This window comes from Pseudomonas kitaguniensis, from assembly GCF_049199985.1.
GTDB lineage: Bacteria > Pseudomonadota > Gammaproteobacteria > Pseudomonadales > Pseudomonadaceae > Aquipseudomonas > Aquipseudomonas kitaguniensis.
Map to the genome: position 1 here is coordinate 112585 of NZ_JBLZPT010000007.1, position 57013 is coordinate 169597.

At 58.7% G+C, this 57013-nt stretch carries 50 protein-coding genes (2 of these 50 running past the window's edge); 22 read left to right on the forward strand and 28 right to left on the reverse strand.

What is annotated here, in order from left to right:
- The 14 genes from ACOZK9_RS11975 to ACOZK9_RS12040 form a co-directional block, all read right to left on the reverse strand.
- Positions 1-1435, reverse strand: partial view of an SUMF1/EgtB/PvdO family nonheme iron enzyme gene (locus ACOZK9_RS11975; protein ID WP_421555899.1) — the 5' portion only. It extends 116 nt beyond the left edge of the window; the window shows 1435 of its 1551 coding nt (coding positions 1-1435); it begins with the start codon at positions 1433-1435; its stop codon lies beyond the left edge, outside the window.
- Positions 1425-2648, reverse strand: a complete 1224-nt coding sequence (locus tag ACOZK9_RS11980) for an ABC transporter permease (protein ID WP_152746154.1) — start codon at positions 2646-2648, stop codon at positions 1425-1427. Before ACOZK9_RS11980 ends, ACOZK9_RS11975 begins: the two co-directional genes overlap by 11 nt.
- On the reverse strand, positions 2632-3345 hold the full coding sequence (locus tag ACOZK9_RS11985; protein ID WP_421555931.1) for an ABC transporter ATP-binding protein: 714 nt from the start codon (positions 3343-3345) through the stop codon (positions 2632-2634). Before ACOZK9_RS11985 ends, ACOZK9_RS11980 begins: the two co-directional genes overlap by 17 nt.
- A 10-nt stretch (positions 3346-3355) precedes the next feature.
- Positions 3356-5335 carry a vWA domain-containing protein gene (locus ACOZK9_RS11990; RefSeq protein ID WP_122251809.1) on the reverse strand — a complete coding sequence of 660 codons (1980 nt, stop codon included), beginning with the start codon at positions 5333-5335 and terminating at the stop codon, positions 3356-3358.
- Positions 5336-5349: 14 nt separating this feature from the next.
- Positions 5350-6363 carry a hypothetical protein gene (locus ACOZK9_RS11995; protein ID WP_152750025.1) on the reverse strand — a complete coding sequence of 338 codons (1014 nt, stop codon included), beginning with the start codon at positions 6361-6363 and terminating at the stop codon, positions 5350-5352.
- Positions 6364-6366: 3 nt separating this feature from the next.
- Positions 6367-9087, reverse strand: a complete 2721-nt coding sequence (locus tag ACOZK9_RS12000) for a putative virulence factor (protein WP_421555900.1) — start codon at positions 9085-9087, stop codon at positions 6367-6369.
- Positions 9084-12152 (reverse strand): virulence factor SrfB, encoded by a 3069-nt coding sequence (locus tag ACOZK9_RS12005; RefSeq protein ID WP_421555901.1) that lies wholly within the window; start codon positions 12150-12152, stop codon positions 9084-9086. Before ACOZK9_RS12005 ends, ACOZK9_RS12000 begins: the two co-directional genes overlap by 4 nt.
- A gap of 17 nt (positions 12153-12169) precedes the next feature.
- Entirely contained in the window at positions 12170-13516 is a 1347-nt protein-coding gene (locus tag ACOZK9_RS12010; protein WP_152750021.1) for an SrfA family protein, read from the reverse strand.
- A 153-nt stretch (positions 13517-13669) separates the two neighbouring features.
- On the reverse strand, positions 13670-15169 hold the full coding sequence (locus tag ACOZK9_RS12015) for a YifB family Mg chelatase-like AAA ATPase (RefSeq protein ID WP_421555902.1): 1500 nt from the start codon (positions 15167-15169) through the stop codon (positions 13670-13672).
- A gap of 263 nt (positions 15170-15432) precedes the next feature.
- Positions 15433-16488, reverse strand: a complete 1056-nt coding sequence (locus ACOZK9_RS12020) for a DNA cytosine methyltransferase (RefSeq protein ID WP_421555903.1) — start codon at positions 16486-16488, stop codon at positions 15433-15435.
- Positions 16489-16533: 45 nt separating this feature from the next.
- Positions 16534-18300, reverse strand: coding sequence for an ATP-dependent nuclease (locus ACOZK9_RS12025; RefSeq protein WP_421555904.1), 1767 nt, complete (start codon positions 18298-18300; stop codon positions 16534-16536).
- A 92-nt stretch (positions 18301-18392) separates the two neighbouring features.
- Entirely contained in the window at positions 18393-22058 is a 3666-nt protein-coding gene (locus tag ACOZK9_RS12030) for an ORC-CDC6 family AAA ATPase (protein ID WP_421555905.1), read from the reverse strand.
- A gap of 688 nt (positions 22059-22746) precedes the next feature.
- Positions 22747-23271 carry a BRO-N domain-containing protein gene (locus tag ACOZK9_RS12035; RefSeq protein WP_421555906.1) on the reverse strand — a complete coding sequence of 175 codons (525 nt, stop codon included), beginning with the start codon at positions 23269-23271 and terminating at the stop codon, positions 22747-22749.
- A gap of 371 nt (positions 23272-23642) precedes the next feature.
- Entirely contained in the window at positions 23643-23906 is a 264-nt protein-coding gene (locus ACOZK9_RS12040) for an accessory factor UbiK family protein (RefSeq protein ID WP_421555907.1), read from the reverse strand.
- 421 nt (positions 23907-24327) lie between these two features.
- On the opposite strand from ACOZK9_RS12040, the gene glnK reads away from it, so the two are divergent.
- The 4 genes from glnK (at position 24328) to sutA (ending at position 27112) form a co-directional block, all read left to right on the forward strand.
- The gene (glnK, locus tag ACOZK9_RS12045; protein WP_002555808.1) at positions 24328-24666 is read left to right on the forward strand and encodes a P-II family nitrogen regulator; all 339 of its coding nucleotides are present in this window, start codon (positions 24328-24330) and stop codon (positions 24664-24666) included.
- Positions 24667-24700: 34 nt separating this feature from the next.
- Positions 24701-26041: an ammonium transporter gene (locus ACOZK9_RS12050; protein WP_058413815.1), complete on the forward strand. Its 1341-nt coding sequence runs from the start codon at positions 24701-24703 to the stop codon at positions 26039-26041.
- Positions 26042-26252: 211 nt separating this feature from the next.
- The gene (locus tag ACOZK9_RS12055; RefSeq protein ID WP_421555908.1) at positions 26253-26678 is read left to right on the forward strand and encodes a secondary thiamine-phosphate synthase enzyme YjbQ; all 426 of its coding nucleotides are present in this window, start codon (positions 26253-26255) and stop codon (positions 26676-26678) included.
- Positions 26679-26779: 101 nt separating this feature from the next.
- Positions 26780-27112 (forward strand): transcriptional regulator SutA, encoded by a 333-nt coding sequence (gene sutA, locus ACOZK9_RS12060; RefSeq protein WP_058413813.1) that lies wholly within the window; start codon positions 26780-26782, stop codon positions 27110-27112.
- A 91-nt stretch (positions 27113-27203) separates the two neighbouring features.
- On the opposite strand, the gene ACOZK9_RS12065 is transcribed toward sutA, so the two are convergent.
- From ACOZK9_RS12065 to lptM, 6 genes are read right to left on the reverse strand one after another with little or no spacing between them, the layout of a single operon-like run.
- Positions 27204-27899, reverse strand: a complete 696-nt coding sequence (locus ACOZK9_RS12065; protein WP_058413812.1) for an HAD family hydrolase — start codon at positions 27897-27899, stop codon at positions 27204-27206.
- Positions 27896-28795 (reverse strand): tyrosine recombinase XerC, encoded by a 900-nt coding sequence (xerC, locus tag ACOZK9_RS12070; RefSeq protein WP_122249592.1) that lies wholly within the window; start codon positions 28793-28795, stop codon positions 27896-27898. The genes ACOZK9_RS12065 and xerC overlap by 4 nt, the downstream gene beginning before the upstream one ends.
- Before the next feature lie 2 nt (positions 28796-28797).
- Positions 28798-29514 carry a DUF484 family protein gene (locus tag ACOZK9_RS12075; RefSeq protein ID WP_058413810.1) on the reverse strand — a complete coding sequence of 239 codons (717 nt, stop codon included), beginning with the start codon at positions 29512-29514 and terminating at the stop codon, positions 28798-28800.
- A 13-nt stretch (positions 29515-29527) separates the two neighbouring features.
- Positions 29528-30358 (reverse strand): diaminopimelate epimerase, encoded by an 831-nt coding sequence (dapF, locus tag ACOZK9_RS12080; RefSeq protein WP_122249591.1) that lies wholly within the window; start codon positions 30356-30358, stop codon positions 29528-29530.
- A gap of 3 nt (positions 30359-30361) precedes the next feature.
- Entirely contained in the window at positions 30362-31609 is a 1248-nt protein-coding gene (gene lysA, locus ACOZK9_RS12085; RefSeq protein ID WP_421555909.1) for a diaminopimelate decarboxylase, read from the reverse strand.
- A 9-nt stretch (positions 31610-31618) separates the two neighbouring features.
- Complete coding sequence (gene lptM, locus ACOZK9_RS12090; protein ID WP_003195417.1) at positions 31619-31786, reverse strand: LPS translocon maturation chaperone LptM; 168 nt, start codon at positions 31784-31786, stop codon at positions 31619-31621.
- Positions 31787-32024: 238 nt separating this feature from the next.
- Here lptM and cyaY point away from each other — a divergent pair, with 238 nt between their 5' ends.
- The 3 genes from cyaY to rnk all read left to right on the forward strand — a co-directional run bounded on the left by cyaY (position 32025) and on the right by rnk (position 33137).
- Positions 32025-32372, forward strand: coding sequence for an iron donor protein CyaY (gene cyaY / locus ACOZK9_RS12095; protein WP_152746145.1), 348 nt, complete (start codon positions 32025-32027; stop codon positions 32370-32372).
- Positions 32373-32374: 2 nt separating this feature from the next.
- Positions 32375-32593: a DUF1289 domain-containing protein gene (locus tag ACOZK9_RS12100; RefSeq protein ID WP_058413840.1), complete on the forward strand. Its 219-nt coding sequence runs from the start codon at positions 32375-32377 to the stop codon at positions 32591-32593.
- A gap of 130 nt (positions 32594-32723) precedes the next feature.
- Positions 32724-33137, forward strand: a complete 414-nt coding sequence (rnk, locus tag ACOZK9_RS12105; RefSeq protein ID WP_122249589.1) for a nucleoside diphosphate kinase regulator — start codon at positions 32724-32726, stop codon at positions 33135-33137.
- Between the two features lie 12 nt (positions 33138-33149).
- Here rnk and ACOZK9_RS12110 read toward each other — a convergent pair whose 3' ends face one another.
- From ACOZK9_RS12110 to ACOZK9_RS12120, 3 genes are all read right to left on the reverse strand, one after another.
- Positions 33150-35990 (reverse strand): class I adenylate cyclase, encoded by a 2841-nt coding sequence (locus ACOZK9_RS12110; RefSeq protein WP_421555910.1) that lies wholly within the window; start codon positions 35988-35990, stop codon positions 33150-33152.
- Between the two features lie 168 nt (positions 35991-36158).
- Complete coding sequence (locus tag ACOZK9_RS12115; RefSeq protein ID WP_058413804.1) at positions 36159-36410, reverse strand: TIGR02647 family protein; 252 nt, start codon at positions 36408-36410, stop codon at positions 36159-36161.
- A gap of 152 nt (positions 36411-36562) precedes the next feature.
- A complete protein-coding gene (locus ACOZK9_RS12120; RefSeq protein ID WP_058413803.1) occupies positions 36563-36847 on the reverse strand; it encodes a hypothetical protein in 285 nt (94 codons plus the stop codon).
- A 127-nt stretch (positions 36848-36974) separates the two neighbouring features.
- Here ACOZK9_RS12120 and ACOZK9_RS12125 point away from each other — a divergent pair, with 127 nt between their 5' ends.
- Positions 36975-37634, forward strand: a complete 660-nt coding sequence (locus tag ACOZK9_RS12125; RefSeq protein WP_058413802.1) for a glutathione S-transferase family protein — start codon at positions 36975-36977, stop codon at positions 37632-37634.
- Between the two features lie 110 nt (positions 37635-37744).
- On the opposite strand, the gene argH is transcribed toward ACOZK9_RS12125, so the two are convergent.
- Positions 37745-39139: an argininosuccinate lyase gene (argH, locus tag ACOZK9_RS12130; protein ID WP_421555911.1), complete on the reverse strand. Its 1395-nt coding sequence runs from the start codon at positions 39137-39139 to the stop codon at positions 37745-37747.
- 502 nt (positions 39140-39641) lie between these two features.
- Here argH and ACOZK9_RS12135 point away from each other — a divergent pair.
- The 7 genes from ACOZK9_RS12135 (at position 39642) to ACOZK9_RS12165 (ending at position 46042) form a co-directional block, all read left to right on the forward strand.
- On the forward strand, positions 39642-40388 hold the full coding sequence (locus ACOZK9_RS12135) for a LytR/AlgR family response regulator transcription factor (RefSeq protein ID WP_152750010.1): 747 nt from the start codon (positions 39642-39644) through the stop codon (positions 40386-40388).
- A gap of 138 nt (positions 40389-40526) precedes the next feature.
- Positions 40527-41468 carry a hydroxymethylbilane synthase gene (gene hemC / locus ACOZK9_RS12140; RefSeq protein ID WP_122249585.1) on the forward strand — a complete coding sequence of 314 codons (942 nt, stop codon included), beginning with the start codon at positions 40527-40529 and terminating at the stop codon, positions 41466-41468.
- Positions 41465-42214, forward strand: coding sequence for a uroporphyrinogen-III synthase (locus ACOZK9_RS12145; RefSeq protein WP_421555912.1), 750 nt, complete (start codon positions 41465-41467; stop codon positions 42212-42214). The genes hemC and ACOZK9_RS12145 overlap by 4 nt, the downstream gene beginning before the upstream one ends.
- Before the next feature lie 41 nt (positions 42215-42255).
- Positions 42256-43371: a uroporphyrinogen-III C-methyltransferase gene (locus ACOZK9_RS12150; RefSeq protein ID WP_172979366.1), complete on the forward strand. Its 1116-nt coding sequence runs from the start codon at positions 42256-42258 to the stop codon at positions 43369-43371.
- Positions 43372-43376: 5 nt separating this feature from the next.
- Positions 43377-44618: a heme biosynthesis protein HemY gene (locus tag ACOZK9_RS12155; protein WP_058413796.1), complete on the forward strand. Its 1242-nt coding sequence runs from the start codon at positions 43377-43379 to the stop codon at positions 44616-44618.
- Between the two features lie 234 nt (positions 44619-44852).
- On the forward strand, positions 44853-45374 hold the full coding sequence (locus ACOZK9_RS12160) for a disulfide bond formation protein B (protein WP_122249582.1): 522 nt from the start codon (positions 44853-44855) through the stop codon (positions 45372-45374).
- A gap of 209 nt (positions 45375-45583) precedes the next feature.
- Positions 45584-46042 carry an Rsd/AlgQ family anti-sigma factor gene (locus ACOZK9_RS12165; protein ID WP_058413794.1) on the forward strand — a complete coding sequence of 153 codons (459 nt, stop codon included), beginning with the start codon at positions 45584-45586 and terminating at the stop codon, positions 46040-46042.
- A 54-nt stretch (positions 46043-46096) separates the two neighbouring features.
- Here the strand turns inward: ACOZK9_RS12165 and ACOZK9_RS12170 are convergent, their stop codons facing one another.
- Complete coding sequence (locus ACOZK9_RS12170; protein WP_152750009.1) at positions 46097-46774, reverse strand: FKBP-type peptidyl-prolyl cis-trans isomerase; 678 nt, start codon at positions 46772-46774, stop codon at positions 46097-46099.
- A gap of 192 nt (positions 46775-46966) precedes the next feature.
- Between ACOZK9_RS12170 and ACOZK9_RS12175 the strand changes: the two genes are divergently transcribed.
- On the forward strand, positions 46967-48100 hold the full coding sequence (locus ACOZK9_RS12175) for an AlgP family protein (RefSeq protein ID WP_421555913.1): 1134 nt from the start codon (positions 46967-46969) through the stop codon (positions 48098-48100).
- Here ACOZK9_RS12175 and ACOZK9_RS12180 read toward each other — a convergent pair.
- The gene (locus ACOZK9_RS12180; protein ID WP_421555914.1) at positions 48097-48561 is read right to left on the reverse strand and encodes a TIGR02444 family protein; all 465 of its coding nucleotides are present in this window, start codon (positions 48559-48561) and stop codon (positions 48097-48099) included. The two genes, ACOZK9_RS12175 and ACOZK9_RS12180, sit on opposite strands and share 4 nt — an antisense overlap.
- Positions 48562-48611: 50 nt before the next feature.
- On the opposite strand from ACOZK9_RS12180, the gene ACOZK9_RS12185 reads away from it, so the two are divergent.
- The 5 genes from ACOZK9_RS12185 (at position 48612) to ACOZK9_RS12205 (ending at position 54420) form a co-directional block, all read left to right on the forward strand.
- Positions 48612-50522: an ATP-binding cassette domain-containing protein gene (locus ACOZK9_RS12185; RefSeq protein WP_099234939.1), complete on the forward strand. Its 1911-nt coding sequence runs from the start codon at positions 48612-48614 to the stop codon at positions 50520-50522.
- Entirely contained in the window at positions 50522-51094 is a 573-nt protein-coding gene (locus ACOZK9_RS12190) for a mechanosensitive ion channel family protein (protein WP_058413789.1), read from the forward strand. The genes ACOZK9_RS12185 and ACOZK9_RS12190 overlap by 1 nt, the downstream gene beginning before the upstream one ends.
- 88 nt (positions 51095-51182) lie before the next feature.
- A complete protein-coding gene (locus ACOZK9_RS12195; protein ID WP_058413788.1) occupies positions 51183-51815 on the forward strand; it encodes a LysE family transporter in 633 nt (210 codons plus the stop codon).
- A gap of 219 nt (positions 51816-52034) precedes the next feature.
- A complete protein-coding gene (locus tag ACOZK9_RS12200; RefSeq protein ID WP_421555915.1) occupies positions 52035-53930 on the forward strand; it encodes an FTR1 family protein in 1896 nt (631 codons plus the stop codon).
- Between the two features lie 34 nt (positions 53931-53964).
- The gene (locus ACOZK9_RS12205; protein ID WP_152749231.1) at positions 53965-54420 is read left to right on the forward strand and encodes a YaiI/YqxD family protein; all 456 of its coding nucleotides are present in this window, start codon (positions 53965-53967) and stop codon (positions 54418-54420) included.
- 38 nt (positions 54421-54458) lie between these two features.
- Here ACOZK9_RS12205 and elbB read toward each other — a convergent pair whose 3' ends face one another.
- Both elbB and ACOZK9_RS12215 read right to left on the reverse strand, forming a co-directional pair.
- Positions 54459-55124 carry an isoprenoid biosynthesis glyoxalase ElbB gene (elbB, locus tag ACOZK9_RS12210; protein ID WP_421555916.1) on the reverse strand — a complete coding sequence of 222 codons (666 nt, stop codon included), beginning with the start codon at positions 55122-55124 and terminating at the stop codon, positions 54459-54461.
- 350 nt (positions 55125-55474) lie between these two features.
- Positions 55475-56122 (reverse strand): DedA family protein, encoded by a 648-nt coding sequence (locus ACOZK9_RS12215; protein ID WP_058413784.1) that lies wholly within the window; start codon positions 56120-56122, stop codon positions 55475-55477.
- 207 nt (positions 56123-56329) lie between these two features.
- On the opposite strand from ACOZK9_RS12215, the gene hemB reads away from it, so the two are divergent.
- A protein-coding gene (gene hemB / locus ACOZK9_RS12220; RefSeq protein ID WP_172979511.1) for a porphobilinogen synthase crosses the window boundary here: on the forward strand, positions 56330-57013 show its 5' portion. 330 nt of this gene lie beyond the right edge of the window; only the first 684 of its 1014 coding nucleotides appear in the window; its start codon is at positions 56330-56332; its stop codon lies off the right edge, out of view.

Sequence of the window (57013 nt, forward strand, 5' to 3'; positions counted from 1 at the left end):
GTTGTTTGTTGCGCGAGATGATTTCTTCCATCACCGGCACCTGTGCTTCGAGCAGTGGCTGGCCATACAAGGTGCCCGATTCCACCAGGCTGCTGGCGTAGTAACGGCTGAGCTTGTGCAGGCGGTCTTTCTGTTCGTCGAGCTTGCCTTTGCGCATGTCGCAACTGGCGTCCTTGTCGGCGGCTTCGCAATTGAGCGCGTAGTTCTTTTGCAGAAAGTCCACGTACTGGCCGTCATCGAGCATTTTGGTGCACAGGAAGGCACCGAGGTTGAGGCTGGCGCGAATCGCCTGGTCGCGGGTTTCTTCCTGCTGCTGGTTGCTGGCGCGCAACTGGTTTTCCAGCGCCTGGAGTTTTTCCTTGAGGGCTTTGTCTTCGACGCCCGAGGCCAATGTGCTCAGGGCCTGTGCGGTGCCCGGCGCTTCTGAGGCGCCCGCAGCGCTGCCGTTGCCGAGTTTCTTCCAGCTACTTTCGATGCTCGCTACGCGTTCGCGCGAGGTCAGTGTTGGCGACACCAGCGCCAGACGCAGCCCGGTAGTTTTGTTTTTCACCTGGCCGTCGGCGTTGTAATACGGCTCTTCCTTGCGCTGCGCGGTGCGCAGGTCGGCCTGGGCGGTCAGGTAGTTGCCGCCACGCACCACGTAGCCGCCCGCTTGGCCGTGTTGACGATCGAGTTTGTTCAGGCGAAACGGCTCGAATATCATTTCGTCGGCGTTGCCGAGCATGTCGTGCAGGCCCAGCGGGTTGGGCTTTTGCAGCCCGCTCAGTTGCAGCTTGCCGTTGGACGACTGCGCACCGGCAAACCACTCGTAGGCGTTCAGCCCGTCCGGCATCGGGTAGCGGCTGTCGCGAAATTCTGCGGCGCCGACTTCCAGGCCACCGCGCGCGGCGAACTCCCATTCAGTCTCGGTGGGCAGGCGCAGGAAGCCCAGCGTGCCGTCTTCCTTGGGCAACTTGTCGGCGGCGTTTTTGCGCAGCCACAGGTTGTACTTATCCGCGGCCTCGACCGCCTGCACCCAACTGATCGAGACCTGCGGCAAGCGCATTTTGGTCGACGCGGTGGGGCAGGTCGCTTCGGTGAGGGCCGCGTATTGCAGCTCGCTCATTTCGTACTTGGCCAGCAGGTAATAGCGCGACTTGTCGCCTTTGGCTGCGGTAAAACTGCCGGCAATGAACGCCGGGCGCGTTTGCTCGACGTAACCGTATTCCGCGCCGTCCTGGCCAATGTTGATCGGGTAATCGTCGAGCGGCCCCGCGAGTGGAATGAACACCTTGCGAAACACCATCGAGCCGTCGCACGGCATCGGCAGCACCACGTCGTTATCCGCCGGCATCGGGTTGTAGTATTTCTCGTCCCAACCCGCGGCCGAGGCCTCCAGCGCACAGCCCAGGCTGAGGCTCAGGGGCAATAGCCAGGCAATACGTTTATAGCTCACGCAAACTCTCCGCAGGTTCGATACTGATCGCGCGCACGGCGCCGATAACGGCCACCAGCCCCGCGACCAAAAAGGTCAACAACAGGGCCGCAAGGCCATGCCCGATAGTGATGTGACACACAAACGTGCCAGTCGCCTGGCTGCTGCCCAGCAAGTGGTCGAACAGTTGGCTGCCAATGAAATAAAACAGCAGCCCGCCGAGGTAGCCGGCCAGGCTGAGCAACAACGCTTGCAGCACCACGAAGCCTGCCACCGCCGGGCGGTTGAACCCCAGCAGGCGCAGCACCGCGAGGCTCTTGCGTTTGCGGTCGATGTTGGCCAGGAACGCGCCGACCATCGACGCCACGCAGCCGATCAACGCCGCCAGGGCGATCACGCTGAAGATCAGCCCCAGTACGTGGTTGATGGCTTTGACGTTATCGATGTCGGCCAGCCGGCTCGACGTTTCTATCCGTTGCTCATTCAGCCAGCGCTCCAGCGGCGCAACGTGGTCGATGTCGCGGGCATACACGCGGGCGCGCGCATACAGCGGTGGCAGCGCACCCAGCGGTTTGCCGGTGTCGACACCAAAGGCGCTGACCTGGTAACCGTCGCGAAAATGTTCGAGGCTCAGCAGCAGCGCTGGCGCCACAAAACCTGCGGCACGCCCGAAGCGCGCGCCATCAAGCACTGCCAACACGCTGAGGTTCAGCTCACCACGCTCGCTGCGCCCGTCAAGCCGGCGCTCGGCGCGTAGCCGCACGCTGTCGCCGGCCTTGACCTGCAGGCGTTGCGCCGCGCGGTCGCTGAGAATCACTTGCTGGCCGCTGGGCGCAAGCGAGCCCGCGCCCAGTTGTGGGTCGCCCGCGTCGGTGGGGATTATCTCGGCGCCCTCGACAAACCGCTGCATGCCCACAAACAGATCGGCCTGAGTGTTCAGCGTGCGGGTTTGGCCAATCGCAAAGCCGGTTTCCGGGCGCTGCTGCAGGGCCGTGATCCAGGCGCTGTCATAGTTGCCACTGCTGAGCATTTTGATTTCGAGGTTGCGCGGGTCGCGCAGCAGTTCGTCCTGCAACTGGCTGACCACGCCATGCTTGAGGCCGAACAGCAACAGCAACGGCGCGATCACCGCCACTAAAGAGGCGGCGATGCACAGCGAGACCTTGCGGTCGTGCCAGAGGTCTTCCAGGGCCAGCTTGCCGAGCAATTTTAGCCGGTCAATCCATCGGTTCAAACCGCGTCTCTCCCTGACGGCTGACTGCGCCCAAGCGCGGCAAGCCAAAGTCTTTCAGCAGCGCCCAGTCATGCGACACCACCAGTGCGCTCAAGCCAAGGTTTGCCACCAAACTCAACAGCAATTCAAACAAACGCCGCGCACTGTGTGGGTCGAGTGCGGCGGTGGGTTCGTCGGCCAGCAACAATTGCGGTTCATGCGCGATTGCGCGCACGCAGGCGACGCGCTGCCGCTCACCGATCGACAATGCCTGTGGGCGTTTGTCGAGCAGCCCGCCCAAGCGCAACACCTCGACCGCATGCTCGATGTGCGCACTGTGCAGCGGCATGCCGAGCATCTGGCGCGGCAGGCTGATGTTGTCACGCACACTGAGAAACGGCAGCAAGCCGCCGCTCTGCAAAATGAACCCTAAATGCCGCGACCGCACAGCGGCCAGCGCCGGTTGATCGTTGTGTGCAAGCAATTGGGCTATATCCAGCGGTGGCTCACTCGGCGCGCGCGGGCTTAGCTGAAAGCGCCCGAGTTCTACTGGCGCCAGCAGCAGGCCGAGGGCTTCGAGCAAGGTGCTCTTGCCGCAGCCGCTCTCGCCGGTTATCGCGAGAATTTCCCCGGCGCCGACCTGCAAGCGCGGCAGACGCACCTGATGCGCTTGCGCACCGTCGCCTCGGCGCACCAGCAGGTTGTCGATCTCAAGAATGGGCATGGGCTTACGGCATCATTTCCAGCGGCACCGGGTACACGTTGTCCCGAGCGTCGCTGTCTTTGGCGAGGGCAACCCAGCGGTCGACGTCGGCGTTGTAACGTTGGTAATGGCGAAGTTTGGTGTTCAACGTGCGAATGAATTTCTCCTGTGCCAGGCCGTCCCAGCTCTTCCAGGTTTCTTCATCCAGGTTCAACACTTCACTCTGGTACGGCAGGCCTTCGAGGTACTCACCCAGTACGCCCATGTCCGCCAGCTTGGCGTTGCTGTTTTGCTTGAGCTGGTTAGGGTCGGCGCCCATGGTCGCGGCCACCGAGCGCAGACGGTCAAACATCTCGGTTGGCGAGATCAGGCCTTCGTTGGCGGCGTCGAGAATCTGCTTCATCACCGCGCTCAAATCGCTGAGCTGGGCTTTGGTCAGCAACACCCTTACATCGGTGGTCGGGATGTTTTGCTTGATCAAGTCGCGGTCGGTGATCCACGCCTGGAACACCGGCGGCGCCTTGCTGTTGGTCTTCTCGCCCAGATAAGCCAATTGCATCGCGTGGCCGATCAATGCGGCGTCTTCGAGCATCTTCTTGTCGCCCGGTTCTGCCTTGGCGTTCAGTGCACTGCCGATGGCGTCTTCGCCCAAGTAGGCGGCTTTTACCTGCGAGGTAATCGCGGCGGCCAGCGAGTCGACCTTGCGCCCGAACTCTTGCACGTCACCGGCATTCACCGGGTAGTACAGCGACGTGTTGGTGCCGGGGTAGGTCGAAAGGTTCTGGTACTGCGCCTCGGCTTTGCTGTGGTCCTTGATGCCCGCCGGGGTTTTCAGGTGCAAGGTGTAAATCGCTACGCCGGGGTTGGCCGCTTCGAGGCGAACCTGTGACGCGCTGAGGCCGGTTTGTGAGAGTTTGTTGTCGCCCTCAATGGCCCCGGCGTCGGTGATCAGCACCACGTAGCGCGCGCCGAACTGGGTCCAGTCGACCTTGTCGATGCTGTGCATCACGCCGGCAAACGCATCTTCATCGAAGCTGCTGCTGGAAACCTTGGCCTGTTTGAGGTCGGCGACTTTGCTGAGGAAGTCGGCGCTGTCTTTGACCTGATTCGGGTCAGCGTACATTTTGCTCACGTAGTCCAGGCCAGGCACCGCCTTGGTGCTGGAGCGGAACGCGACCAGGCCGAATTTAACCTGTTTGCCGAGGTTCTCCGCTTCGATCTGCTGGTAAACCTTGCGAATCGCCTCACGGGTGCGGTCGATGTACGGGTCCATCGAGATGGTCGAGTCGATGACAAATACCACCGCCGCGCTGAATTCCTTCAACTGGCTGCTGGCGTTGGCTTGGGCTGCAGCCGGGTCGGTACTGCCTGCGTTGCCGGCATTTTTGGCGTCGGCCTCATCGGCCTTGCTGACCGAGGCGACGTTGAGCAGGCGCGTGCGAAAACCGCCTTCGGTCATGACTTCTTCGCCACTGAGCACCGGCAGTAAATAGAACTGTTTTTGCAGGTCGACAAAGTAGGCCGGTTCTTCAGCCAGTACGCCGGGCGCCGGTTTACCTTGTTTGAGTGCTGCGCGCAGCGGTGCGACTTTGCTGACCGGGTCTGGCGCATCAAGAATCCCTTCGACCGTGGCGCGCTCTTTGAAAAACAGCAAGCGGTCACGGTTGGCCGGGTTGGTGAAGGCCAGGGTCAGTTGCATTTTCCAGTCGGTGGTACACGCCGCCGGTAACCAGCCAATGGTTTTGCCATAGCTGTCGGGGCCGACTTTCAGCCATTCGGCATTGGCGGCCTGCGCGCGCTCATACACGTAGAAGCGGCTGAAGGTGGGTTGCGTCGCACCGGGCGCGCCACCTGCGGCGGGGCTGACTTTGCAGCCGGGGGTGGTCAGCACGCGCTGGAACAGGGTTTTTTTGCCTTCCTGGATCAGCGGCTTGTCGTCGGCACTCGCCAGCGAGCTGATGCTCAAGGCCAGCAGGGCGGCGGCGCCCAGCGCGCAGCGCTGCAAAAACGTCGGGGTGCTCACGGTTGCAACTCCTCGAAACGCTGTTTGGCTTCGGCGTTATCCGGCTCGTGGCCAAGAATGGTTTCGTACCAGTACGCGGCGGTGGCGTTGTCTGGTTTAGGGAAGCATTCGCTGGGTTTCAGGTACTTGGGGTCGTATTCGCGGGCATACGCATTGGCGATCAACATGTCGCCGCCTTGCGCACGGTTGGCGTACAAGCGCTGGGCTACACCGCAATGCTTGTTGGCTTTGGCGGCTTCGATAATTTCCAGCAACTGCGCGCTGGCCGGTGCGGCCTTGATGCAGCCTTGCACGAAGGCCAATTCCGGCTGGCTGTTCATGCTGGCGACATCGCAAGGTTGCGCTTCGGCGACCGCAGGCGCGGGTTCCACTTTGGGCGCCGGTGCAGGGGTTGAATTGCGCAGCCACAGCCAGGCCGCCACGGCAGCCAGCAACGCGATGACCACGGCGATGATCACGCCGATCAACAGCTTGTTGCTGCGCTTTGGCGGCACCACTACTACGGGCTCAGGCTCGGGCGTGGCCACGATCGGTTCGGGCTCAGGCTCGGCCGGTGGCAGCTCCAGCACCAGCTCCGGTAGCTCGGGAATTTCCGGCTCGGGCTCAGGTGCTTGCAGGGTGGTCGCGTCATACGTGGAGCGGGTTTGCCCGCCGGCCGTCGACGACAGCAGGCCCAGCCCCGGGCGCACGACGCCGCGGTCACTGTGGCCCAAGCCTTGTTCGCGCAGCTCGATCTGGAAATTGGAGTTGCCGCTGCCTTCCAGCAACGGGTTCACCACATCCGGGCCTACCAGCGTTTCCAGCGCATCGTCGATGGCGTTGAATTGGCTGACCTTGAACCAGAACGGGTTGTTGCTCCACTGCTGGCGGTCTTGCAGGTAAAAGTGGTCCTGGTTGCGCTGGATGGAAAACTCCAGTTGCTCCTGAGCACCGTTCCATTTTTTCACCGCCAACCGCGCCTGACCCGGCACATTGGGTTCTAACGCAAGCAGATCTACACGAATGGGCATTACTTATCTCGCTGTGAAGGCAGTGAGCACGTGGCCCAGCCGTTCATTCTGTTCAATGGTGATTTCGCGCCCGGCGCCATGGCCGGCGTTTTCCACGGTGATATACGCCAGGCCCGAGAGCCAGTCGCCGAGGAACCGCTGCGCCTGGTTTGCAGGTTGCGGCGGCAGTTGCGGCAGTTGGCCCGGTGCGACATCGGTGTAGAACGAAAACAGCGGCGCCTTGGCACCGGCGCGGCTGTTTGGCCGCTCGCTGACAGGCTTCTGCAGGTAGCCGAACCACGACACGAAGTCGCGCAGCACCAGTTGCACTTCCAGCACTTGGCGCTCCACCAACTGGTCGCGACGCGCACCACTCTGAGCGCGCTTGAGCACGGCGCGGCTGAGTTGGCCCGGCAGGTCGTAGCGGTAACCTGCGGTAATCAACTCGTCGACCACCGCTTCGATCAGCGAGCGCTCAAGACCCAGCAGGCTCATCAGGTTCTGGCGTGTGGTCAGCTCGCGTAAATGCGCGATCCAGGCTTTAAAGGCGGCCTTGGCAAAGCGGTGTTCGTTGCTTTGCAGCTCCGGCACCGGCGTAGCGCTGGGCGCGCTGCTGGCGGCGGGTGCGTCGTCGTTGAAACTGTCGCTGAAGTCGAAGTCGAACCCGGCGCTGTCGCTGTACAGGCTGTTGCTTGGCGCAGCGGCGACCGGCTGGCTTTCATCCGCCGCGGTGGCGTCGGCGTCTTCATACACGCCGCTGAGGTACAGGTCGCGGATGTGCTCGCCGGGCATGTCGAGTTGGTGGATAAACTCGCCAAGCACCGTTGCACGCCTGCCCAGGCCGGTCAGGATTGTCTGCGCCTGGATCTTTTTGGCCGCTGCGGCGCCATCGCCATCGGCGTGGTACCACGTGCTCAGGCCATGCACCGTCAGGCTTTCGATGCATTCTTCAAGTTGCTCGCGAATGCGCGCCAGCTTGAACTCGATATTCGCCACGCCGTTGAAGCTGCTGCCGAAATAGCGGATGCCGCCATCGTCGAGGCGCAGCATTTCGGTCCAGGCCTTGCCCGGGTTTTTGATGTGCCGCCCAACCAGTGCGTTTTTGGCGAAGCTTTCGCCGAGGCTGTCGATGCGCACCTGGTTGTCGGGGTTGATGCCGATTTCCGGGCCGTTTTTGTCCTGCTGGATAAACCCGGCATTCATGCGTGGCTTGCGCACCAGGTAAGTATTCTGGAACGGCGTGCCGGCCCAGTCGGTCATCCACGGCAGGCTGCCGAAGCGTTCAAGCATGGTCAGCTTGACCATGCCGTTCCAGCCTTCGTCGTCCTGGTCGCGTTCTTGATTGAGGCCTGTGGCCACACGCAGGTCGAGCATGGTCAAGGCCCAGATCAGCCCTGCTTCACGCTTGCTGCGCGAGGCGGGTGTCGGGCCTTGGGTTTTGTCGATCCAGCGCGTGAGCACCGGGCCTACGTCGTTCACATCACTTTGCTTGGTCGAGCTTGTGCACACCACCAGCGCGTTCATTTCCTGGGTATCGGTGTAGCGCTCGAACAGGTAGGCAACCTTGCCGCGCAGAATCAACTGCGCCACGGAGTTATCCTTGGTGCTTGATTGCGGGTCGCTGGAGTCGGCAATTTCAAGCAGGTTTTTGCGCCCGCGATAGCCTGGGAAGTCCAGCAGGTCGACCTGATTGACGAGGTCATCGAGCGGCGCTTCAAGCAGCACGAAGGTCATCTCGGCGGTGAGTGCCGCCAGTTGTGCGACCGGGATGCTCTGGCTGCTGTGCAAGCGGCCGTCAATATGCGGTCGCACATTGATCGGCAAATCCAGCGGCGTGCCAAAACGTTCGAGAATGTCGACGTTCATGATGTTGTCGCGCTGGTGGTAGGCCTCACCGTTGAAGCTGATCAGTGCTTCGAGCGGCGCGAAAACCGTTTCGGCCAGGCCAAGCTTGTGCAGCGCGCCCGCCAGTTGTTGGTAGGCGCGTGTCAGCTCGCGCTGCTCGCCCCACAGAATCGACAACAGCTCGGCACGCTCCTGGAAGTTCAGGCGTGGCGCCAGTTGCAACACTTTGGGCCAGTACGCGTGCTCGAGTTTTTTCACCGAGTTGGGTGCGGTCTCGCGCATGTAATCCCACAGCGAGACAATATCGTCGGCGCTGACGCCTTTCTGCAGCGGCGCATTTTCGCGCCCTTCGAACGGCTGAAGGGCACGCTGGATGCGCTCTTCGTCGATCTGGTAATTGATGCGCTCAAGGTCGAAGTCCTTGAACCAGGAGTTGGCGAGAATCTTCGCCAGCTCGATTTCACGGAACAGCTTGAGTTCGATCGGGAACTGCGAGTCTTCGCCCGGCTTGGCCCGGCGGCTGAAGCGCGTGACCAGGCCGGTGGCTTCCTTGCCGCCGCCGACCGGGTTGATGTGCTTGATAAAGTCCAGGCGCCGCTCGCCCAACTGGGTTTCGAGCTTGCCGTTCTGGCCGGCCGCGAGCGCCGAGATCAAGTACGACTTGCCGGCCTGCGACAGGCCGAAAAAGCCAATCGTCATCGGCGTGGTCGCCACGCGGCCCAAGCTGTGGGCCAGGTTGCGCGCACGGTGCAGGCGCACATTAAGGTTGTCCGCCTCGCTGTCCAGGCGCGGAGCGTTGACGCGGGTCTGGCTGATCCATTCCAGCGCCTGACCGGCACCTTCATAAACAGCGGCCCAACTGGCAGACAGTTGGGTTTGCTCTGGGGTCAGGTCATTCATTTGCGTTTCACACTTCCACTGTCGAGCCAGTATTTGGTCTCGCTCAGGCCGGCGTCGAGCATGGTGTTGAGTTCCAGTTCGAGGTCGCTGCGCGGGTTGAAGCTGACATTGCTGCTATTGGATTCGATGCCTTGCACCACCAGCCGGTCGCTGACCAAGCCCTGCTTGCGCGTGTGCTTGTCGCCGGCCTTGACCTCAAAACGTACCTTGAGCAATGGCGCCGCACCGTCTTCACCGACGGCGCGCGAGAACTTGTCGCGCCCGGCGTTGGTGAAGCGCAGGGTGTACAGCGGCGAGGCCGCCCAGCGTTCTGCGGCAAGTTGGCGGAAGCCCAGGCGCAGGTCGCCGCGCATTTCCAGTTGCGGCGTGTCGGCGTCGTCACCGGCGCCGATCACGGGCAGCTTGATCTTGTAGTTTTCGGGCTCGGTTTGGATGTTGCGGTACAGCACGTCGGCGTCTTTGATCACGTTGTTCTGGTCGATGGTGCCGATGTGCTTGACGGTCGAGTACGGCTTGAGCGCCGAGGCGCGGAAGTAGAAGTTCGGCACGCTGTGGTTGGCGCACAGCAGGCAGAGCATGGCCCCCACCGACGCGGTGCTTTTCGGGTCGTCGATACGCCCGTTCTTGTGGAACGGGTACCAGCCGCCGGTGCGGTAATTTTGCAGCGCCAGGATGCGCCCTGGCGGCAACGGCAAGACCTTGCGAATAAATGCCTGGATGCCCGGCAGGCGCGATGGCCGGCCTGTCAGTAGCAGCATGTCGCACGGGTAATGCGCGACCACTTCACACAGCGCGCCGAGGACCTTGGTGATGTTGATCTGATCGTTGAGGAACGCAGCGTGGAGTTTTTGCAGGTCGAAGCTGATCGGCGTGGCGTACAGGTCAAACCCGTTCTGTGCGCCAACGTCGCGGCGCACGGCGCTGTGCACGTAGTCGAGCACGGACTGGCTGATGGCGTCGTCGCCCAGCAGTTCGCGGTAGGAACGGGTGTTGAGTTCAACCTGGGTCTGCGGGTCGTAGTGCTCGTATTCCTTGAGCAGCGCGAGCGCCAGCGGGGTGAACACTTGCAGGTTGAGTTGCTGGCGCAGGATCACGTCTTTGGCGTCGATGTTTTCGGCGCCGCACAGCCGCGACATCAGCGAATCGGCGGATTTGACCCCGGCACTCTGCAAGGCTTTTTCGAAGCTAGGCAGGATGAAGTCCTGAATCACATCGAGCACGATGTCATCGCCGGCTACCTTGAAGCCGTCACGAAAACGTTGCTCCGGCACGATGTGCACGTTGCTGCCGGTGCTGTTGTTGCCAGCGCGGTCCAGGCGGTAATCGGTGATCACCAAATCTGTGGTGCCACCGCCGATGTCGATGGTTGCGAGGGTAATTCGCTCACGGTCTTTTTTGTCCGGGCGAGCCAGCGTGGCGAAGAACTCTTCCGGGTGGCCGGCGAAGTTTTCGTTGACCTCGGTGTACAGGTACACCAACTGGCCGCAGGACGCTTCGTCCCATTCCACGCGGATACTCGGAATCGGCATGCTTGGCGGGGTTGGCCCGTCTTCATGCGGGCTGTCTTCGCTGTCATGCCAGCCAAGGCTTTTCCACACCAGGCCGATGGCCTGCAACAGCCGCTCATTAAGAATGCTGCGCTCGGCCTGAGGCATGCCCGGCGGCACGGTCAGGGTGATGCTGTTGAGCTGACGCGGTTTGCGCGTGTGGCCCTGACGTGAGCGTTGCGCAGGGCTGTTGATTTGCGACAGCGCCTGCGCAACCACTTCGGCGAGCATGAAGGTCATCAACGAGCTGCGTGAGTAGCGCGGCATGAATACCGGCAAACGGTCGTCTTCGTCGAGGCTGTAAAGCGCTTCGCCGGTTTCGTTGATCAGGTGCGAAAACGGTGCCGCAGTGGCATAAGGCTCATTGTCGGTTTTGACGTAAGCCGCGTTGAAACGCCAGCCGTGGCCGTAGGCGTTTTCATCCCACAGGTAGCGTTTGGGGCTCGACAGGCCGGTGGAACCTTCGGTGCCGCGACGACGGCTGGCCAGGCGCCCGGCCTCGCTGCCGACCCGCGCAATAGTCGCCCACTGGAACGCATCGTGACGGCCGCTTTTGACCGAGCAATGGTCTTTGCCGAAATACGCCTGGGCAAATTCGACACGGCTCTCAAAGGGCTCGTTGTAGGTGTGTTCCGGGGTGATCAGGTCGCGCAGTTCCAGCACGTAGTTTTGCTTGAGCCCGGAACCGGCCTGGCCGTGATTTTCGATCAGAATGCCGCAGGTGCGCGAGTTGCCGACGTCCAGCACCAGGTCGACCAGGATCGGTTTGACCAAGCCATTGGGGTCATTGGCGACCACTTTGATTTCCGGGATCTCGACCTTGGCCCTGAGGTTGCTTTGCTGGGACGCCGACGGTTTGGCCAGCAGGCTCAACACGTTGAGGTAATGCGCCAAGTGATGGTGGGCGCGCAGGTCGGCGTCCAGTTCATCGCGCGTGCGTTGCACATTGCCTTCATTGAACAGCTCTTGCAGCCATTCGTTGACCCACGGCTGGCTGAGGAATTCTTGCAACTCGGCCGAATTGACCGCGAGCTTGAAGGCCACGCCAGAGCTGACGTCTTCTTCGTTCGGCGCCAGGTAAGCGGTGCCGCTGCGCTTTTGCATGATGCGGCTGTCGAACGCCAGGGTCAGACGGTGCGTGTTGCCGTCGATGTCCGCGGCGGGCAGCTTGACCAGGCGCATGCGCGACCAGTTCACCGGGCCGCTGTCGAAACGGTAGGGCGGCATGAACCGGAAAAACGGAATCGGCAACCAGATGCCGTCCAGCAGCTCCAGGCTGCTTTTCATGTCGAGACTGAACACCGGCTTGGCTTTTTCGATCTTCCCCGGCGCCGGCTCATAGAAGTAGAAGTCTTTGTCTTCGTTGTACAGCAAGCGGCAGATGCCAATATTCAACGGCGCGAACTCGCCAGCCGGCTCCTTGCGGGCGTCCAGGCGCAGCGCGAAATCCATGAACTGGATACCGGTGTCACTGACGAGCGTGACGGTGTCTTCGAATTGCGTGACTTCAGGCAGCATTGGAGATTTTTCCAGTCTTATTCGCCCGTCTGCCGCATGGACATAGGGAATTTTTCAGTTCCATAACCGCCGGTGCAGTCCGCGATACTGGTCGCGCCCTGCCGACAATCGACCTTTGGCATGTCGTACGTACTGCCGTCGCCGCATACCGCCTGGCCTTGGCTCGCGATCGACAGGCTGCCGCCTTTCATTGCTGCCGACACCGGCCCGGTGCAGTTGACGCCATTGGCGCGGTGCACGGTGACTTCACCTTTGCCGTCCTTGAACGCGTATTCAAGGCGCAGTGGCTTGCCGGTCTTGCGGTCTTGAATGCCGGCACCGGCGCGGTACTGGCCATTGAGAAAGTCGGCGGCGCCGTCGGCTGCTGTCGGCGGAATGCTCAGCGCAGCGCCGGCGGGCGGTTGCGGGGCGGGTGCTTGCGGGGTTTCAGGCGGTGTTGGCGGCGTCACGTCTGGCGTTTTTGGCGCTTCGGCGGCGGGCTCCGGTGCTTCGGCTGGCGGTTCGTCGGCGGCTTCGGCTTCGGCGCCGGGTTCGTCGGCGTTTGCGGCGGCCTCGCCACTGGCGGCCGGAACCTCGACAGCGCCATTCACGGGAACGCCGCTGCCAACGGTTGCAGTGCCGTTCACGCCAGTCACAACGGGCACTTGGCCTATAACGTCGGGTGTTTCACGTTCAGTCGAGGTGATGCCCGGCACCGTCAGCACCACGCCGGGAATGCAGCCGCGCAGACTGAGCAGCAGTAGCAGAAGCAACAATAATGGCAGCAGCCATAACCACCACCAGCGGCGCCACCAAGGGCGCACGATCACCGGCGGCAACGGCGTGGCGACAGGCGTCGGCTCGGGTGGCAATTGAAAATCCAGCGGCGCCGCTGGTTTCGGGTAAAGGCACATGAGCGGATCGCGATTGGCGTCGGCCTGTGCATGCTCGAACCCCCAAAAGGTCAGCACCGGTTTGCCCTGCACCAGGTACACGAAGTTTTCGTCGGGGAAGTGAATGACGCGCTTGAGCAACTTGCCAAACACCGCTTTATCGCCGGTATTGGTATCGCCTTCCGGGCCAATAAAACGCTGGCTGAGTTCCTGCAGGGAGGTTTTCAGTCGTTCGAGCTGTTCGCGTGCGGGCGCACGCTCTTCTTCAGTCGCGCTGCTCCAGGGAATGACGTCGCCGTCTATATCGCTGTACCAGTCGATCTGGTTGCCGAGTTCGTCACTCTGCGGAACGGCCAGGTGCTTGACCAGTTCCGGGTCTTTGCGACGAATCGCTTCGCGCAACTGCAGCGCCGCGCGATATACCGGTTGACCGGTTTCGCCCAGGGCTGTGTAAGACCCGCTTTTACCACTGCGTAACAATGCCCCGCGCATCCAGACTCCATATGCTCATGTGCGCACAATGACAGGCGTAATGCCTGTAACCGCTCCCTGATTTAGATGGCGACCTTAATGTCAATTTGATGCCGCCGTCAACGTGACAATGCTCTGCGCCAAACTATGCTTTTGGATGCACGCGTGCTGGCCTTATATAGAAGGGCTTGTCGGTCGATATTGCAGTGCCTCGGCCAGGTGCTCGCGGCGGATCGCACTCACCTGTTCCAGGTCCGCCAGGGTGCGTGCGACTTTAAGCAGCCGGTGGGCCGCACGCAGGGACAAGGTCAGCCGTTCGCAGGCGCTTTCCAGCCAGCCCTCATCGACCTTTGACAGCGCGCAATGCTGGCGCAGCCCCGCAAGATCAAGGAACGCGTTGGCGCAGCCTTGGCGCTGTTGCTGACACTCGCGTGCCTGAGCGACCAGCGTCGAAGCGCTGGCCGTATCATCGCCGGCCTGTTTGCACGGGTTAAGGGCAGTGCTTTCGCGGGCCACGGTTACGTGCAGGTCGATGCGGTCGAGCAACGGCCCCGAAAGTTTGTTGCGGTAGCGCTGGATCTGTTCCGGCGTGCAGCGACAGCGCCCGCTGGTTTCGCCTACATAACCGCAAGGGCAGGGGTTCATCGCCGCGACCAACTGAAAACGCGCCGGGAAATTCACCCGGTCCCGCGCGCGTGAAATCACGATATGGCCCGACTCGAGCGGTTCGCGCAGCACTTCCAGGACCTTGCGATCAAATTCGGGAAGTTCATCCAGAAACAGCACGCCGTGGTGGGCGAGGGTGATTTCCCCGGGTTGTGGTTTTGACCCACCGCCGACCAGTGCCGCCGCGGAGGCCGAGTGGTGTGGCTGGCGAAACGGGCGGTGTGGCCAATGGCTCAGCGGCGCGAGGCTGACCACCGACTGAATCGCCGCCACCTCCAGCGCTTCCTGTTCACTCAACGGCGGCAACAAACCGGGCAGGCGGCTGGCCAGCAAGGTTTTGCCAGTGCCGGGTGGCCCGCTGAACAGCAGGTTATGCGCGCCGGCGGCCGCGATCAGCAGCGCGCGTTTCGCCGCCAATTGACCCTGCACTTCGTTCAAGTCGGGATAGGGTTTGTTCAGGTACAACAAACCGTCGGACTTGAAGGGCTCAATCGGCACAACCCCATTCAGGTGCGCCACCACTTGCAGCAAGTGATCCACGGCAATCACCTTGAGCCCGGAGGCCAGGCACGCTTCCTCGGCGTTCGCGCGAGGCACTATCAAGGTGCGTCCAGCCGCGCGCACCGCCAGCGCAGCCGGTAACACGCCCTTTACCGCGCGTACCGCACCGGACAGCGCCAGTTCGCCCAGGCATTCCACCTCATCAAGCATCAACGCCGGCACCTGCACACTGGCCGCCAATATGCCCAGGGCAATCGCCAAATCAAAACGCCCGCCGTCCTTGGGCAGGTCGGCGGGCGCCAGGTTGAGCGTGATGCGCCGCGCCGGGTATTGCAGCGCGGAGTTGAGAATGGCGCTGCGCACGCGGTCCTTGCTTTCCCTGACGGCGGTTTCGGGCAGGCCGACCAGCGTCAGCGATGGCAGACCATTGGCCATGTGCACCTCAACGGTGACGGCAGGCGCTTCCACGCCAACTTGGGCGCGGCTGTGGACGATGGCGAGGGACATGCGTGTTCCTTGAAAGGGCGGGCCGCTTCCTGCGGGTTTTTCAAGGGTAGACGAGGTGGGGAAGAGCGCGGTGGGAGAGGTTTTACAGAACGTATCAGAAGGGCCCAGCAGCTCAGTGAGCTGTTGGACTTTTGCTAATTTAAAATTTTCCTTAACTGCATTTATTATTTTGGATTTTCTTCATTGGAGTTTTTCGAAAATTTAGTGCTGTATATTCATGTGGGAGCTTGCCTATCCATTAACTTTTAATTCGAGAACTGGTTTTATGTTTTGGGTTTTTTATGAGTGGATATCCCTTCACGCAACTTTGAAGCGTGGGCGGCAATAAAAGGAGGGGGTAACGCGTTGCCAATCATTAGTGCTATTGATTCTTTACCATGAAGTGTGTTGAAACGGTAGTTCAGTGGGAAACCTTGGAGGGCCGCTGCCTCTCGAAGTGTAATAGTTCTGTTATCCGATGGATGAAGAAATCGGCCTTTGGAGGGGTTGAAGCATCCGCTAGTGATTGTAGGTGCTACGTCATCCCAAGCCATACGTCCATAAACATCATTAAAACCGTTAGTTCTCTGATGACACGCTAGTTGAAATTCCTCTGGCAAGTCTGCACGACTTCCTCCATCTTTCGGAATGTGTTTGATCAACGCTATAACTCTTTCAGTTCTACGCTCTGGCATGGCATGAAGCGCGTCCGTCGTAGACGAGCGAGCAGGGATATGAGCAATTGCGTTGCGAACGGTAACTCGCCTAGCATGCTTTTCACCGACGACTGGCTGATGAACGCGAGATGCGAGCAATATTAGTCTTTTCCGCCGTTGCGGAACGCCATAATCCGCAGCGTCCAAGACCTGAACTACGTAAGAATAGCCAATAGATTCGATGCCTTTACATAGGGCTAAAAATCTATTGTCATTCGCCAATGCGGGAACATTCTCCATCATTATGCACTTTGGAAGCATCTCTTCGGCAAAGCGCAGAAAGTCGCTGACTAGGTCATTTCTGGGATCGAATACGGATGACCCCTTATTTTTGGTCCTCAACCTAGAGAATCCTTGGCAGGGGGGGCATCCTGCTAGCAAGTCAAGCTCACCTACTTTTAGACCGAGCTCGGCTAAGACAGCCGACGCATTCAGTGTACGAATGTCTTCCGAATAAAGCTTCACGCTGGGGTGGTTGAGAGCGTAGGTCTCTTGAGCTTTTGGGTTGATTTCCACTGCCGCTGCGACACGAAACCCCGCCTGCTTGAGCCCAACGCTTAGGCCTCCGCAGCCGCTGAATAAATCAAGTGCGGTGAATTCAGGATTTTTTGGAATACTTGACATAATTTTGTGTTCGCAATTGGCTTAGGCAGGTTCTTCAACATGGATTCAGTTTGGGACTGCTAGCCACCGCTTCAACGTTGCTCGCACGGCAGATAAATCTGCATTCCCGTCAGGCAGCGCAATCAGCAAATAGCGAACCACCCCCAGAAACCCCTCAGCAGTTTGCCCATGTCCAATTTTGTTGTGAAGCGCTTTTTTGAAATCCTCGGAGGTCACCAGCCCTTTTCGCTCTAGCGGGGAGAGAAGAATGGCATCAGGGCATTTCTGCGGGAGATAATCTAGCCGTAACCGAACCCAAGCCAGATATGCTAATTGATGAGTGATCTTATCCTTGGCGTTGCCTCTGACATCATTCCCTCCGTTGAGCGGAAATTGCGGCCGACAGCCCATTTCATCAAGAATAATATTTTCCAATTTTCCATGGTCTTGAGGCGCTAAGCTAGCCGGGTCTGTGAAGTTTTGTACAACTCTCTGATCACCATCTAAAAATACGTAGCAATCGGTTGCTGCTGTGATGTGCGTTGGAATCTGTTTGCAAACAATTCCGTTCGCCCCCCCAGGTGCGACGATTATTTCAAGTGCGCTTTGTTCACCGAGGTCTAGTCCCTCCATTGCTCGTTCAACTACGGCTTTAGCAAGGGGGTCCTCAACATATATACGCTTTTTATCCCCAAGGGTCTTGCCTAAGCGATTTAAGGCTATAAAAGGGGAGCATTCGTTTAAGACTCTTGTTTTGCCTGCGCCATTATCTTCGAATATTTTTAGTGCATTTGAAGGTAGGTCTTGAATGAAGTCGAATGAATGTGTGGAGATAACAATCTGTAAATGTTTTTTCTTGATTTCAGACAATAAAAATATTAAAAGCTCACGTTGAGCCCCGGGATGTAGTGAAGTCTCGGGCTCATCCAGTAAAACGAGGGAATATTTCGGCGCGGAAATTATCCGGACTACCAACGTCACAATGGCTATTTCACCACTGCCAGCAAATGCTTCTGAATATTTGAAACCGCGATCGAAAACGACGCTAATGTCCCCACCTTTCTGCTCAGGATACAGCGAGTGTTTTATGTACTGGGCTGATTGATATGGTCGGCCTAAAATCCTAGAAACCTGCGCGAGCTCTTCGTCAGTCAATAGTCGATTTTCGAAGACTCGTTCCCTGCCTCCACCAAGCATCCAACTAGAGACATTGCGGTCAATTACACTTTTGAGCTTTCTAGCTCCAGCTCGCATCTCGGCATGCTTTGCCGCGATCTGCTCAGTACTGGTGCCGAAATTAAAGGTCCTGTCAAAAGCGCCAATAACTACTTTCATGTTCATGTATACAACAGCTCTTTGTACAGGATTCCATCGGTCCTTGTCTTTTCTCGCGTAAGGTTTTTCTGGCATTGGCAACATATCGTCACCTTTGGTCACCTTTGTTGGTTCCCAGTACTCATAGTCTCTTTTTTTGCTATAAATTCTAGCCTTTCTGGTCTCTACGATATTTCTATAAATCTGGTGCCAGTGCCCATAAATATAGCGAGGTGGATCTTGAACTTTATTCAAAATCGGATCCATTGCGGTGGAAAACCAAAATTTGGCAGTGGTTTCACCATCCGGCATTCCTTGAAGCGCATGTAGCACTGAGCTCTTGCCTATACCATTCGCTCCTACTAGCGCGGTTAGTGGAAAAGGAAAATCTATTCTAGTTCCAGGTTCAAGACCTTTAAAGTTTGGAAATCTGGCGTGAGTTATGTAGTGAAGTAGGGGGGCGCCCGGCTTGAAGTTTAATAGTTCTTTTATTAATGCTTCTATTGTTTTGCTTGGCATTGCCTTTTCTCACGTTGTAGATTTTTTGCTAGATTTTAATGGTGTCAGAGGGGGGTAATCCCCTCTGGTGATGATGCTTTTTATGTATTTACTTAAGCGTTTATAGAAATTTCGTATAATCTTGCTTCACCTACTCCCTGAGAAAATCGCTCTTCATCAAACCGTTTTGGACTTAAATACCAAGCCTGAGCTATTTTGCGCCGTGACGCAAGAATTGCCGCCGCCACAGCCTGGATTTTTGAGCCGGTTAAGCCTAGCTCTATATTAGCTCCCGCTGACGAATATATGTCTAAGTAACGATCATCTATATATTTTAATATGTTTTCTAGGCTATACCCATCAACCTTTGTAACAGCTGAGCTTTGAAAGTTTTGGCATACGAATTCTGCTGCATAATTCGCTACACGAGCTCGGGGTTCGTCGCCTATAGGGGCAATTATCTCCACGTAATCAAATTCTCGCCGATCCAATAGGGAGGAAAGTTGTTCATGTTTTGCGGAGGCGAATGCGAGTAACGCACGACTGCGTGATAAATCGACTTGCTCGTCTATAAGCTTGATATCAGAGTAAGGACCAATTTCACCTTTCAGAACTTTTCCTAAACTCTCTAATAGGGCCAAAGGATTATGAGACTCTTCTGCATCAAAAATATTCTGGAGCTCTTCTTGCAAGGGGTAATGCTGCAGTGCGGACATGTGCAGAACATACACTTTTCCCTTGTCTTGAAGCTCCCGTTGAATGGAAGTAAAAATTACAGGTTTTGGTAGTCCTGAAATATCAATTAGACCAACGCCTCCGAAGCGAGGCAGATCTGGATTTCCCGTCCGGTAAGTACTTTCATGTATTTCTACTCCCGCATTTTTCCATAGCTCCCTTATTTCTTCCGCACGCCCCGCCTGATCATATTTTAACGCGTGAATATTCGCTGATTTTACATTGTCCGCTAGTAGTTTGTTTGATGCTAGTGTTCTCTCTTCGAAGCCCAGCCCCACGAGAACGTCTGTAATGTCTAATGTTCCAAGGGTGTTGATTTGTATTTCATTTATTTTTATGTCAATCGGTTTTGCGCTGTGTACATCGCCTTCTAACTCGCGATATTTTTCTATTTCTATTCCTTCTTGGAACAGACTTGTTTGGACGTTAACTTCGATCGAGGATGGATCATGTGCTTGCGTAGAAGCCGTTTCGGCTATTGGATTAGTCTCAAGCTCAGTCTTGATCTGGTTTTTGAGTAGTATCTCTTTGTCTGGCTTTCCAAGCCACTCTCTGAGATCTTCTCCGGATAACTCAAATCGATCTCGATCAGCTAGTCCTATAAAAGCGGCCAAGCCATAAATTTTCCTATAGCTCAGCTTAAACTGCTGCATTGGATTGGAGTCTTTTGTTTTTGTCCTTGGGGCACCACCGCCAGCATAGACGAATACTCCAGCGTCAATTAACTCTCGAAGTTGATCTATTTGAGCTGTTAGGCTTTCTTGATCCGCCGTCATGACCCTAACGTAGATAGAAGAGTATTGTCTAAGGCGCTGGGTACTATGAGGGTTTTTTTGACCCTCACGATAAGATCTAGTAAGTAAGTCGTGGGCGGACTGTGCAAAAGCCAAAGCATGATCTTTATAATAGCCGCCTCTTCTGTTGAGGTCATATAGCCTTCTTGAACTGATCGCTTGAAAGCAGTCGGCTTGTATATTGTCCGCAATAGGTACGTTAATATGAGATCTGTTGGATGACGCTCTTTTAATTATTTCTTCATAGAGTTTTACTACATCTCCAATATCACCAACACAGACACTGGTGAGGCAGGATATGCCACGGTACGCTTGCTTTTTTTCTTTAGATGTTGAGCTAGATGATGCAATTTCTCTTGCGACTTGTTCTAGAGGAATATCTCCGAGTAGTTGGCGAGGAGTATATTTCGGATGTGATATGTGGAAATTTGCACGTTGTTGAAGTATTCTCTCAACAAAGTCTTCACCTTTTCCTTTGCCATTAGAATTAATGGTGTCGTAGACATCGGCCCCTAGATCGAAAACAGCAAGATCTCTGTCAACTCTGATAGGATGGATTCTTCCGGGAGATCTTAAGCCTAACTCTATAGTTTGCCACTCAGAAGTAAACTTGAATGCGCAAACCGGATTTTGAAAAAGTAGTGCAGTCAGTATCTCGTCGATTCTGTCGAGCTCTAGATATCTCGTAGATACATCGTCAAGTAAGAAGAATACCGAGGAATTTGAAATTACGTCACTACAACTTCTGAATTGTTCTGCGAGGTGAGGGAATACATCGGAAGGAGATTGTTTAACCAAAAAATCATTACTGCCTCTGGATGTTAATACTGCGATATGCTCTAGGCGTCTTTCAAGATCGTCAATCGATGAGGCTTCCTTGAGCGATTCACCGCCTTCAAGATAGTCCGAGACAGCGTGGCTGAGTTTGGAATGCGCATTTGATATTACGTTTGTGGGTGCTAGATCTCGCAGATGCATTAAGGCTCTTGCGGCTTGTAAGGCGTAATATACATATAGCCGGGTTAACCTTTGCTCTAGTTTAGCGTTCGACTGCCGGAGGTCTAAGAGGCGTTGCGCAGATACAAATAGACCAACGAAACCATCTCCGCGAACGCGCTCTACAGCATGTTTTGACTCTTCATTTTCACTTAGTGCGGCTCTAGCGTGAATGTCCAGTGCTCTGAGTAGCATGGTTTTACCACAGCCACGCATCCCTGTAATAATCTGCGGGCCGGGTTTCGTAACCTCAGATAACCATCGCCCGTCAGGATCCACAAGCAATCTTGGTACATCCCAAGAAACGAGTGTCTGAGCATTATAATGGTCGGCAAATCCTTTTAACTTAAATGGTGCGCTCCAAGGCTTCCAAGGCTGTGCGGCGCGATAATATGCTTCTTCTATCTGCCCGATAAGATCGCTTGGATTTGGCTGGCGGATGTTCTGTGCGTCAGTTAACAGACTATGAACGATCCCTTGCAGCGCGAGGGCTGTCCGGTAGTCTCGGTCTTCTAATTTTGATGGGTCAGAAAGTAGTCGATCTAGAAGTGAATCAACATGTTCGGCGATAAATAATAGATCTCCTTGCCTGCTCCCGCCGCTTTTGCTGGCATCTGAAATACTTCCAAGATCAATAGCCTTCACTCTAATAGAGTCATCTATCGCACTTTGTCGGCGACCGGTTGGCGGTAACTGCTCAACTATTAAGTTTTCAGCATGTAGGTCATTGTGGTTCAGTTCATTGACTTCAAATTCTGCTCTGATTCTTAAAAGGTCAATTGCTATTTGGCATATCGTCGCTGAAGAAGGTATGATAGTTCCGGCAATATAATCGCGGAGTAAATCGCCATTAACGAAGTCCAAAACAGTAACGTGGCATGTTAAAGCTGACCCATCTGAAAATGTAATTTTTTCGTCGAAACGGTCATCTATACCTACTACGTGTTCGGCAGATTCGGCAAGCCGCGCGTGTAGTTTTGTTTCTTCCTCAAAGGAGGTTTTTGAAAAGAAGGTGTAAAATTCAACGGGTGCGATTTTGAGCACATATTTTCTTTTGAAGGGCCCTTTTTCCGCTACAAAAGCTGCGCCATAGAACCCTCTTCCGAGATCTCGTATTACGGAGTACTCTCTAATCTGAGCAGGGCGCTCTTTCAGAACAAATCCATACTCTCTTTGGCACGTCGGGCATTTGTCTGTTAGTGTTTTCTCTGAATAATCTTGCGCGGGGCAAAAAAAACAACAGTATTTACTCATTGCTAGCTACTCCTTTGCCTATTCTAATCAGCTATTCTGATCAGCTGTTAAATTTCCTGGTTGTTTTATGGTTATTATTCATGTCTATGCGTCAGCTCAATCAGGACGCTTTTTGAGGATTTTTCATACTCAAGCATACGGTGAGTATGAAAATTTTATGCGGGACGCATAAAACGTTACCCGACAAAAAACTAACCTTGCATCCGAAAGCGCGTTAATTTCCATTTAGTCGCTTCTCCAGCGGTTCTCCCGTGTGCTCCGGCCCTTAGCATCATTTTTTCGAAATTAGCTAAGAGCGTGTCAATCAACGACGTGGTAACACCTAAAAACTCAGCAGGGCGCACGCCGTTTTACCACCAAAGCATCCTCTCAGGGTACTGGCGGATTCACAAAATAGGGAGTCGTGTATGAGATGGTTTTCAATGCATTCCTGAATCGGGCGAGGAATGTCTGTTGTTGGTCTGCTGAAAAAGTGCGGCGACAGCTCTATTTCTCCCTATCTGCGCCCCACGTGTTGCCGAGTGTTGAAGCACCAGAGCCGACATTGCGAAGACTCTGGCTTTCTGTGTGTGCGGAGGCTGCCACAACAGTTCTGACTTTTCCTAGCGTTTTCTGCAGCTACACCGGCTGATAGAGAGTTCGGTTTTTACGATTTTCGCGTTAACTCAGTGAGGGCTTAATATATTGTTTATTTGTTTGCCGATTGGGGTCGATCGCTGCGTTTCCACCAAGCTAGTTTTTTCTCCCCATGTGTGCGGGCGGGCTCTGGAAGCATGTGCGGTACGTCTTGTAGCCTTATCCATGCCTGATTGTTCCAGTGTAGAAGGCTAAGAGACGTCTGTGGCCAAGCTAACAAACTCAGTATTGGATGATCACAATTGGTGCCTTTTTGCGCATCGCGTATGGCAGGAACAACTTCGTGCGTTAGCCACTCCCGAAGACCTCGATACTCCGGGCAATAATGGTAAATCAGAAGGGCGTAGACACCTGACTCGCTGATCAGCAGCGTCCGTTCGACAGCACCATGATGGAGCGCCTTTCGATACTGACGTTGATCTGGATCAAGCTTCCGCAACGCTCGCTCGTCCAAATAGAGCCTCAGCAACCGACCCAAATCACGCGCGCTGAACCAAGCCTGGTTCTCCAACAAAAGCGCGTGAAGATGCAGATTGTGCCGCGTAAACACATGAGGAATGAAGTGGTCGTTGTCCATGGTGCAGTACCCATATTCGCTTGAGTGGACTGCCGTTTACCGTCGCCAAACGATAAGGGTGACAGCTGCGTGCAGGTTGGCGAGCCGGTGCAAGCGAATACCGGCAGACCCTGGGGTCTCCCACACACAGCCGCCATAAAACGAGCTCGGTTTAATACCCGATATCGGATGGTGGACGCTGTGCGTCGCAAGCTTTCCGGGTCGCCAAACCCAGCGCTGAATGTTCAGCAGCAAGCAGCCTAAAGAGATTGGGCGTGGCGATGCTATCGGAAAGCGTAAGCGCATGTCGTAGGAATGTTCCTGAAGACATTAGCTGGATGAAGATAGCAGGAAGACCATTGCAGCCTTCCCATCAGTTTCAAGAAATCCGTTTATTCAGCGGAGGGCAGCATTAGCCTGGCTTCAAACTCTGCGACTTTCGCTTCCAGGCTTTCCAGCCGCGCACGGGTGCGGGCCAGCACTACCATTTGGCTATCAAACTCTTCGCGGCTCACCAGGTCGAGTTTGCTGAAACCGCTCTGCAGCAATGCCTTGAACTGGCTTTCGATTTCAGTGCGGGGCAGCGCGGTGTCGCCGCTGAACAGGCGAGAGGCGTGGCCGCTCAGGGCGTCGAGTAGGTCTTTGGGCGCGAGCATGGGACATATTCCGGAATACTGTTGGCGGGCAGTGTATCACGCAGCGTCTATAGTCTTTTTACCGTGTTGGATGCACGTTTTTCGCGCAGAGGGGCGGGCAGTGGCGCACCGTTATTGTGCGCATTGCAGTCGCCAAACCGCCGTGCAGGCACGCAAAACCGGGCAACGAACTGATTTCAGTGGTTTTTACGGAGCTGGCAAGGTTTCTGCTTAGACGATCATGACCCATGCACTGATGCAGTCGCTGTGACGAATGCAGTGCGCCGACGGATCAGGGGTACAGGTTTCGTCACCAGTGGTTCGCTGGCGTTGCAACGGCACATGCCGAGGCGACGACGCGTTACAAAGCCAGGCGCTGCGCTTAGACTTGAGACGGGTTTGTTTTCCTGGGGCAAGTCCACCAATTCGGGAGAGAGTTTTCATGAAGCTAGTCACTGCCATCATCAAGCCGTTCAAGTTGGACGATGTACGCGAGTCGTTGTCCGAGATCGGCGTGCAGGGCATTACCGTTACCGAGGTCAAGGGCTTCGGTCGGCAGAAGGGTCACACCGAGCTGTACCGTGGCGCGGAATACGTGGTGGATTTCCTGCCTAAGGTGAAGATTGATGTCGCCATTGACGACAAGGATCTTGACCGTGTTATCGAGGCGATAACCAAGGCGGCCAACACCGGCAAAATCGGTGACGGCAAGATTTTCGTGGTCAATCTGGAACAGGCGATTCGCATCCGTACCGGCGAAACCGATACCGACGCAATCTAAGCCGCCAAACCCCAACGCCCCAGGAGAAAACACTATGACTCTGCGTAAATTCGCAGGGCTCGGAGCCCTGTTGTCCCTCGTAATGCCGGCCTTGGCATTGGCGGCGGACCCAGCCCCAGCTCCAGTCCTCAATTCCGGCGACACCGCATGGATGCTGACATCCACCGCGTTGGTGCTGTTCATGACTATTCCAGGCCTGGCGCTGTTTTACGGCGGCATGGTTCGCTCCAAAAACATTCTTTCGGTGATGATGCAGTGCTTCGCCATCACCGGTCTGATCAGCATTCTGTGGTTCGTTTACGGCTACAGCATGGCGTTCGACACGACCGGTATGGAAGCAGGCGTCGTCAACTTCAACTCGTTCGTGGGCGGCCTGTCCAAACTGTTCCTGTCGGGTGTCACCCCGGCGAGCATCACCGGCCCTGCGGCGCTGTTCCCTGAGGCGGTATTCGTCACCTTCCAGATGACGTTCGCCATCATTACGCCTGCGCTGATCGTCGGTGCTTTTGCCGAGCGTATGAAGTTCTCTGCGATGCTGATCTTCATGGGCGTCTGGTTCACCTTGGTGTACGCGCCAATTGCGCACATGGTGTGGGGCGGTCCGGGGTCGTTGTTGGGCGACTGGGGCGTACTGGATTTCGCAGGCGGCACCGTGGTGCACATCAACGCCGGTGTTGCCGGCCTGGTGGCGTGCCTGGTACTCGGCAAGCGTAAAGGTTTCCCGACCACCCCGATGGCGCCTCACAACCTGGGTTACACCCTGGTCGGTGCGGCCATGCTGTGGGTTGGCTGGTTCGGTTTCAACGCAGGTTCCGCTGCTGCGGCCAACGGCACTGCCGGTATGGCAATGCTGGTGACTCAGATCGCTACCGCTGCTGCGGCGCTGGGCTGGATGTTCGCCGAGTGGGTCACCCACGGTAAGCCAAGCGCACTGGGCATCGCCTCGGGTGTGGTGGCAGGCCTTGTGGCAATTACTCCGGCTGCGGGCACCGTGGGCCCGATGGGCGCGCTGGTTATCGGCCTGGCGGCGGGCGTGGTGTGCTTCTTCTGCGCCACTACGCTGAAACGCAAACTGGGTTACGACGACTCCCTGGACGCCTTCGGCGTGCACGGTATCGGCGGTATCCTCGGCGCGATCCTCACCGGTGTGTTCGCTGCACCGGCCATGGGTGGCTTCAACGCCGCGACGACCGACATCGCGGCGCAAGTCTGGGTCCAGTGCAAAGGCGTTGGTTTCACCGTGATCTACACGGCCATCGTGACCTTCATCATCCTTAAGGTGCTGGATGCGGTCATGGGCTTGCGGGTTGCCGAGGAAGAAGAGGCCGTTGGCCTCGATCTGGCGCAACACAACGAACGCGGTTACAACTTGTAAGCGTGCGAAAAAAAGATGCCCGGCTTGCCGGGCATTTTTTTGCCTGGCGTTTGTCAGTGATAAGACGCTGTACCGGTTTTTGCGCAAAGTTTGTGAGGGTGCGCACGCGGTACGTTTCACCGTGCAGATGTCCTACAGGCATGTAGGCGTATTCGGCACTTTGTTTTTTCCCAGAGCGCGCTAGAATGCGCGCCGATGGGCGGAGAACTGTATGTGGCAACAGACTCTGATAACCCTGCGGGCCAAGCCCCGGGGCTTTCACTTGGTGACGGACGAATTGCTCGCCGGCTTGCCTGAATTGAAGGCTTGTCGTGTGGGCCTGTTACATCTGTGGCTGCAGCACACATCGGCCTCGTTGACCGTCAACGAGAATGCCGACCCGGCGGTGCGCCGTGACTTCGAACGTTTTTTCAATGCGCTGGTGCCTCAAGGTACGGTGGGATATGAACATAACGACGAAGGGCCGGATGACCTGCCGGCGCACTTCAAGGCCAGTCTCCTGGGCTGCCAGCTGAGTTTGCCGGTCAATGCCGGCCGCTTGGCGATAGGGATCTGGCAAGGTGTTTATCTGGGCGAGCACCGTGATCATGGCGGTGCTCGTAAAGTCCTCGCCACCTTGCACGGTGATGGGGCATAAGCCACTGGTTATCCGCTGGCTATTGATTTTTTCCGGCGACCTCGACAGAGGGTGAAGCTGGGCTATAACTAATCTGCTTTTCGCAAGTCATGAGGTAGAACATGAGCGACGATGATCTGGAAAACGACGAACTCGAAGTAGGTGACGACGACGAGGCCGAAGAGGGTCTTGAAGCGGCAGCTGAAGACGTGGCTGACGAAGCCGATGACGGTGGCGATGACGCGCCTGCCAAAGCATCCAAAGGCAAAGCCAAGGCCGCTGTATCGGTAGATGAATTGCCGAGCGTTGAAGCCAAGAACAAAGAGCGCGATGCGCTGGCCCGTGCGATGGAAGAATTCCTCGCTAAAGGCGGCAAAGTGCAGGAAGTCGAGGCCAACGTGGTTGCCGATCCGCCGAAGAAGCCGGATAACAAGTACGGCAGCCGGCCTATCTGAGGTCAGCTGCACGCTTGTAAAAAAAGCCCGCCGTCGCTGCGGGCTTTTTCATGGCTGGAATAAAACTTACAGCGCGCTGCCATCTTCGGTGTTATTGCCAGTTGCGCAGCAGCTCCGGCAACTCAGCCAGTTTGCGAATCTGCGCATCTGGAGCTTTATCGCCTTCCCAAGCCTTGCCCGCCGGATTGAACCACACCGCGCGAAGCCCGGCCTGCTGGGCGCCGGCGATGTCATCGCCGGGGTGATCACCCACATGCACCGCCGCGCTCGCCTCCACGCCGCCGCGTTGCAACGCCTCGTGAAACAATCGTGCGTCCGGCTTGGCGATGCCGATGTCTTCGGCCCGCAGGGCAAAGTGGAAATAGTTGGCCAAGCCAACGCGTTGCACATCGGCATTGCCGTTGGTGATCACCCCGAGCAAAAAGTGCTGGCGCAGCGCTTGCAGCATGGGTTCGGCTTCAGGGAATGGAGTGATCTGGTGGCGCGCGTGAATAAAAGCCTCGAAACACACATCCGCCATTTCTGTGGCCTCAGGCTGTGGATAACCTGCCTCTTCGAACGCGTGCATCAACACGCGATGGCGCAAGAGGCTGATGCGGTATTTGAGCTCGGGGTGGCGCTCCAGCACGTGTTGGCGAAGGCTGGCGAAATGCTCCAGGGGCAAGTCGCCGACCTTGCTGGCGTGGGTTGCCAACCACTCGCGCATGGATGCTTCGGCACTGATGATGACAGGTACGTTGTCCCAGAGCGTGTCGTCCAGGTCGAAGGTAATCAGCTTGATACTCATGAGTCGCCGCCCTTGATGCGTTTGGCCCGTGGATGGGCGCTGTCGTACACCGTTGCCAGGTGCTGGAAGTCGAGGTGGGTGTAGATCTGCGTGGTCTTGATGTCGGAGTGGCCAAGCAGTTCCTGCACCGCGCGCAGGTCCTGGGATGATTCCAGCATGTGGCTGGCAAAGGAGTGTCGCAGCATGTGCGGGTGCAGGTTTTGCCCCAGTTCGCGCTCGCCCGCAGCCTTCACGCGCAGCTGAATCGCCCGCGGCCCCAAGCGTCGGCCTTGCTGGCTGACAAACACCGCGTCGTCCGCCGGGTTGGTCAAAAGGCGCAGCGGCAACCACAGTTGCAAGGCTTCTCGGGCTTTGCGGCCGACCGGCAGCACACGGGTTTTGCTGCCCTTGCCGAGCACTTGCACCAAGCCATCCGCGAGGTCCAGTTGATCGAGGTTCAGCCCAGTCAGCTCCGACAGGCGCAGGCCGGAGGAATAGAACAGCTCAAGAATCGCCTGGTCGCGATGCGCGAGAAAGTCATCCTCCACGGCGCCATCGAGCAATTGCAGGGCGCGATCAGTGTCGAGGGTCTTGGGCAGGCGGCGCTCGCCCTTGGGCGGTGCCAGGCCATTGGCCGGGTCGTGCTCGCACAAACCTTCGCGGTTCAGGTAATGATAAAGGCCACGCACCGCTGACAGCAGCCGCGCCAAACTGCGCGAGGACTGGCCTTGCTGGTGCAGCCGCGCGATCAGGCTGCGCAGGCTCTGGATGTCCAAGGCCTTCCAACTGGCGATCTGGTGTTTTTCACAGTACGCCAAGACCTTGTTCAAGTCCCGCCGATACGCTTCCAGGGTGTGCGGCGACACCTGGCGCTCACTGCGCAGGTGAGCGCAGTAAGCGTCCAGTTGCCGTTCCATGGCTAGCGCACCGCGCGCAGGGCAGTGGTGAAACGCGGCAAAACGCGGCCCAGCACTTCGGCGATGTAGGTCAAAAACAGTGTGCCGACTGAGCTTTTGTAGTGCTGAGGGTCTCGGCTGGCGATGGCCAATACGCCATGCAGGCCTTGGTGGCTGAGCGCGACGACGGCGGTGGAGCCGATCTGCTTGCGCTGTTCGGCACCAAACAGGAAGTCCAACTCGTGCTCACGCAGGGTGCTGCTGATGGTTTTACCGTCCGAGAGCAGGCCGCCAATTGCGGTTTGCGCTTCGCCACCGCTGACCCAGCGACCCACCGGCATCGGGTTGTCGCTGAACAGGATCAGGCTGACAAACGGCACCTGAAAATCCTGGCGCAGGCTGTCTTCCACGGCGATCACCGTTTCTTCCAGGCTGGTGGCGTCCATCAGCATCAGAATCAGGCGGCGCGTCTTGTCGAACAGGCGGTCGTTGTCGCGTGCCACGTCCATCAACTGCGAGAGCCGATGGCGCATTTCTATATTGCGCTCGCGCAGGATCTTCATCTGTCGCTCCACCAGCGACACGGTATCGCCGCGTTGGTGGGGGATGCGCAGGGCGGGCAGCAGCTCTTCGTGTTCCACGAAGAAGTCCGGGTTTGCCTCAAGGTACGCCGCTACAGCAGCGGCCTCCAGGCATTCGCTCGGGTTAGCTTGGGCGGGTACTTGAGGCTTATCGGTCATTGGCTTGGCTCACTCATAGACGGACCTGTCCTTCGTATACACGCGAGGCCGGCCCGGTCATCATCACCGGGTGGCCAGGGCCTGCCCATTCGATGGACAAACGTCCACCGGGCAGGTCGATCAGCAGCGGCGAATCCATCCACCCTTGGCTGATCGCGGCCACGGCAGCGGCGCAAGCACCGGTGCCGCAGGCCTGGGTTTCGCCGGCGCCGCGTTCCCACACACGCAATTGCGCGCGGGAACGGTCGATCACCTGCAGGAAACCCACGTTCACCCGTGCTGGAAAGCGCGGGTGATGTTCGATCTTCGGCCCCAGTTCGTGCACCGGGGCGCTATTGATGTCATTGACCCGCAGCACAGCATGCGGGTTGCCCATGGACACGGCGGCGATGTCGACGGTCTTGCCATCCACTTCGAGCGCGTAGTGGGTCGCCTGCTCGGTGGCCTGGAACGGAATATCCGCCGGCACCAGGTGCGGCGCGCCCATGTTGACGCTGATTTGACCGTCACTGCGAATATCCAGTTCGATCACGCCGCTCTTGGTCTCGACGCGAATCTGGCGCTTGGCGGTCAGGCGCTTGTCCAGCACAAAGCGCGCGAAGCAGCGCGCACCGTTGCCGCACTGTTCCACTTCGGAGCCGTCGGAATTGAAGATCCGGTAACGGAAATCCACGTCCGGGTTGCTCGGCGCCTCAACCAGCAGCAACTGGTCGAAGCCAATGCCAGTGTGACGGTCGCCCCACTGTTTAGCGTGTTTGGGCAGGATATGCGCGTGCTGGCTGACCAGGTCGAGGACCATGAAATCGTTGCCCAGCCCGTGCATCTTGGTAAAACGCAGCAGCATGGCTTACTCCGGCAGCAGGCTTTCGCCAGCATACAACTCGGCTACCGTCTCGCGGCGACGCACTTCAAACGCTTGATCACCGTCCACCAGCACCTCGGCGGTACGCCCGCGGGTGTTGTAGTTGGAACTCATGACAAACCCATAGGCACCCGCCGAATGCACGGCCAGCAAATCGCCTTCTTCGAGGGCCAACTGACGATCCTTGGCCAGGAAGTCGCCGGTTTCGCAGATTGGGCCAACGATGTCATACGCACGGGTTTCGCCCGCGCGAGGCTTCACGGCGCTGACATTCATCCAGGCCTGGTACAGCGCCGGGCGAATCAGGTCGTTCATCGCCGCGTCGACGATGGCGAAATCCTTGTGCTCGGTGTGCTTGAGGTATTCAACCTGAGTCAGCAGCACGCCGGCGTTGGCGACGATATAGCGGCCCGGTTCGAACATCAGCGTCAGGTCACGGCCTTCGATGCGCTTGCGCACGGCCTTGATGTAGTCAGCCACCAGCGGCGGCTCTTCATCGCGATAACGCACGCCCACGCCGCCACCGAGGTCGATGTGGTGCAGGTAGATGCCGCACTCGCCCAAGCGGTCGATCAGCGCCAGCAGGCGGTCGAGCGCATCGATAAACGGCGGCAGGGTAGTCAGTTGCGAGCCGATATGGCAGTCGACGCCCAGCACTTCGAGGTTCGGCAACTGCGCGGCGCGGATGTACACGTCCTCGGCGTCGGCAATCGCGATGCCGAACTTGTTCTCTTTAAGACCGGTGGAAATGTACGGGTGGGTGCCGGCGTCGACGTCCGGGTTCACGCGCAAGGACACCGGCGCGCGAACGCCCATCTCGGCGGCCACGATTTGCAGGCGTTCCAGCTCGTCGGTGGATTCGACGTTGAAGCAATGCACGCCCACTTCGAGTGCGCGGCGCATGTCTTCGCGGCTCTTGCCTACGCCGGAGAAGACGATTTTGTCCGCCGTGCCGCCGGCCGCCAGTACACGTTCCAGCTCGCCACGGGAGACGATGTCGAAACCGGCGCCCAAGCGCGCCAGGACATTCAGTACACCCAGGTTGGAGTTGGCTTTGACCGCGTAGCACACCAGGCTCGGCGTGCCTTGCAGCGCGTCGGCGAAGCTGCGGTATTGAGCTTCGATATGGGCACGCGAGTACACGTAGGTCGGGGTGCCAAAGCGCTCGCCAATCGCGGACAACGCCACGCCTTCCGCGAACAGCTCGCCGTCCCGGTAGTTAAAAGCGTCCATGGGGTTACCTTAGTAAGTGTCGTGCTTGTGCGCTTTCGACGGCTTTTGCGACGACTGCGCCTGTTCATTCGGGTCTTTGCTGTCATCGGGCAGGTACAGCGGGCCTTTTTGACCACAGGCACTAACTAGGCAAGCGACCGCGACGAGCGCAGCAAGGGAAGAGATCAGGCGCTTCATGGCGAAATCCTTGAATATGCATTAATTGCGCCCGAGTATACCGACCACCCGGCAGCTTGCCTATGCGCTGGAATACCCGTCCAGCGGGGGTTTGCCGAGACAGTCAAGAAGCGGGCTACGCTTGCTGAGGATATTTCATGCAGCCATCACGGATGAAATCGGTATCCTTTGCATTCGGCGAGGCTCGCCCGTATCGTGCGGCGCTTGAGCAAAACCAGACACTTTTGAGGTTGCCACAATGAGTTTGACCGAAGCCCGCTTTCACGACCTGGTGGATTCGACCCAGCAAGCGCTGGAAGATATTTTCGACGACAGCGGTTTGGACGTGGACCTGGAAAACTCGGCCGGCGTACTGACCGTCAAGTTTGAAAATGGCACCCAACTGATCTTCAGTCGCCAAGAGCCCTTGCGTCAGCTCTGGCTGGCAGCGCGTTCGGGCGGTTTTCACTTTGACTACGACGAAGATGAAAAGCGTTGGGTACACGACACCACTGAAGAGCTGTTGAGCGAAATGCTCGCGCGCCTGGTGTCGGAACAATCCGGCGCCGAGCTGGACTTTGATGAGCTGAACCCCGACGAGAAATGATTGTGAGCCAGCCTGCACCTGTACGCCCGCCCAAGCCGCTGTTCAGCAACGTCAGCCCGGCGGTGCCGTCACCTTGTATCAGTTTGTGTCGCCTGGATGAGCAAAAAGTCTGCCTCGGTTGCTTTCGCCATGTGGAAGATATTCGCGAATGGCGCTCTGCCGACGATGCCCGGCGCCGCGTGATCTGCGCAGAGGCTGCGCAGCGCAAGGCCCACGCCTGAGTCGTCTTGTTTATTTGTGACGCTGTGGTAGTGTCCGGGTACACCTCAACTCATCGAGGTCCGTGAGAACCCCGCCTTTTTCTGGCGGGGTTTTGCTTTTTTGCGCAGAAAAAAGGAGTCTGCCTGAATCATGACCACTGTCCCTTCCATCATCCTCACCCGCCTGGACGTACAGCGTCTGGAGCAACTGATCGACCGTTTGGGCGACGAATTTCCCGGTGTCGAAGCGTTGCAAGCCGAACTCGACCGCGCTGAAGAGGTGGTTGGCCACGAGGACGTGGCTGCAGGTGTGGTGACCATGAACTCCAGCGTGCATTGCCGCGAGCAAGGCAGCGGCAAGGACTATCACCTGACCCTGGTTTACCCTAAAGACGCGAATGCCGATGAAGGCAAGATCTCTATCCTGGCGCCGGTTGGCAGTGCATTGCTCGGCTTGAAAGTGGGCCAGCACATCGACTGGCCGGCACCCGGCGGCAAAACCCTGAAGCTCGAACTGCTCAGCGTCGAGGGCCAGCCCAAAGACGGCGGCGCATTCCCCCTGTAAAAAACAGCCGCTTTAAACCTGGTTCAGCGCTTCGTTCAGCGCCAGCTCCAGCTCGGCCTTGTAGCGCAGGTACAAGTTGCTCGGGCTTTGCACATCGCCGAGCAGGCCGGACAGGTCGAGGTCGGTGATGTAGCAGCGGTAGCGCTGGGTTTCGCGGCGTTGCTCGACGATTTGCCGGGCGACTACTGCAAACAGTTGGTCGCCAAACTCCAGTTCGGAAAACTCCCGCTGATTGCAGTACAGGGTAATGCCCACTTGGCCGGGCGCTGCTTTGCCGATAATTGCCTGCACGTCATAAAACGGCTGGTTGGCGGGGTTGTGCGGGGCCGGTCGGGGCTCTATGCCGCGTGCGCGATGACTGCCTGACGGCAACAGTTGGTAATACAGGGTGTGTACATCGCCCAGCGGCTGTTGCGTATTCAGCGGCGATAACGCTTCCCGGCGATAGAGTATCGATTGCAGAAAGCGCTGCAACGGCGCCAACAGGCTCTGCTCGTCGTGAAACGGCAAGCGTTGCTGCCAGAGTGCGTTGAATTCATCCAGCACATACAGCTCGGCAAAGCCTTCATTGACCCGGTAAAACACCTGCACGCAATCGGCCAGGCCCATCGGCAGCAGCAGCGCCAGGTCGTGGTCTTCCAGGGCCATTGCGTCCAGGTGCAGCGGGCTGTAGCTGGCCAGTTCTTCACTGAGGTAGGCGATCAGCGCTTCCTGCGTTGGCAGTGACACATGGGTGGCTTGGCCCGGCGTCAGCTCCATCACGTGATAGTGCTGTTGCACCTGCAACAGGTAGCGATGGTTGGACTGGCCGAGCAGCAGGGTTTGCGCGGTGTCGAAAATTTCTTCGACGCGCTGGGCAATGAACGGCGCGCGGTTGTGACAGAAGCAACGCACCCGCAGGCGGGGCAAATGGTCGGGCGGCAGTTGGTTGAGGTAGTCACGCAGGCAATCGAGCAACGCGTGAGGCCCGTCGTAGCGGCTCACCATTACCTCGTTCCAACTGTTAAGTGTGACCTGATCCAGCGTCAGTACCAGGTTGTCGCGTTTGCCTGCGTAGCTCAGGGAGTCGGTGCGCTCGGTGGTCATCAGGATATTCAGGTCGCGGTGATGCTTGAGCGGGTCGACGCCGACGTTGATCAGTAACAACACCTCTTCTGGCACCGCCGGGCGCAACAGGCGCTCCTCGTCGACGCTGACCAAGGGCAGTGCGATGGTTTGTTGCAGGCTGCCGAGTAAATTGAACAGCTCAAATTCCGTCATGTCGCTGACGCCCGGGTGCAGCGCCAAGTGGGTGCTGCTGTCGATCACGCCGTTGCGGTGGCACCAGGTAAGCATTTCGAGCAGGTCGCGGCTGCGCTTGATCGGCGCGAAGTGCTCCCATTCCAGCGCCGTAAGGTTGCCGTTGTAAAGGCCCCAGTCATGCAGGCCCGGCTCTTTACGGTTGGGCGATTGCACCAGGGTCAGGGTGTCTTCGGCCAAATCAGGGGCGATGCCTGGGTTGATGAATTCGACTTTGCCGGCTTTGCGTTCGAACGCTGCATAAAGGCGTCGGCCCAGCACGTTGAGGTCGCGCTTGTTGATCAGACTGACGGTTTGCTCGGTACGGGCGAATTGCGTGAGGAAGCGGTAGCTGTGGTTCAGCTCATTGACCAGTGCACGGCGCTCGACGGCCACTTGGCGCACCTTCCACTGGCTGCGGCTGTCCAGCAGGGCCAGTTGGCGTGCGTCCCAACCCCATTCATGCGCCAGGCGCTCCATTAATAGCCGTTGCCAGCCAGTGCCGCGTTGGCCCGCGCTGAGCTTGCGGTTGACCTTCAAGTACAGGCTGCGCCTGACCAATTCCAGGCGCTCCGGCTCGTTGCGCGCTTTTAGGTATTCCTCAATACGGCGGTAGACCACGATGTACGGGTCCAGCTCATCCAGGTCGATCTGGTTAGCGAATACCGCGCGCTTGAAGCGCAGGCTCAGGCACTGCACGTTCGGGTGTTCGCTGGCGTACACCTCGGTCAGCAGCAATTTGAGTACCGATTTATACGGCGACTCGATGCCCTTGAACAGTTGCCAGAGCCCGGCGCCAATGAATTCGCCGGGGGGAATGTGCGCCAAGTGGCCAAGGTCGAGGGTTTCATCGGCACGAATAAAACGCTTGGAGAGCAGTGTGTGGGTGAACTCGGCATAACGGGTTTCTTCGTACACCGGCACCAGCCACCAGATCGGTGTGCGCCCGGCCAGCCAGATGGCGGTGCGGTAGAACTCATCCAGCAGCAGGTAATGCTGGGTGGTGCCACAGTCGTCAGAGCTCAGTTGGGTCTCGCGTTCACCGAGTACAAAGCGCGTCGGTTCGATCAGGAAGAAGTGCGCCTCGGCGCCCATGGTCAATGCCCAAGCTTCAAGTAACTGGCATTTTTTGCGCAGCTCGGCCAACTCGTTTTCGCTGAGGTCGGGCGCGTGGCATACCCACACGTCCATATCGCTCTGATCTGCCTGAGCCAGGGTGCCGAGGCTGCCCATCAGGAACAGGCCGTGGATCGGCAGCGACGGGTTGCCATGGCGCGGCTTGTAGCAAAACGAGCGGGTCAGGCGCTGGGCTTCGGTCAGGGCTTGGGTATCCGGTTCGAAATTCGACAAGCCCGCCGGTGTGCTGCCGGAGACATAACCCGGCAACAGCGGGTGATTCACGTGAAAAAACAGCGGCAACACGCTCAGCACGCTTTGTTGCCGCGGTGTCAGCCCTTCGACAGCCCGTGCCATACGGCCTGCATTGAGGGCCATGAACCGCGTGCGCAGTTGCGCCAGCACCTTGCGGTCGATGCCTTCGTCCAGGTCGGGGCGTATTTCATGGGTGCGGGTCATGTCGAACTCGTTGGCTCGCAAGGCCCGACATGGGCGGCCGTGTAGGAGTTTACAGACAGAAACGCAGGAGGTTTAGCGGGAAATGATTTTTGGCGTCAGAATTTTGTGCGGGCCACAGCAACGCCCCCGGAATCCGCAAAGGGCGGACTCCATGGGCGGTATCAAAGGTCAGGCGGCTTCTTTTTGGGTTTTGCTTAGAATCGTCAGCAAGCCTTGGGCATGCTCGGCAGCATCCCGACCGAGGCTGGTCAGGTAACCGCCGTCGGGCTGGGTGGTCAGTTCTTTGTCAAAAAGGCGTTTGGCGGCGGCGATGGCAGTGGGCGCTGCGCTTTGATGGACTTTTAAGCCTTCCTGGGAGCTGCCCAGGTTGAAGAGTGCAAGGATTTCCAGTTCGGCAACCAATTCAGGGGTATACGACATAAGGACTCCAGACGTTCTAAGTATTTATTAGAGGCTAGCACGGCATAAGGTGAACGCACTTTGCCGGGCTGTCCAGTCAGAAACATCCGGGTCTTGATATGGCGCAGGTTTGTGGCGAGGAAGCAGGCTCCGCCGCCACGGACATGTTCGATTCAGTCGTTTTCCGGCGGCAATTCGGGCAGCGCCCGCAGCGCTGTTTCGTACCACTCGGTATCGAATGCGCGGTCTTCTTCGAGCATTTTGTCAATTTCGACAGCCAGCACGTGGGCCATCAGGTTCAGAATGTCGTCGCGCTCGTAACCCACCAGGGTCAGCTTGTTGAACGTCGCTTTGGCGGCAGGCGGATTGTCGCTTTCGATCTGATTTTCGATGGCCTGGGTCAGCGTACTTTCGGTGAACTCTTCTTCGTCGTTGTCGATATCGGTCGGCTCGCTCATGGCAGGCTCCTCAAGGAAAAGGCCGCCAGTCTACGCCCATTCAAGCGGGTGATGCTGCTGGCAAGGCAGGCGCAGGGGATCTATAACTCTTGCAGCCAACCCCACACCCGGCCTGGAGGCAGTCGCAATGCTCAAGCTTTACGGATTTTCGGTCAGCAACTACTACAACATGGTCAAACTGGCGCTGCTGGAGAAAGGCCTGCCGTTTGAGGAGGTGCCGTTTTACGCAGGCCAAACGGCTGAAGCCCTGTCGGTCAGCCCTCGCGGCAAGGTGCCGATTCTGGGGGTCAAACAGGGGTTTATCAACGAAACCAGCGTGATACTCGAATACATCGAGCAAACCCAGGAAGGCCCTGCGTTGCTGCCTGGCGAGCCGTTTCAGCGTGCTCAGGTGCTGGCGCTGTGCCGGGAAATCGAGCTGTATATCGAGTTGCCCGCCCGCGCGTGTTTCGCTGAAGCGTTTTTCGGCATGCCGGTGCCGGAGGCGATCAAGGAGAAATCCAGGGCTGAGTTGCTGTTGGGGGTCGGCTCTTTAGGCCGGCATGGCAAGTTCGCACCCTATGTCGCAGGGGAGAACTTCACGATTGCAGATATTTACTTCATGTACAGCGTGAACCTTGCCTGCGCCGTGGGCGAGAAGCTGTTCGGCGTGGATTTATTGGCGGAGTTGCCAGCGGCCAAGGTGTTGTTGGAGCGATTGCATGCCATGCCCAACGCACAGAAAGTCGCGGCGGACCGGGAAGCGGCAATGCCGGCGTTTATGGCGATGATCGCGGCCAAAAAATAGAGGGTTGGCGCCGGTGATGGCGCCTTCGCGAGCAAGCCCGCTCCCACACTTGACTGCATTCCAAGCCTGGAACTCGGTCAAATGTGGGAGCGGGCTTGCTCGCGAAGCTTTTAGCGGCTGGCGAGTAGCTCTTGGCCGCGTACCACGGCTGCTTTGACCTGCGCAGGCGCAGTGCCGCCAACGTGGTTGCGTGCATTCACCGAGCCTTCGAGCGTCAGTACGGCAAACACATCTTGCTCGATCTGGTCGCTGAACTTGCGCAGCTCTTCCAGGCTCATTTCCGCCAGGTCTTTGCCGGTGTCCACGCCGTATTTCACGGCATGGCCGACGATTTCGTGGCAGTCACGGAACGGCAGGCCACGGCGCACCAGGTAGTCCGCCAGGTCCGTCGCGGTTGAGAACCCGCGCAAGGCCGCTTCACGCATGATCGCGTGCTTGGGCTTGATCGCCGGGATCATGTCGGCAAACGCACGCAGCGAATCACGCAGCGTGTCGGCCGCGTCGAACAGCGGCTCTTTGTCTTCCTGGTTGTCCTTGTTGTAGGCCAGCGGTTGGCCCTTCATCAAGGTCAGCAGGCCCATCAGCGCGCCGAACACACGGCCGCTTTTGCCACGCACCAGCTCGGGCACGTCGGGGTTTTTCTTTTGTGGCATGATCGAGCTGCCGGTGCAGAAGCGGTCAGGCAGGTCGATGAACTGGAATTGCGCGCTGGTCCACAGCACCAGCTCTTCGGAGAATCGCGACAAGTGCATCATCGCGATGCTGGCGGCGGCGCAGAATTCGATAGCGAAGTCGCGGTCCGACACGCCATCCAGGGAGTTGCCGCCCACGGCGTCGAAACCCAGCAATTGCGCGGTGTATTCACGATCAATCGGGTAGGTGGTGCCGGCCAGCGCGGCGCTGCCGAGTGGCATGCGGTTGGCGCGCTTGCGGCAATCGACCAGGCGCTCGTAGTCGCGGCTGAGCATTTCGAACCACGCCAGCAAGTGGTGGCCGAAGGTTACCGGCTGCGCCGTTTGCAGGTGAGTGAAACCGGGCATGATGGTGCCCGATTCACGCTCGGCCTGCTCCAGCAAACCTTTTTGCAGGCGCGTGATTTCGGACAGGATCAGGTCGATTTCATCGCGCAACCACAAGCGAATATCGGTGGCCACCTGGTCGTTACGGCTGCGCCCGGTGTGCAGTTTTTTGCCGGTCACACCGATGCGATCGGTGAGGCGGGCCTCGATATTCATGTGCACGTCTTCCAGGTCGACGCGCCAGTCAAAAGTGCCGGCCTCGATCTCACCGCGAATGGTGGTCAGGCCATCAATGATGCTGTCGCGCTCGGCGTCAGTCAGCACGCCGACCTTGGCCAGCATCGTGGCGTGGGCGATCGAGCCCATGATGTCGTGGCGGTACAGGCGCTGGTCGAAGGTGACGGAGGCGGTGAAGCGGGCGACGAAGGCGTCGACGGGTTCACTGAAGCGGCCGCCCCAGGACTGGTTGGTCTTGTCGGTGCTCATGGATTCGCTCGTGATCTGCTTAAAAGAGGCATGGAAGTGTGTCGCCGATAATAACAGGGTTGCCCGTGGAGGCGGTGCTGCGGGTGGTCGGCATTTTTATTTGTGCCGAGGATGGCTAAGTGCCTTGCCGCGGACCGCGTCCGGGAAGAAACTGCAAGCAGGTACTTATTGATGCGATATTTGACGAATGAGCAATATCGTCTCAGCGAGCGTCTACAGTTGCACTGATAGTGTGTGAACGCACCAAAGTCGGGTGCTGCGGTCATAGCCCAGACTATCCATTAAAAAGCGGGGTATTCGGATTGTGTATCAGCAAACCCTACGACTATGCCCAAAGGCGGCAGATCTTGGGCGTTATTGAACAGGTCCGGGTAAATTTGGGTGCCGCTCTCGGGGCACTTTTTGCCGCTCGCGCTAGTCTTAGCGTGGATCGCTGTGACGCAAGTCACCGCACCTGTCTACGCTATCCTTGTGCGAGACTCACGCAGGAATCCAGCGCAATATGAATGTCCTGATCGTTGATGACGAACCCCAAGCCCGCGAGCGACTGAGCCGTTTGGTCAGTGAACTCGAGGGTTACACCGTACTGGAACCGAGCGCCACCAACGGCGAGGAGGCGTTGACGCTGATCGACAGCCTCAAGCCGGATGTAGTGCTGCTCGATATTCGCTTGCCGGGCCTTGATGGCTTGCAAGTTGCCGCCCGCCTGAGTGAGCGGGAATCGCCGCCTGCCGTGGTGTTGTGCGCCGCTCAAGAAGAGTTCCCCGAGCAGGCACTGGAGGACAGTGGCGTTGCGTACCTGTTTAAGCCAGTGGCTGGCGATGCGTTACTCAAGGCCTTGAAAAAAGCCGAGCGCCCAAACCGAGTGCAACTCGCTGCCCTGACTCAGCCGGCCGCCCAAAGCGGTAACGGGCCGCGTAGCCATATCAGCGCGCGAACGCGCAAAGGCATCGAACTGATCCCGCTGAACCAGGTGATCTATTTTATTGCCGATCACAAGTACGTGACGCTGCGGCACGAGGCCGGCGAGGTGTTGCTTGATGAGCCGCTCAAGGCGCTTGAGGATGAGTTCGGCGACCGCTTCGTGCGTATCCACCGCAACGCGCTGGTCGCACGCGAGCGCATTGAACGCTTGCAACGCACGCCGCTGGGGCACTTTCAGTTGTTCCTCAAAGGGCTTAACGGCGACGCCTTGATCGTCAGCCGACGCCACGTTGCGGGCGTGCGCAAGATGATGCAGCAGCTTTAGTCTATGGGCTGCCGCGAGGTGCGCGTTTTTTATCGCGGTGCGACGTGGCCAGGGAGGCCCCGCACTTGCTGATTCAAATCAAAGCGTGTTTGCCTGAGCTGTTATTATCTGCCGTATCTATTTAGTACGGATTGATCCATGTCTTCTCGCGAGATCCGCATCGCCACCCGTAAAAGCGCCTTGGCCTTGTGGCAGGCCGAATACGTCAAAGCGCGTCTTGAACAGGCCCACCCGGGGCTGAAAGTGTCCCTGGTGCCCATGGTCAGTCGCGGCGACAAGTTGCTCGACTCACCGTTGTCGAAAATCGGCGGCAAGGGTCTGTTCGTCAAGGAACTGGAAACCGCGCTGCTGGAAAACGAAGCCGACATCGCCGTGCATTCGATGAAAGACGTGCCGATGGATTTCCCCGAAGGCTTGGGCCTGTATTGCATCTGCGAGCGCGAAGACCCGCGCGATGCTTTTGTCTCCAACCATTTCGCTTCTCTGGAGGCGCTGCCTCTGGGCAGTGTCGTCGGCACATCGAGCTTGCGTCGGCAGGCGCAGTTATTGACCCGGCGCCCAGACCTGCAAATTCGCTTCCTGCGTGGCAACGTCAACACCCGCTTGGCCAAGCTGGATGCCGGCGAATATGACGCGATCATCCTCGCCGCCGCAGGCTTGATTCGCTTGGGCTTCGAAGACCGCATCACCTCGGCCATCAGCGTCGAAGACAGCTTGCCCGCAGGCGGGCAGGGCGCAGTCGGCATCGAATGCCGTACCGCCGACGCTGACATTCACGCACTGCTCAAACCCCTTGATCACCCTGACACTGAAGTGCGTGTCACCGCCGAGCGCGCGCTCAACAAGCACCTTAACGGTGGCTGCCAGGTGCCGATTGCCTGCTACGCCGTGCTTGAAGGCGAAAACCTTTGGCTGCGTGGTTTGGTCGGCGATCCGGCTGGCGGCACGCTGCTCACCGCTGAGATACGCGGGCCGCAACGCGATGCCAGCGCGCTGGGTATCCAGGTGGCAGAAGAGCTGCTGGAAAAAGGCGCAGGCGCCATCCTGCAAAAAATCTACGGCGAGGAAGGGCCGCGGTGAACACCTGGCGAGTATTGCTGACGCGACCTGCCGAGGAGTCGGCAGCGCTGGCTGCGTCGTTGTCTGACGTCGGCATTTTCAGCAGCAGCTTGCCCTTGCTCGACATCGAAGCCTTGCCGGTCACGGCTGAGCAACAGGCGGTGTTTCGTGAGCTGGGTCGCTATAACGCGGTGATCGTGGTCAGCAAGCCAGCGGCGCGCCTTGCCCTGCAGCAGTTGGATCAGCCTTGGCCGCACGTGCAATGGTTCAGCGTAGGCGCCGCCACTGCGCGGCTATTGGCCGATCACGGCCTCAACGTTGAATACCCGCAAGCCGGCGACGACAGCGAGGCGTTGCTTGCATTGCCCGCCTTGCGTGAGGCGGTCGCAGGCCCCGCCGCCAACGTGTTGATCTTGCGTGGCGAGGGCGGTCGAGAGCTGCTGGCTGAGCGTTTGCGCGAGCAAGGTGCTAGTGTCGACTACCTGGAGTTGTATCGTCGTTCACTGCCGGCGTACGACGCGGGGGTGTTGATGCAACGCATCCAGTTGGAACGCTTGAACGGCGTGGTGGTCAGCAGTGGGCAGGGTTTTTTACACCTGCAAGCTCTGGCCGGCGATGATTGGCCGCAGGTGGCGAAGCTGCCGTTGTTCGTGCCCAGCCCGCGGGTCTATGAAATGGCGCGTGCCGCTGGCGCAGAAAAAGTTGTGGATTGTCGTGGCGCGAGTGCCGCGGCTTTGTTAGTGGCGTTGCGCAGCTCTGCCGTATGAGGCAGGCCGCCGCCACTCTCTGATACGCAAAGGACGGATACGTGAGCGAAACAGCCTTGCCTAAAGATGAAACCCAACCCGCACTTGATGCGCCGGTTGAGTCACCGGTCACCGCGCCACGTCGTGGCAATGGCCTGGCAATCGTAGCCCTGCTGCTCGGTGCCGCGGGGGTTGCTGTCGGCGGTTGGGGTATTTGGCAGGTCCGTGCCCTGCAAGCCAGCAGTCAGCAACAACTGAGCCAGGTGCAGACCCTTGATGACCAATCGCAAACCCTCAAGCAGAGCCAACAACAGTTGGCCGCACGCTTGGCGCAGTTACCTGCCGCGGATGAGCTGGAAGAGCGGCGCCGTCTGGTCGCCCAGTTACAGGGCGATCAACAGCGCCTGAGCCAGCGTCTGGAAACCGTGCTGGGTGCCAGCCGCCAAGACTGGCGCCTGGCCGAAGCCGAGCATCTGATCCGCCTTGCCAGCTTGCGTTTGTCGGCTTTGCAGGACATCAACAGTGCGCAGTCGCTGGTTCAGGGTGCCGACGAAATTCTACGCGAGCAAAGCGATCCAGGCGCTTACGCCGCTCGCGAGCAATTGTCCAAAAGCCTTGCCGCGTTGCGCAGTACCGAGCAGCCAGACCGCACCGGTTTGTACCTGCAACTGGCGGCGTTGCGCGATCAGGTCGTGCAGTTGGCGGCTATCGCGCCGGAATACGAGCTTACCGAACCGTCCTCCAAAGGGCCGTCGAGCGCTGAGCCCGAGAGCCGCTGGAGCCAATGGTGGGAGCATATTTCCCGCTACTTCCGCATCGACTTTAACCCTGACGATAATATTCGCCCATTACTCGCAGGCCAGGGTTTGAACCAGGTACGTCTGGCCCTGAGCCTGGCGCTGGAGCAGGCGCAGTGGGCTGCACTCAACGGCGAAACGGCGGTGTACAGCCGTTCTCTGGGTGAAGCGCGCAGTGTGCTGCAAGACAACTTCAATCAGGAAAACCCGCAGAGCAAGGCAATGCTGGCGCGTATCGCCGAGCTTGAGCCTAAAGCCGTCTCCGTTGTCACGCCGGACCTGGCCGCCAGCCTCGCGGCAGTGCAGGCCTACCTTGAGCGCCGGCATTTGTCTGCCGATGAAGCCAAGGCGTCGGCGGGCACGCCGGCGAAGCAGGAGTAGAGCCGATGAAGCGTTTCTATGTGATCCTGGTGCTGGTGATTGCGATCACCCTGGCATTGGCCGTGGGTATTTCGAAACACACCGGCTACGTGCTGATTACCTATCCCCATGTGCTCAATTACGAGTCGAGCCTGTGGGCTTCGTTGTTGGGGCTGTTTGCCATCGGCCTGGCGATCTACGTAGTTCGTGTGTTGCTGAGTTTGCTCACCACCTCCGGTGGCGTGGTCAACCCGTGGTCGCGGCGCAATCGTAGCCGTCGTGTGCAAATTGCGATTGAGCAGGGCCAGATGGACCTTGCCGAAGGCCGCTGGGCGAGTGCCGAGCGTCACTTGCATCGCGCCGCAGAGGCGGAGCGCCACCCTTTGCTGTACTACCTCGGGGCTGCGCGTGCGGCCAACGAGCAGGGCCGTTATGACGAGTCTGACGGTCTGTTGGAACGCGCTCTGGAGCGTCAGCCACAGGCTGAACTGGCCATCGCCTTGAGCCATGCGCAATTGCAGATGGACCGTGGCGATACTGACGGTGCGCTGGTGACCTTGCAGGCCATGCACGAGCGTCACCCGCGTAACCCACAGGTGTTGCGCCAGTTGCAGCGCCTGCATCAGCAGCGTGGTGATTGGTCGTCGGTGATTCGTTTGTTGCCGGAATTGCGCAAAGACAAAGTGATTCCAGGCACCGAGCTGGCCGAACTTGAGCGTCGCGCCTGGGGTGAAAACCTGGGCTTGGCCGCGCACCATCAAGAGCAGGGCGAAGCGGGTTTGCAATCCCTGGAGCGCGCTTGGGAGCAACTGACTTCGGCCCAGCGCCAAGAACCGCAGTTGGTGGTGGCTTATGCTGAGCAACTGCGTCGGCTCGGCGCCGATGCCAAGGCTGAGGAAGTGTTGCGCGGCGCCATCAAGCGCGGCTATGACAGCCACCTGATCCGGCTCTATGGTTTGCTGCGCGGCGCTGATCCGGCCCGGCAGTTGAAATTCGCCGAAGGCTGGCTCAAGGACCATCCCGGTGATGCCAGCCTGCTGCTGACCCTGGGCCGCCTGTGTCTGCAAAACAGTTTGTGGGGCAAGTCGCGGGACTACCTGGAAAGCAGCCTGCGGGTGCAGCGTAATCCTGAAGCCTGTGCGGAGTTGGCGCGTCTGCTGGCACAGTTGGGTGATACCGAGCGCAGTAATCAACTGTTCCAGGAGGGCCTGGGCCTTCTGGACAGTCGTTTGCTGGCGTCACCGTTACCTGTGCCTGCTCGGGTTTAACGTAGGAAAGCGCCTGGGGTTGGCCCGGATACTTCTGAGGTCAGCCTCTCGGCACGCTGCAAGTGCTCGGTGTAGAGCGCTTGGTAGTAAATTCCTACCGCCAGTTGCTTGAAGTCATCCAGGCTCTGACGGCATATCCCTATGCTCTATCGGAATTGTCTGCTCTAACGCGTATTGAAAGGGGTAAGGCCTTTCCTCTACCGTAATGGTCTATCTCTTGCGGTACGGATAACAATGTCTTTGGCCCCTTCACGCTCCTTGTTTCTTCTGGCGTTCCTGGCCGGTGCGCTGACGTTGGGTGCGTCTTTTTATCTTGAGTACGGCGCACTGCTACGGCCTTGTTTCCTTTGCCAGGTACAGCGCATTTTTCTGGCGGCCTTCACCCTGATCAACCTGGTCGGAGCGCTCCATAGCCCCAAACGCATGGGCGCCTACCTTTACGGCTTGGCCAGCATGGGGTGTGCGCTGTTCGGTGCGATCACCGCCGTGCGCCAGGTGCTGCTACAAAATGCCGCGCCGGAGCAGGCCAACGCTTGCTGGCCAAGCCTGCATTACATGATTGAAAACCTGTCGCTGTGGCAAGCCCTGAAATCGACGGTCAAAGGCACGGTTGATTGCGTGGAGATCAACTGGACGCTGCTTGATCTGAGCCTTCCCGAGTGGAGCCTGTTGTTCTTCCTGGCGATGCTGTTCCTCGGCGCCATACAGTTTTCACGGCTGTTATTGAGCCGCCGTTTGGAGCATGCGCAGCCGTAAAAGCGATTCACGTTACGTCGGGAGGGATTAAACACTTGTATGAACTTTCTCTCCTGCGTACCTTGAAGCCATAGTCATGCGGGCATAATCTGGCCCGCACGCATTATTGAATCCGTTTGCCATTCGCGGCCTCGGTCGCCCGCTGCTTTATCCTTGAAGTGTTGCGCGAGCAAAGGGCAGCAACGCCCCTATAGGGAAGAGAGAACATCATGTTGGAAAGTTGTCAGAATGCTCAGGAACGCTGGGGTGGGGTGCACAAGCTGATCGACAGCTGGCTGAGGGCACGTCACGAGCTGGTTCGGGCCTTTGATGATCTCGGCGCCAAGCCCGAGGCCCTGGCTGAGAGTGGCGAATCGTTGCAGGATTTCTGTGGTGTGTTGGTGGACTACGTGTCTGCTGGCCATTTCGGCGTCTACGAACAACTGACCAAAGAGGCCGAGGCCTTTGACGATCAGCGTGGTCTGGACCTGGCTGAAACCATTTACCCACGCATTGATGACATCACCGAGAAGTTGCTGGCGTTCACCGACCTGTGTGATGCCGGCCAGTGTGTTGCAGAAAAATTCAAAGAGCTGGGTGGGTTGCTGCATGAGCGTTTCGAACTGGAAGACTGCCTGATCGAAGTGCTGCATAACGCCCACAAAGAACAGGCCGACGCTTTAGTCTGATTGGCGCTGCGGTAACTAAAAAACGGTGCGCATTGCGCACCGTTTTTTATTCGCTCAGTGGCGAGTGCCGAGCAGTTCGATCTCGAACACCAGCGGTGTATACGGCGGGATCAGCTCACCTGCGCCGTCGGCGCCATAGGCCTGTGCGGAGGGAATCACCAAGCGCCATTTCGCGCCTGTCGGCATCTGTTGCAGGGCAATGTTCCAGCCATTGATCACGCTGCCCAAGCGAAACCACTGAGGCTGCGTGGTCTGATCGAAGACCGTGCCATCGGGCAACCGCCCCACGTATTTCACCTGCACCTCATCACTGGCCGATGGTTTGTTGCCGCTGCCGGGCGTCAGTTCGGTGAGTAGAATGCCCTCCGGCAACTCACGCACGCCGACTGCGGCTTTTTCCCTGGTTAAAAATTGCTGTTCGGCAACGAGTGCTTTTTCACTGTGCGGCGCTTGAGCGTCGGCCGCGTTCTGCGCTTCGTGTTGGGCAAGTATCTGTTCGATACGTGCGTTGTCCAGCGCCAGTGGCTTGCCTTGATAGGCTTGCTTGAGGCCGTCGACCAAGGCCTGAATCTGCAGGTCGGGAACCTCTTGGCGCAAGCGTTCACCGAGACTTGCGCCCAGGCTGTACGCGAGGTCGTGGGAGTCTTGGTCGGTGGTTTTGGGCGGCGATTGCCCGCCTGCATTGGCTGTGCAAATCGCCAAACCAAGTGCTAGAAAAAGGTAACGCGACATCTGCATTCTCCCGCCGAAAGTGCGACGGATTATGCCAGTGTGAGTACGCAAAAAGTGCCGTGGTTTTTCGTTATAACAATAAGAATTTTGTGAAGGTGCAACGCAAGGCAAACGATACTGTCAACATGCCCTAGCGGCGGTAAGAGCAGAGGGCTAGTATGAGCCGCACCCACGTCAGCCAGGAGGTAAACCATGTCGGCCAAACAGAAGCCTGTAAATACCCCGTTGCACTTACTCCAACAACTTTCGGGCAGCTTGCTCGAACACCTGGAAAGCGCGTGTTCCCAAGCGTTGGCTGATGCAGAAAAACTGCTCGCCAAACTGGAAAAACAACGCGGTAAAGCGCAAGAAAAATTGCACAAGTCCCGCACCAAACTGCAAGGCGCCGCCACAGCCGGCAAGGCCAAGGCACAAGCCAAAGCCAAAGACGCGGTCAAAGAACTTGAAGACCTGCTGGATGCTCTTAAAGATCGTCAAGCTGAAACCCGCACCTACATTTCCCAACTCAAACGCGATGCTCAGGAAAGCCTGAAACTGGCCCAGGGCGTTGGCCGTGTGAAGGAAGCCGTGACTAAAGCGTTGGGCGCTCGTACGCCGGCAAAAGCTACTGCGCCGAAGGCTGCTGCAAAAACAGCTGCCAAGCCTGCGGCTAAAACCGCTGCTGCAAAGCCAGCCGCCAAGCCAGTGGCTAAAACTGCTGCTGCAAAGCCAGCCGCCAAGCCAGTGGCTAAAACTGCTGCTGCAAAGCCAGCCGCCAAGCCAGTGGCTAAAACTGCAGCTGCCAAACCGGCCGCCAAGCCAGTGGCTAAAACCGCTGCTGCCAAACCAGCCGCCAAGCCAGCGGCTAAAACTGCAGTTGCCAAACCGGCCGCCAAGCCAGCTGCCAAAACTGCTGCTGCCAAACCGGCCGCCAAGCCAGCTGCTAAAACCGCTGCTGCCAAACCGGCCGCCAAGCCAGTTGCTAAAACTGCTGCTGCCAAACCAGCCGCCAAGCCAGCTGCCAAAACCGCTGCTGCCAAACCAGCCGCGAAGCCAGTTGCTAAAACAACTGCTGCTAAACCAGCCGCCAAGCCAGCTGCCAAAACCGCTGCTGCCAAGCCAGCCGCGAAGCCAGTTGCTAAAACAACTGCTGCCAAACCAGCCGCCAAGCCAGTTGCTAAAACCGTTTCTGCCAAACCAGTCGCCAAGCCTGCTGCTGCAAAACCAGCTGCCCAGCCAGCCGCCGCCAAGCCAACTACCCCCGCAGCGTCCACCGCTGCAACTGCGCCGGCGAGCACCACGCCAGCACCGGCAGCGCCAAGCACTACCCCAACCAGCGCTTCCTAAGTGCTGGTGGTCACAACGCGCAGCGACAGCAGCGCGTCGTGGTGAAGGTTGGCGGCTTCGGCCGCCAAGCCTTCGAGCCATCTATGTTGCCCCCTCGACTCACCTGTCGGCCATGCCTGCGCCATTGCCTCCAGGCGCGCCAACAACGCTCGCTCGGCGTCCAGCTCCAAGGCTTTGACCCGCTCGCGTAACGTCGCCAATTGTTCATCCTGCTGCGCCATGGCCCGCCATTGCAGGCGTACCTGCCGCAAGGGTTCGACCACGTCTGTCTGCCAAGGCTCGGCAAGCTGTTTAAGCGCCTGCATGCGCTCGGCTGTCGGCGCCACACCTCGCTGCTCCAGCCACGCGCCACACAGCAACAGGCACACATTCGCGCCGTTTTCCTGCAGGCGCAGGCAAGCAGCCTCGACGCCCGGGCGGGCGTAAGTCGAAAGGGCAAAGCTCCACAGGTCAGCGCACATATTCACACCCAAGCCAGCGGCCAACGAAGCTGGTAGACTCCGCCGCCATTATGATCCGACTTCAAAGCCTAACATTACAGCGTGGCCCGCAACGTCTTCTTGAAGACGCCGAGCTGACCCTGCACGCCGGTCACAAAGCCGGCCTGATCGGTGCCAATGGCGCCGGCAAATCCACGTTGTTCGCCTTGTTGCTGGGTGAGCTGACCCCGGATTCCGGGGACTGCTTGCTGCCTGCCGACTGGCGCATTGCGCATATGCGCCAGGAGATCGACACGCTGGACCGCATTGCGGTCGACTACGTGCTCGACGGCGACCTGCGTTTGCGCCAGGTACAACGTGATCTGGCCGAGGCCGAGAACGCCCAGGACGGCGCCGCCCAAGCCCGCCTGCACTCGGAACTCGACAGTGCCGACGGCTACACCGCCGACGCGCGTGCGCGCAAAATGCTTGCCGGCCTTGGTTTTACCAACGAACAGATGGACCGCCCGGTCGCCGACTTCTCCGGCGGCTGGCGCATGCGCCTGAATCTGGCGCAGGCGCTGATGTGCCCTTCGGACCTGTTGCTGCTCGACGAACCGACCAACCACTTGGACCTCGATGCGATCCTGTGGCTGGAAGACTTCCTCAAGAGCTACCCCGGCACGTTGCTGCTGATTTCCCACGACCGGGATTTTCTCGACGCAGTGGTCGATAACATCGCCCACGTTGAACAGAAGAAAATCACCCTTTACCGTGGCGGCTACACTGCCTTCGAGCGCGCGCGCGCCGAGCGTCTGGCCCAGCAACAGCAAGCGTTCGAGAAGCAGCAGGCGCAGCGTGCGCACATGGAAAGCTACATCGCCCGTTTCAAGGCCCAAGCCACCAAGGCGCGTCAGGCCCAGAGCCGGATCAAAGCCCTGGAGCGCATGGAAGAGCTGTCGGCGGCCCACGTTGATTCGCCGTTCGACTTTGTATTCCGCGAGTCGGTAAAAATCTCCAGCCCGCTGCTGGACCTCTCGGATGCACGCCTCGGTTATGGCGAAAAAACCATCCTGGAGAAGGTCAAGCTGCAGCTCACACCGGGCGCACGCATCGGTTTGCTCGGGCCTAACGGCGCGGGCAAGTCCACGCTGATCAAGAACCTCTCGGGCGAATTGCAACCGCTGGCCGGCCGCCTGACCCGTGGCGAAAACCTGGTGGTGGGCTACTTTGCCCAGCATCAGTTGGATTCGCTCGATTCCAAAGCGAGCCCGCTGCTGCACCTGCAACGCTTGGCGCCGACCGAGCGTGAACAGGTACTGCGCGACTTCCTTGGCGGTTTTGACTTCCGTGGCGCGCGCATTGATGAGCCCGTGTTGAATTTCTCGGGCGGTGAAAAAGCCCGCCTGGCCTTGGCGTTGATCGCTTGGGACCGGCCGAACCTGCTGTTGCTCGACGAACCGACCAACCACCTGGACCTGGAAATGCGCCTGGCGCTGACCATGGCCCTGCAGGAGTTCAGCGGCGCGGTACTGGTGGTGTCTCACGATCGCCACTTGCTCAAGAGCACGACCGACAACTTCCTGCTGGTGGCTGACGGCAAGGTCGAAGAGTTCGACGGCGACCTCGACGACTACGCCCGCTGGCTGACGGATTACCGCCTGCGTAATGCACCGACCAGCAACACCCCGGTCAACCCGGACAAAACCGACAAAAAAGCCCAGCGTCAGGCCGCCGCCGCACTGCGCCAGCAGTTGGCGCCGCACAAGCGTGAAGCCGACAAGCTGGAAGCCGAGCTGGGCAAGCTGCATGAGCGCTTGGCCAAGATCGAAACCAGCCTGGGCGACAGCGCCGTGTACGAGGCTGCGCGCAAGGACGAGCTGCGCGACCTGCTGGCCGAACAGGCCAGGCTCAAGGTGCGCGAAGGGCAATTGGAGGAAACCTGGATGGAGGCCCTCGAGCTGCTGGAAACCCTGCAAGCGGAGCTGGAGGCGCTGTCCTGATGGAAGCGCTGCAACTGCCGTTGCCGACTCAGTGGGTCGAGCCATTGTGGGTCGGCGTGCAAATCCTGCTGATCCTGTTGGCCGGGTACTTCGCCCAGCGTTTCGTCGCCAAAGGCCTCAACCGCTTGGGTGAGCGCTACCCGTTCCCGCCGCAACTGCTGATGCCCCTGCGCGGCGGCTTGCGCTGGCTGATCATGGGCAGCGCGCTGATCTTCGTGCTGGGCCGCCTTGGCGTATCGGCCACGGTGTTATGGACGGCGCTGTCGGGGTTTGTCGCAGTTGCCGCCGTGGCGTTCTTCGCCATGTGGTCGGTGCTGTCCAACCTGCTGTGCGCCATCTTGATCTTCACCGTCGGGCCGTTTCGCCTCGGTGACATCGTCGAGCTGGTGGACACCGTCGACAAACCCGGCGTAAAAGGCCGCGTGGTGGCAATTAACCTGCTCTACACCACGCTGATTGAAGTGGCAGAAGCCGGCACCGACAGCGCGATGGTGCAAGTGCCCAATAGCCTGTTCTTCCAGCGTTCGGTAAGGCGTTGGCCGGGCACTCACGTGTTCCCCGGCGATCACTAGCCTTTACGGCCGGTAAAAATAGATAGCCAGCCTTTGGTCGGCGGAGTTAGCTTTAGGCATAACTGCTGACTTCCCCCTGAGGTGTGTAATGGCACTCGACACATGGCTGGCGTTTTTCCTGGCCAGTTGGATCATCTCCCTTTCCCCTGGCGCAGGCGCTATCGCTTCGATGTCCAGCGGCCTGCAATACGGTTTCCTGCGCGGTTACTGGAACGCCATTGGCCTGCAATTGGGCCTGGCGATGCAGATTGCCGTGGTGGCGGGCGGGCTGGGTGCCATTCTGGCGGCGTCTTCTACCGCGTTCTATGTGATCAAATGGTTTGGCGTGGCGTACCTGGTGTACCTGGCGATCAAGCAATGGCGAGCGCTGCCCATGGACATGAGCGACAGCGCGGCGGTGCGTCCTATCGGCAAGCCGCTGGCGATGATGTTTCGCGGTTTTCTGGTCAACGCCAGCAACCCCAAGGCCTTGGTGTTCATGCTGGCGGTGCTGCCGCAGTTCGTGAACCCGCAAGCGCCTTTGTTGAGCCAATACCTGATGCTGGGCGCGACGATGATCTGCGTCGACATGATCGTCATGGCCGGTTACACGGGGCTCGCGTCGAAAGTCTTGCGCCTGCTGCGCACGCCCAAGCAGCAAAGGCGCATGAACCGTACATTTGCCGGGTTGTTCGTGGGGGCTGCGGGTTTTCTCGCCAGCTTGCACCGCGCAACGGCATAAGCCTCGATTTGGAGCCCGTTACGGGTTAGATCAAAAGCGTTTTTTTGTGGGAGCGGGCTTGCTCGCGATGCAGACACCTCGGGCCATCAGGTACACCGGGTTGATGCCATCGCGAGCAAGCCCGCTCCCGCATTGGTTTCGGCGCTGCAACATTCTCTTGGTGTTTTTCGCTTAACGTTCAACAATGTGTTACTTCTTATTTCCCCTTGAGATTGATTGATGATTGCGCCGTTCCGTTTTCTTGCATGGTTGCTGTTGCCGGCCCTTATGGCGTGCAGCAACACTCTGCTGGCCGCAACTGCTGAGGGGGCTCCGCAAGCCCTGCATTTACTGGACTACATTGGCGCTGACTACCCGCCGACGGTAGAGGCGGGCAAGGTTATCGATGAAACTGAATACCGCGAGCAACTGGAGTTTCTCCGTGTGTTGCAGGGTTTGGTGGCTGAACTGCCGCAAAGGCCGCAACGTGCAGAGTTGATCCAGGGCGTCGATGACCTGTTAGCGGCGGTAACGGCGCGCCAGGACGGCGCAACAGTTGCTCGCCAAGCCCGTCAACTGGGCGCCAGGCTGGCGGTGGCGTATGAAGTCAGCCAGGCCCCGGCGATTACCCCCGACCCCACGCGTGGTGCCCCGCTTTACGCTCAGCATTGCTCGGTGTGCCATGGCGCTGCCGGCGCCGGTGATGGCCCTGCCAGCGTGGGCATGACGCCAGCGCCCGCCAACCTGCGCGATGCTGCGCGGATGGACCGCCTGAGCCTTTACGCGATCTACAGCACCCTTGGTCTTGGCGTCGAAGGCACTGATATGCCGTCCTTCGCCGACCAATTGGATGACCGTCAGCGCTGGGACCTGGCCACCTACATCGCCAGCTTCACGGCGGACCCGGCTGCCGCAAAAACCGAACAACCGTTCAACCTCGCCGACCTGGCCCGCCAGACGCCGAATGAAGTGCTGGCTGCAAACGGCGCCGCCGCCGCTGCGACCTTCCGCGCCCAGCGCGCGCAACCGCCGCAGGTCAAGCGTGGCCCGGCGCAGTTGCTCGACTACACCGCCAGCACCTTGGACAAGAGCCTCGCCGCCTTCCGTAGCGGTGATCACGAGCAGGCCTACGACCTGTCGGTGGCGGCGTACCTGGAAGGTTTTGAGCTGGTCGAAAGCTCCCTGGACAACGTCGATGCGAATGTACGCAAGGACACCGAGAAAGCCCTGATGGCTTATCGGCAGTCGTTGCAGGACGGCCTGCCGGTCGAGCAGGTGCAATTGCGTCTGGACGTGGCCAAGGCCAAGCTCACTGAATCCGCCGGCTTGCTGGGCAGTGATGGCCTGAGCTGGTCGTTGAGCTACATCTCGGGCCTGTTGATTCTGCTGCGCGAAGGCCTGGAAGCGATTCTGGTGCTGGCGGCGATCCTTGCGTTCCTGCGTAACACCGGCCAGCAATCGGCGGTGCGCAGCGTAAACGTCGGCTGGGGCCTGGCACTGTTGGCCGGTTTGGCGACGTGGGCGCTGGCGGCGTATGTGATTGACGTCAGCGGTGCCCAGCGCGAATTGCTCGAAGGCTGCACGGCGTTGTTCGCCAGCGTGATGGTGCTGTGGCTGGGTGTGTGGATGCACGACCGGCGCCACGCAGCGGCCTGGCAGGACTACATCAAGAGCAGCCTGGTGGGCGGCGGTGGGCGCTTCGGTTTTGCGATGCTGGCGTTCTTCTCGGTGTATCGCGAACTGTTCGAAGTGATCCTGTTTTACGAAACACTGTGGCTGCAAGCTGGCCCGGCCGGGCACAACGCGGTGCTGGCGGGTGGCGCCACGGCGTTGGTGTTGCTGGTGGGCCTTGCGTGGGTGATCCTGCGGGGTTCGGCGAAGCTGCCATTGGCGTTGTTCTTCGGCATCAACGCGGCGCTGTTGTGCGCGCTGTCGGTGGTGTTCGCAGGCCATGGCGTCAAGGCACTGCAGGAAGCGGGCATCTTCGGCACGCGGCCGGTGGCGTTCTTTGACTTCGACTGGCTGGGCATTCATGCCGATGCGTACTCGCTGAGTGCGCAGGCCGTGGCGATCCTGGCGATTGTGCTGCTGTATGGCCGCAGCCGGCTGGCCGAGAAACGCCGCGTGAGCGCTTAAGCGGGTACGGCCCGTGTCGATGTGAGGAGTGTGTATGCGCGTGTGGATCGATGCGGACGCCTGCCCTCGGGCGGCCAAGGACCAAGTGGTGAAGTTTGCCCTCAAGCGCCAGTTCGAGGTGCTGCTGGTGGCGGGGCAAAGCCAGATCAAGCCGAGCTTTGCCTGTGTGAAGCTGATCGTGGTGCCCAGCGGCCCGGACGCGGCAGATGATTACCTGGTAGAACACGCGGTGCCCGGTGAGCTGGTCATCTGCAGTGATGTGCCATTGGCTGACCGGCTGGTGAAGAAGGGCGTGACCGCGCTAGACCCGCGCGGCAAGGAGTTCAGCCCGGCGAACATGAGCGAGCGGCTGGCGGTGCGTAACTTGTTCACGGACCTGCGCGAGCAGGGGCAAATGGGCGGCGGGCCACCGCCGCATGGGGAAAAGGACAAGCAGGCGTTTGCCAATGCCCTGGACCGGATTCTTACGAAGTTGATGCGCCAGGCCTGAGCTGTGGCCATCAACCACAGAAGGCCCGATCACGCGGGTCAGTCGTTCTCGTGGGTCAGCTCCAACACGCGATCTACGAGTTTGTTAATGCCCGACGCAACCTCGCTGATGCTCTTGCCCACCATATACGCCGGGGTGCTTACCAACTTGCGTGCCGTGTCTTCGACAATATCCTCAACCGAGCATTCGCGGTGGGTGGCGCCCATCTTGTCGAGCGCGGCCGCAGTGTCGGCGTCATTGCCGATGGTGCAGGTGACGCCGGGGCCGTAGATTTTCGCGGCGAGCGCTGGCGAGATGCAGATCAGCCCCACCGGCTTGCCGGCTTCGGCAAAGGCTTCAGCCAGTTCCAGCACCTGTGGGTTAACGCTGCAACCGGCGCCTTCGACGGCAAAGTTCGACAGGTTTTTTGCTGCGCCAAACCCGCCAGGCACGATCAGCGCATCGAACGCGTCGGCGTTGGCCTGAGCAATGTCCTTCACCTCACCGCGGGCAATGCGTGCCGACTCCACCAGCACGTTGCGAGACTCGGGCATTTCTTCACCGGTGATGTGGTTGATCACGTGCAGTTGAGCGATATTTGGCGCAAAACATTGGACCTGAGCACCGCGCTGATCCAGGCGCAGCAGCGTGATCACGCTTTCGTGGATCTCGGCGCCGTCATACACGCCACAGCCGGAAAGGATCACCGCAATTTTTTTGCTCATGAGTATGTCTCCCTATTTCTTGGCGTTAAATGTCTACTAATTTGTCATCGGTTGCCATTGGGATCTGCTGCCACTACCCCTAATTTGATGTAACAAAAAACATCGGGCTCAGCCCTGCACAGAACGCTCTTTACATGGATCGCAATGATGGCGGGGTGTTCATTATTTGCGGCTGACGGTTTGGCGTCGGCGCGGGGTCGCCCACCACAGCACTGGCCCGCGGGTGGGGCGTGATGACGTTTGGGCGGCTTACGTTGGGCGTGGCGCTGAATAGCCACGGGTGTGGCTGGCTGCGCTGTTGAGTGGCAGCCTGCTCTGCAGGGTCGGTCTCTACGGCTGCAGAGACCGGCTTACTCCACCGGTGTTTTGGGTGCGTCGCCCGCGGCAGGCTCGGTGGCAGGCTCGGCGGCGAGCCGGGCCTTGGCATCCGCGCAGGCCTGGCGGGCAATGCGCGCGTTCTTGAAACGGCGGCGCAACCACAGGCCCAAGCCCAATAACACCAGGGCGCCCAGCACCCACAGCTCGTATTTCTTGACGCTGCCGAGCATGCCTTCCAGCACCGCGCCAAAGTGGTAAGCCGCAGCGCCCAGCGCTGCGGCCCAGACCGCTGCGCCGATACCGTTGAGGATCAAATAGCGCACCGGCGGATAGCCCGACAAGCCGATCGCCACGGGCATCACCGTGCGCAACCCGTAGACGAACCGGAAGCTCAGCACCCAGATGTCGGGATGCTTGCGGATATGCTCCAGGGCCTTGTCGCCCATCAATTGCCAGCGCGGTTTGCGCGCCAACAATTTGCGGCCGTGTTTGCGCCCCATGAAGTACCAAAGCTGGTCGCCGGCGTAGCTGCCAAAAAAGGCAACGACCACCACAAAATTGATGTCCATGTACCCACGGAACGCCAGGAAGCCTGCGAGCACCAGAATGGTCTCGCCTTCGAAGAACGTCCCGAGGAAGAGGGCAAAGTAGCCGAAGTCATGCAGAAATTGTTGAAGCATGGTCTAGGGTGCTGGCGAAATGAACGCGCAGCCTACGCCTTCACGAACATTCATGAAAGTATCGAGATGTGTCACGAAGTGAACAATTCTTACAGAAATGACGAATGCACCTACAGGTTGCGTCGATAAGCACAACTGTCATTCGTTCGTCATAATGGCCGCTTATAACTGCAACGCTCGCCCGTAACGCGGGCTCAGGAGTCTGTCGTGAGCTTTACCCCTGCCAATCGGCTATTCCCGGCCACGCGTCTGCGGCGCAATCGGCGTGATGATTTTTCTCGTCGCCTGGTGCGTGAAAACGTGTTGACGACGGATGACCTGATTTTGCCGGTGTTTGTGCTGGACGGCGAAAATCGTCGGGAAGCTGTGGCGTCGATGCCGGGTGTGGAGCGCTTGACGATTGATCTGCTGCTGATCGAGGCGGCGAAGTGGGTTGAACTGGGGATTCCGGCGCTGGCGTTGTTTCCGGTAACGCCGCCTGAACTCAAGTCCCTTGACGCTGCCGAAGCCTGGAACCCGCAAGGCATCGCCCAGCGCGCTACCCGTGCGTTGCGTGAGCGTTTCCCTGAGTTGGGTGTGATCACCGACGTGGCGCTGGACCCGTTCACCACGCACGGCCAGGATGGCATTCTTGACGAAGACGGCTATGTTCAAAACGACATTACCGTTGATGCGCTGGTCAGGCAGGCGTTGTCCCACGCGGCGGCAGGTGCACAAGTGGTTGCGCCGTCGGACATGATGGACGGTCGTATCCAGGCGATTCGCGAAGCGTTGGAGCTGGCCGATCACGTTAACGTAAGAATCATGGCCTATTCGGCCAAGTACGCCAGCGCCTACTACGGCCCGTTCCGCGACGCGGTCGGTTCGGCGCTGAACCTGGGCAAAGCCAAC

What these genes read in the sequence shown, in the direction of transcription:
- ACOZK9_RS11995 (WP_152750025.1), bottom strand. Translation starts at nt 6,363, where the DNA reads ATGCCCATTCGTGTAGATCTGCTTGCGTTAGAACCCAATGTGCCGGGT.
- ACOZK9_RS12000 (WP_421555900.1), bottom strand. Translation starts at nt 9,087, where the DNA reads ATGAATGACCTGACCCCAGAGCAAACCCAACTGTCTGCCAGTTGGGCC.
- ACOZK9_RS12005 (WP_421555901.1), bottom strand. Translation starts at nt 12,152, where the DNA reads ATGCTGCCTGAAGTCACGCAATTCGAAGACACCGTCACGCTCGTCAGT.
- ACOZK9_RS12010 (WP_152750021.1), bottom strand. Translation starts at nt 13,516, where the DNA reads ATGCGCGGGGCATTGTTACGCAGTGGTAAAAGCGGGTCTTACACAGCC.
- ACOZK9_RS12015 (WP_421555902.1), bottom strand. Translation starts at nt 15,169, where the DNA reads ATGTCCCTCGCCATCGTCCACAGCCGCGCCCAAGTTGGCGTGGAAGCG.
- ACOZK9_RS12020 (WP_421555903.1), bottom strand. Translation starts at nt 16,488, where the DNA reads ATGTCAAGTATTCCAAAAAATCCTGAATTCACCGCACTTGATTTATTC.
- ACOZK9_RS12025 (WP_421555904.1), bottom strand. Translation starts at nt 18,300, where the DNA reads ATGCCAAGCAAAACAATAGAAGCATTAATAAAAGAACTATTAAACTTC.
- ACOZK9_RS12030 (WP_421555905.1), bottom strand. Translation starts at nt 22,058, where the DNA reads ATGAGTAAATACTGTTGTTTTTTTTGCCCCGCGCAAGATTATTCAGAG.
- ACOZK9_RS12035 (WP_421555906.1), bottom strand. Translation starts at nt 23,271, where the DNA reads ATGGACAACGACCACTTCATTCCTCATGTGTTTACGCGGCACAATCTG.
- ACOZK9_RS12040 (WP_421555907.1), bottom strand. Translation starts at nt 23,906, where the DNA reads ATGCTCGCGCCCAAAGACCTACTCGACGCCCTGAGCGGCCACGCCTCT.
- glnK (WP_002555808.1), top strand. Translation starts at nt 24,328, where the DNA reads ATGAAGCTAGTCACTGCCATCATCAAGCCGTTCAAGTTGGACGATGTA.
- ACOZK9_RS12050 (WP_058413815.1), top strand. Translation starts at nt 24,701, where the DNA reads ATGACTCTGCGTAAATTCGCAGGGCTCGGAGCCCTGTTGTCCCTCGTA.
- ACOZK9_RS12055 (WP_421555908.1), top strand. Translation starts at nt 26,253, where the DNA reads ATGTGGCAACAGACTCTGATAACCCTGCGGGCCAAGCCCCGGGGCTTT.
- sutA (WP_058413813.1), top strand. Translation starts at nt 26,780, where the DNA reads ATGAGCGACGATGATCTGGAAAACGACGAACTCGAAGTAGGTGACGAC.
- ACOZK9_RS12065 (WP_058413812.1), bottom strand. Translation starts at nt 27,899, where the DNA reads ATGAGTATCAAGCTGATTACCTTCGACCTGGACGACACGCTCTGGGAC.
- xerC (WP_122249592.1), bottom strand. Translation starts at nt 28,795, where the DNA reads ATGGAACGGCAACTGGACGCTTACTGCGCTCACCTGCGCAGTGAGCGC.
- ACOZK9_RS12075 (WP_058413810.1), bottom strand. Translation starts at nt 29,514, where the DNA reads ATGACCGATAAGCCTCAAGTACCCGCCCAAGCTAACCCGAGCGAATGC.
- dapF (WP_122249591.1), bottom strand. Translation starts at nt 30,358, where the DNA reads ATGCTGCTGCGTTTTACCAAGATGCACGGGCTGGGCAACGATTTCATG.
- lysA (WP_421555909.1), bottom strand. Translation starts at nt 31,609, where the DNA reads ATGGACGCTTTTAACTACCGGGACGGCGAGCTGTTCGCGGAAGGCGTG.
- lptM (WP_003195417.1), bottom strand. Translation starts at nt 31,786, where the DNA reads ATGAAGCGCCTGATCTCTTCCCTTGCTGCGCTCGTCGCGGTCGCTTGC.
- cyaY (WP_152746145.1), top strand. Translation starts at nt 32,025, where the DNA reads ATGAGTTTGACCGAAGCCCGCTTTCACGACCTGGTGGATTCGACCCAG.
- rnk (WP_122249589.1), top strand. Translation starts at nt 32,724, where the DNA reads ATGACCACTGTCCCTTCCATCATCCTCACCCGCCTGGACGTACAGCGT.
- ACOZK9_RS12110 (WP_421555910.1), bottom strand. Translation starts at nt 35,990, where the DNA reads ATGACCCGCACCCATGAAATACGCCCCGACCTGGACGAAGGCATCGAC.
- ACOZK9_RS12115 (WP_058413804.1), bottom strand. Translation starts at nt 36,410, where the DNA reads ATGTCGTATACCCCTGAATTGGTTGCCGAACTGGAAATCCTTGCACTC.
- ACOZK9_RS12120 (WP_058413803.1), bottom strand. Translation starts at nt 36,847, where the DNA reads ATGAGCGAGCCGACCGATATCGACAACGACGAAGAAGAGTTCACCGAA.
- ACOZK9_RS12125 (WP_058413802.1), top strand. Translation starts at nt 36,975, where the DNA reads ATGCTCAAGCTTTACGGATTTTCGGTCAGCAACTACTACAACATGGTC.
- argH (WP_421555911.1), bottom strand. Translation starts at nt 39,139, where the DNA reads ATGAGCACCGACAAGACCAACCAGTCCTGGGGCGGCCGCTTCAGTGAA.
- ACOZK9_RS12135 (WP_152750010.1), top strand. Translation starts at nt 39,642, where the DNA reads ATGAATGTCCTGATCGTTGATGACGAACCCCAAGCCCGCGAGCGACTG.
- hemC (WP_122249585.1), top strand. Translation starts at nt 40,527, where the DNA reads ATGTCTTCTCGCGAGATCCGCATCGCCACCCGTAAAAGCGCCTTGGCC.
- ACOZK9_RS12155 (WP_058413796.1), top strand. Translation starts at nt 43,377, where the DNA reads ATGAAGCGTTTCTATGTGATCCTGGTGCTGGTGATTGCGATCACCCTG.
- ACOZK9_RS12160 (WP_122249582.1), top strand. Translation starts at nt 44,853, where the DNA reads ATGTCTTTGGCCCCTTCACGCTCCTTGTTTCTTCTGGCGTTCCTGGCC.
- ACOZK9_RS12165 (WP_058413794.1), top strand. Translation starts at nt 45,584, where the DNA reads ATGTTGGAAAGTTGTCAGAATGCTCAGGAACGCTGGGGTGGGGTGCAC.
- ACOZK9_RS12170 (WP_152750009.1), bottom strand. Translation starts at nt 46,774, where the DNA reads ATGTCGCGTTACCTTTTTCTAGCACTTGGTTTGGCGATTTGCACAGCC.
- ACOZK9_RS12175 (WP_421555913.1), top strand. Translation starts at nt 46,967, where the DNA reads ATGTCGGCCAAACAGAAGCCTGTAAATACCCCGTTGCACTTACTCCAA.
- ACOZK9_RS12180 (WP_421555914.1), bottom strand. Translation starts at nt 48,561, where the DNA reads ATGTGCGCTGACCTGTGGAGCTTTGCCCTTTCGACTTACGCCCGCCCG.
- ACOZK9_RS12185 (WP_099234939.1), top strand. Translation starts at nt 48,612, where the DNA reads ATGATCCGACTTCAAAGCCTAACATTACAGCGTGGCCCGCAACGTCTT.
- ACOZK9_RS12190 (WP_058413789.1), top strand. Translation starts at nt 50,522, where the DNA reads ATGGAAGCGCTGCAACTGCCGTTGCCGACTCAGTGGGTCGAGCCATTG.
- ACOZK9_RS12195 (WP_058413788.1), top strand. Translation starts at nt 51,183, where the DNA reads ATGGCACTCGACACATGGCTGGCGTTTTTCCTGGCCAGTTGGATCATC.
- ACOZK9_RS12200 (WP_421555915.1), top strand. Translation starts at nt 52,035, where the DNA reads ATGATTGCGCCGTTCCGTTTTCTTGCATGGTTGCTGTTGCCGGCCCTT.
- ACOZK9_RS12205 (WP_152749231.1), top strand. Translation starts at nt 53,965, where the DNA reads ATGCGCGTGTGGATCGATGCGGACGCCTGCCCTCGGGCGGCCAAGGAC.
- elbB (WP_421555916.1), bottom strand. Translation starts at nt 55,124, where the DNA reads ATGAGCAAAAAAATTGCGGTGATCCTTTCCGGCTGTGGCGTGTATGAC.
- ACOZK9_RS12215 (WP_058413784.1), bottom strand. Translation starts at nt 56,122, where the DNA reads ATGCTTCAACAATTTCTGCATGACTTCGGCTACTTTGCCCTCTTCCTC.